This window comes from Gilliamella sp. B2828 (assembly GCF_026537125.1).
In the GTDB taxonomy this organism is placed as follows: domain Bacteria; phylum Pseudomonadota; class Gammaproteobacteria; order Enterobacterales; family Orbaceae; genus Gilliamella.
In genome coordinates this window covers 57,672-115,342 of the sequence record NZ_JAFNMU010000003.1, presented here as the reverse complement: position 1 = coordinate 115,342, position 57,671 = coordinate 57,672, and the positions used below count along the sequence as shown (strand labels likewise).

Annotated in this window: 59 protein-coding genes and 2 pseudogenes (2 of these 61 cut by a window edge); 33 read left to right on the top strand and 28 right to left on the bottom strand. The window is 34.0% G+C overall.

Annotated elements, in window-relative coordinates; all coding sequences use genetic code 11:
- A protein-coding gene (locus J3U19_RS03990; protein ID WP_065738256.1) for a DNA-directed RNA polymerase subunit alpha crosses the window boundary here: on the top strand, positions 1–949 show its 3' portion. It extends 41 nt beyond the left edge of the window; the window shows 949 of its 990 coding nt (coding positions 42–990); the start codon falls outside the window, past its left edge; it ends in the stop codon at positions 947–949.
- A gap of 27 nt (positions 950–976) precedes the next feature.
- The gene (rplQ, locus tag J3U19_RS03985) at positions 977–1,366 is read left to right on the top strand and encodes a 50S ribosomal protein L17 (protein ID WP_267340282.1); all 390 of its coding nucleotides are present in this window, start codon (positions 977–979) and stop codon (positions 1,364–1,366) included.
- 167 nt (positions 1,367–1,533) lie between these two features.
- Here rplQ and J3U19_RS03980 read toward each other — a convergent pair whose 3' ends face one another.
- The 3 genes from J3U19_RS03980 to slyD form a co-directional block, all read right to left on the bottom strand.
- Positions 1,534–1,737: a SlyX family protein gene (locus tag J3U19_RS03980; RefSeq protein ID WP_267340283.1), complete on the bottom strand. Its 204-nt coding sequence runs from the start codon at positions 1,735–1,737 to the stop codon at positions 1,534–1,536.
- Positions 1,738–1,787: 50 nt separating this feature from the next.
- Positions 1,788–2,459 (bottom strand): RadC family protein, encoded by a 672-nt coding sequence (radC, locus tag J3U19_RS03975; protein WP_267345488.1) that lies wholly within the window; start codon positions 2,457–2,459, stop codon positions 1,788–1,790.
- A gap of 167 nt (positions 2,460–2,626) precedes the next feature.
- Positions 2,627–3,196: a peptidylprolyl isomerase gene (gene slyD, locus J3U19_RS03970; protein ID WP_267340286.1), complete on the bottom strand. Its 570-nt coding sequence runs from the start codon at positions 3,194–3,196 to the stop codon at positions 2,627–2,629.
- A 336-nt stretch (positions 3,197–3,532) separates the two neighbouring features.
- On the opposite strand from slyD, the gene ppnP reads away from it, so the two are divergent.
- Positions 3,533–3,826, top strand: coding sequence for a pyrimidine/purine nucleoside phosphorylase (gene ppnP / locus J3U19_RS03965; protein ID WP_267345487.1), 294 nt, complete (start codon positions 3,533–3,535; stop codon positions 3,824–3,826).
- A 157-nt stretch (positions 3,827–3,983) separates the two neighbouring features.
- Here the strand turns inward: ppnP and fabI are convergent, their stop codons facing one another.
- Positions 3,984–4,772, bottom strand: a complete 789-nt coding sequence (gene fabI / locus J3U19_RS03960; RefSeq protein WP_267345486.1) for an enoyl-ACP reductase FabI — start codon at positions 4,770–4,772, stop codon at positions 3,984–3,986.
- Positions 4,773–4,898: 126 nt separating this feature from the next.
- On the opposite strand from fabI, the gene tehB reads away from it, so the two are divergent.
- Positions 4,899–5,828, top strand: a complete 930-nt coding sequence (gene tehB / locus J3U19_RS03955; protein ID WP_416380251.1) for an SAM-dependent methyltransferase TehB — start codon at positions 4,899–4,901, stop codon at positions 5,826–5,828.
- A 43-nt stretch (positions 5,829–5,871) separates the two neighbouring features.
- Here tehB and fmt read toward each other — a convergent pair whose 3' ends face one another.
- Positions 5,872–6,834, bottom strand: coding sequence for a methionyl-tRNA formyltransferase (gene fmt / locus J3U19_RS03950; protein ID WP_267340290.1), 963 nt, complete (start codon positions 6,832–6,834; stop codon positions 5,872–5,874).
- 273 nt (positions 6,835–7,107) lie between these two features.
- The gene (locus tag J3U19_RS03945; protein WP_267365734.1) at positions 7,108–8,985 is read right to left on the bottom strand and encodes an SLC13 family permease; all 1,878 of its coding nucleotides are present in this window, start codon (positions 8,983–8,985) and stop codon (positions 7,108–7,110) included.
- 249 nt (positions 8,986–9,234) lie between these two features.
- Between J3U19_RS03945 and J3U19_RS03940 the strand changes: the two genes are divergently transcribed.
- Complete coding sequence (locus tag J3U19_RS03940; protein ID WP_267340294.1) at positions 9,235–10,956, top strand: thiamine pyrophosphate-dependent enzyme; 1,722 nt, start codon at positions 9,235–9,237, stop codon at positions 10,954–10,956.
- A gap of 107 nt (positions 10,957–11,063) precedes the next feature.
- Here J3U19_RS03940 and edd read toward each other — a convergent pair.
- Together edd and J3U19_RS03930 are read right to left on the bottom strand one after the other, a co-directional pair.
- Positions 11,064–12,868: pseudogene (gene edd, locus J3U19_RS03935) on the bottom strand (phosphogluconate dehydratase).
- Between the two features lie 33 nt (positions 12,869–12,901).
- Positions 12,902–13,402 carry a gluconokinase, GntK/IdnK-type gene (locus J3U19_RS03930; protein WP_416380252.1) on the bottom strand — a complete coding sequence of 167 codons (501 nt, stop codon included), beginning with the start codon at positions 13,400–13,402 and terminating at the stop codon, positions 12,902–12,904.
- A 312-nt stretch (positions 13,403–13,714) separates the two neighbouring features.
- Here J3U19_RS03930 and gatA point away from each other — a divergent pair, with 312 nt between their 5' ends.
- From gatA to J3U19_RS03890, 8 genes and pseudogenes are all read left to right on the top strand, one after another.
- Positions 13,715–14,164 (top strand): PTS galactitol transporter subunit IIA, encoded by a 450-nt coding sequence (gene gatA, locus J3U19_RS03925; RefSeq protein WP_267340296.1) that lies wholly within the window; start codon positions 13,715–13,717, stop codon positions 14,162–14,164.
- Positions 14,165–14,184: 20 nt separating this feature from the next.
- On the top strand, positions 14,185–14,469 hold the full coding sequence (gatB, locus tag J3U19_RS03920; protein WP_267340297.1) for a PTS galactitol transporter subunit IIB: 285 nt from the start codon (positions 14,185–14,187) through the stop codon (positions 14,467–14,469).
- 4 nt (positions 14,470–14,473) lie between these two features.
- A complete protein-coding gene (locus tag J3U19_RS03915) occupies positions 14,474–15,856 on the top strand; it encodes a PTS galactitol transporter subunit IIC (RefSeq protein WP_267340298.1) in 1,383 nt (460 codons plus the stop codon).
- Positions 15,857–15,955: 99 nt separating this feature from the next.
- Positions 15,956–16,999: an alcohol dehydrogenase catalytic domain-containing protein gene (locus J3U19_RS03910; protein WP_267340299.1), complete on the top strand. Its 1,044-nt coding sequence runs from the start codon at positions 15,956–15,958 to the stop codon at positions 16,997–16,999.
- 93 nt (positions 17,000–17,092) lie between these two features.
- Positions 17,093–17,866 carry a DeoR/GlpR family DNA-binding transcription regulator gene (locus J3U19_RS03905; protein WP_267345483.1) on the top strand — a complete coding sequence of 258 codons (774 nt, stop codon included), beginning with the start codon at positions 17,093–17,095 and terminating at the stop codon, positions 17,864–17,866.
- A gap of 734 nt (positions 17,867–18,600) precedes the next feature.
- Entirely contained in the window at positions 18,601–18,822 is a 222-nt protein-coding gene (locus J3U19_RS03900; RefSeq protein ID WP_267345481.1) for a hypothetical protein, read from the top strand.
- Between the two features lie 152 nt (positions 18,823–18,974).
- Positions 18,975–19,154: pseudogene (gene kbaY / locus J3U19_RS03895) on the top strand (tagatose-bisphosphate aldolase subunit KbaY); the annotation flags it as partial.
- 387 nt (positions 19,155–19,541) lie between these two features.
- Positions 19,542–19,874, top strand: a complete 333-nt coding sequence (locus J3U19_RS03890) for an HAD-IA family hydrolase (protein WP_267345478.1) — start codon at positions 19,542–19,544, stop codon at positions 19,872–19,874.
- A gap of 246 nt (positions 19,875–20,120) precedes the next feature.
- Here J3U19_RS03890 and agp read toward each other — a convergent pair whose 3' ends face one another.
- The 14 genes from agp to J3U19_RS03825 form a co-directional block, all read right to left on the bottom strand.
- Positions 20,121–21,368 (bottom strand): bifunctional glucose-1-phosphatase/inositol phosphatase, encoded by a 1,248-nt coding sequence (agp, locus tag J3U19_RS03885; RefSeq protein WP_267345477.1) that lies wholly within the window; start codon positions 21,366–21,368, stop codon positions 20,121–20,123.
- A gap of 69 nt (positions 21,369–21,437) precedes the next feature.
- Positions 21,438–22,004 (bottom strand): endonuclease/exonuclease/phosphatase family protein, encoded by a 567-nt coding sequence (locus J3U19_RS03880; RefSeq protein ID WP_267340305.1) that lies wholly within the window; start codon positions 22,002–22,004, stop codon positions 21,438–21,440.
- A gap of 292 nt (positions 22,005–22,296) precedes the next feature.
- Entirely contained in the window at positions 22,297–22,428 is a 132-nt protein-coding gene (locus J3U19_RS11535; protein ID WP_416380241.1) for a hypothetical protein, read from the bottom strand.
- A 186-nt stretch (positions 22,429–22,614) separates the two neighbouring features.
- Complete coding sequence (locus J3U19_RS03875; RefSeq protein WP_267340306.1) at positions 22,615–22,899, bottom strand: hypothetical protein; 285 nt, start codon at positions 22,897–22,899, stop codon at positions 22,615–22,617.
- Positions 22,896–23,018, bottom strand: a complete 123-nt coding sequence (locus J3U19_RS03870; protein WP_267340307.1) for a hypothetical protein — start codon at positions 23,016–23,018, stop codon at positions 22,896–22,898. The genes J3U19_RS03875 and J3U19_RS03870 overlap by 4 nt, the downstream gene beginning before the upstream one ends.
- 85 nt (positions 23,019–23,103) lie before the next feature.
- Complete coding sequence (agaF, locus tag J3U19_RS03865; protein WP_267340309.1) at positions 23,104–23,541, bottom strand: PTS galactosamine/N-acetylgalactosamine transporter subunit IIA; 438 nt, start codon at positions 23,539–23,541, stop codon at positions 23,104–23,106.
- A gap of 9 nt (positions 23,542–23,550) precedes the next feature.
- Positions 23,551–24,447, bottom strand: coding sequence for a PTS system mannose/fructose/sorbose family transporter subunit IID (locus J3U19_RS03860; protein ID WP_267345476.1), 897 nt, complete (start codon positions 24,445–24,447; stop codon positions 23,551–23,553).
- The gene (gene agaW / locus J3U19_RS03855) at positions 24,437–25,219 is read right to left on the bottom strand and encodes a PTS N-acetylgalactosamine transporter subunit IIC (protein ID WP_267345475.1); all 783 of its coding nucleotides are present in this window, start codon (positions 25,217–25,219) and stop codon (positions 24,437–24,439) included. Before agaW ends, J3U19_RS03860 begins: the two co-directional genes overlap by 11 nt.
- A gap of 20 nt (positions 25,220–25,239) precedes the next feature.
- Complete coding sequence (agaV, locus tag J3U19_RS03850; RefSeq protein ID WP_267345473.1) at positions 25,240–25,722, bottom strand: PTS N-acetylgalactosamine transporter subunit IIB; 483 nt, start codon at positions 25,720–25,722, stop codon at positions 25,240–25,242.
- A gap of 37 nt (positions 25,723–25,759) precedes the next feature.
- Positions 25,760–26,929, bottom strand: a complete 1,170-nt coding sequence (locus J3U19_RS03845; RefSeq protein WP_267340315.1) for an SIS domain-containing protein — start codon at positions 26,927–26,929, stop codon at positions 25,760–25,762.
- A gap of 48 nt (positions 26,930–26,977) precedes the next feature.
- Positions 26,978–27,760 (bottom strand): transcriptional repressor AgaR, encoded by a 783-nt coding sequence (gene agaR / locus J3U19_RS03840; RefSeq protein ID WP_267345471.1) that lies wholly within the window; start codon positions 27,758–27,760, stop codon positions 26,978–26,980.
- 403 nt (positions 27,761–28,163) lie between these two features.
- Positions 28,164–29,333, bottom strand: a complete 1,170-nt coding sequence (locus J3U19_RS03835) for an ABC transporter permease (protein ID WP_267340318.1) — start codon at positions 29,331–29,333, stop codon at positions 28,164–28,166.
- Entirely contained in the window at positions 29,330–30,442 is a 1,113-nt protein-coding gene (locus J3U19_RS03830; protein WP_267340319.1) for an HlyD family secretion protein, read from the bottom strand. The genes J3U19_RS03835 and J3U19_RS03830 overlap by 4 nt, the downstream gene beginning before the upstream one ends.
- Before the next feature lie 73 nt (positions 30,443–30,515).
- The gene (locus tag J3U19_RS03825; protein ID WP_267340321.1) at positions 30,516–31,016 is read right to left on the bottom strand and encodes a MarR family winged helix-turn-helix transcriptional regulator; all 501 of its coding nucleotides are present in this window, start codon (positions 31,014–31,016) and stop codon (positions 30,516–30,518) included.
- Between the two features lie 305 nt (positions 31,017–31,321).
- On the opposite strand from J3U19_RS03825, the gene nirB reads away from it, so the two are divergent.
- The 4 genes from nirB to cysG are packed head-to-tail and all read left to right on the top strand — an operon-like array spanning position 31,322 to position 36,386.
- Positions 31,322–33,847 (top strand): nitrite reductase large subunit NirB, encoded by a 2,526-nt coding sequence (nirB, locus tag J3U19_RS03820; RefSeq protein ID WP_267345470.1) that lies wholly within the window; start codon positions 31,322–31,324, stop codon positions 33,845–33,847.
- A 1-nt stretch (position 33,848) separates the two neighbouring features.
- Positions 33,849–34,181: a nitrite reductase small subunit NirD gene (gene nirD, locus J3U19_RS03815; protein ID WP_267340323.1), complete on the top strand. Its 333-nt coding sequence runs from the start codon at positions 33,849–33,851 to the stop codon at positions 34,179–34,181.
- 25 nt (positions 34,182–34,206) lie between these two features.
- Complete coding sequence (nirC, locus tag J3U19_RS03810; protein WP_267345468.1) at positions 34,207–34,974, top strand: nitrite transporter NirC; 768 nt, start codon at positions 34,207–34,209, stop codon at positions 34,972–34,974.
- A 38-nt stretch (positions 34,975–35,012) separates the two neighbouring features.
- Entirely contained in the window at positions 35,013–36,386 is a 1,374-nt protein-coding gene (gene cysG / locus J3U19_RS03805; protein ID WP_267340325.1) for a siroheme synthase CysG, read from the top strand.
- A 144-nt stretch (positions 36,387–36,530) separates the two neighbouring features.
- On the opposite strand, the gene narL is transcribed toward cysG, so the two are convergent.
- Both narL and narX read right to left on the bottom strand, forming a co-directional pair.
- Positions 36,531–37,184 (bottom strand): two-component system response regulator NarL, encoded by a 654-nt coding sequence (gene narL, locus J3U19_RS03800; protein ID WP_267345466.1) that lies wholly within the window; start codon positions 37,182–37,184, stop codon positions 36,531–36,533.
- A gap of 3 nt (positions 37,185–37,187) precedes the next feature.
- Positions 37,188–38,996 (bottom strand): nitrate/nitrite two-component system sensor histidine kinase NarX, encoded by a 1,809-nt coding sequence (gene narX, locus J3U19_RS03795; RefSeq protein ID WP_267340329.1) that lies wholly within the window; start codon positions 38,994–38,996, stop codon positions 37,188–37,190.
- Between the two features lie 227 nt (positions 38,997–39,223).
- Between narX and rplU the strand changes: the two genes are divergently transcribed.
- The 4 genes from rplU (at position 39,224) to cgtA (ending at position 42,019) form a co-directional block, all read left to right on the top strand.
- Complete coding sequence (rplU, locus tag J3U19_RS03790; RefSeq protein ID WP_025314436.1) at positions 39,224–39,532, top strand: 50S ribosomal protein L21; 309 nt, start codon at positions 39,224–39,226, stop codon at positions 39,530–39,532.
- A gap of 15 nt (positions 39,533–39,547) precedes the next feature.
- Complete coding sequence (rpmA, locus tag J3U19_RS03785) at positions 39,548–39,808, top strand: 50S ribosomal protein L27 (RefSeq protein ID WP_025314437.1); 261 nt, start codon at positions 39,548–39,550, stop codon at positions 39,806–39,808.
- 86 nt (positions 39,809–39,894) lie between these two features.
- Positions 39,895–40,872 (top strand): DMT family transporter, encoded by a 978-nt coding sequence (locus J3U19_RS03780; protein WP_267340332.1) that lies wholly within the window; start codon positions 39,895–39,897, stop codon positions 40,870–40,872.
- On the top strand, positions 40,859–42,019 hold the full coding sequence (gene cgtA, locus J3U19_RS03775) for an Obg family GTPase CgtA (protein ID WP_267340333.1): 1,161 nt from the start codon (positions 40,859–40,861) through the stop codon (positions 42,017–42,019). Before J3U19_RS03780 ends, cgtA begins: the two co-directional genes overlap by 14 nt.
- A 620-nt stretch (positions 42,020–42,639) precedes the next feature.
- Here cgtA and smrB read toward each other — a convergent pair.
- Complete coding sequence (smrB, locus tag J3U19_RS03770; RefSeq protein WP_267340335.1) at positions 42,640–43,182, bottom strand: endonuclease SmrB; 543 nt, start codon at positions 43,180–43,182, stop codon at positions 42,640–42,642.
- Positions 43,183–43,188: 6 nt separating this feature from the next.
- Positions 43,189–43,827 carry an endonuclease III gene (gene nth, locus J3U19_RS03765; RefSeq protein ID WP_267340336.1) on the bottom strand — a complete coding sequence of 213 codons (639 nt, stop codon included), beginning with the start codon at positions 43,825–43,827 and terminating at the stop codon, positions 43,189–43,191.
- Positions 43,828–44,089: 262 nt separating this feature from the next.
- Between nth and putP the strand changes: the two genes are divergently transcribed.
- From putP to adk, 11 genes are all read left to right on the top strand, one after another.
- Positions 44,090–45,583, top strand: a complete 1,494-nt coding sequence (putP, locus tag J3U19_RS03760; RefSeq protein WP_416380253.1) for a sodium/proline symporter PutP — start codon at positions 44,090–44,092, stop codon at positions 45,581–45,583.
- Positions 45,584–45,638: 55 nt separating this feature from the next.
- Positions 45,639–46,910: a tyrosine--tRNA ligase gene (tyrS, locus tag J3U19_RS03755; protein WP_267340338.1), complete on the top strand. Its 1,272-nt coding sequence runs from the start codon at positions 45,639–45,641 to the stop codon at positions 46,908–46,910.
- A 4-nt stretch (positions 46,911–46,914) separates the two neighbouring features.
- Entirely contained in the window at positions 46,915–47,781 is an 867-nt protein-coding gene (gene pdxY, locus J3U19_RS03750; protein ID WP_267345464.1) for a pyridoxal kinase PdxY, read from the top strand.
- A 58-nt stretch (positions 47,782–47,839) separates the two neighbouring features.
- Positions 47,840–48,274 (top strand): helix-turn-helix domain-containing protein, encoded by a 435-nt coding sequence (locus J3U19_RS03745; protein ID WP_267340341.1) that lies wholly within the window; start codon positions 47,840–47,842, stop codon positions 48,272–48,274.
- 86 nt (positions 48,275–48,360) lie between these two features.
- On the top strand, positions 48,361–49,470 hold the full coding sequence (gene ispG / locus J3U19_RS03740) for a flavodoxin-dependent (E)-4-hydroxy-3-methylbut-2-enyl-diphosphate synthase (RefSeq protein WP_267340342.1): 1,110 nt from the start codon (positions 48,361–48,363) through the stop codon (positions 49,468–49,470).
- A gap of 24 nt (positions 49,471–49,494) precedes the next feature.
- Positions 49,495–50,772, top strand: a complete 1,278-nt coding sequence (gene hisS, locus J3U19_RS03735) for a histidine--tRNA ligase (RefSeq protein ID WP_267345462.1) — start codon at positions 49,495–49,497, stop codon at positions 50,770–50,772.
- 23 nt (positions 50,773–50,795) lie between these two features.
- Positions 50,796–51,509 (top strand): YfgM family protein, encoded by a 714-nt coding sequence (locus J3U19_RS03730; protein WP_267340345.1) that lies wholly within the window; start codon positions 50,796–50,798, stop codon positions 51,507–51,509.
- 27 nt (positions 51,510–51,536) lie between these two features.
- A complete protein-coding gene (bamB, locus tag J3U19_RS03725; protein ID WP_267340346.1) occupies positions 51,537–52,709 on the top strand; it encodes an outer membrane protein assembly factor BamB in 1,173 nt (390 codons plus the stop codon).
- An 18-nt stretch (positions 52,710–52,727) separates the two neighbouring features.
- Positions 52,728–54,194 (top strand): ribosome biogenesis GTPase Der, encoded by a 1,467-nt coding sequence (gene der / locus J3U19_RS03720; protein ID WP_267340347.1) that lies wholly within the window; start codon positions 52,728–52,730, stop codon positions 54,192–54,194.
- Positions 54,195–54,197: 3 nt separating this feature from the next.
- Positions 54,198–54,449, top strand: coding sequence for a zinc-ribbon domain-containing protein (locus tag J3U19_RS03715; RefSeq protein WP_267340348.1), 252 nt, complete (start codon positions 54,198–54,200; stop codon positions 54,447–54,449).
- A gap of 37 nt (positions 54,450–54,486) precedes the next feature.
- The gene (gene adk / locus J3U19_RS03710) at positions 54,487–55,131 is read left to right on the top strand and encodes an adenylate kinase (protein WP_267340349.1); all 645 of its coding nucleotides are present in this window, start codon (positions 54,487–54,489) and stop codon (positions 55,129–55,131) included.
- A gap of 63 nt (positions 55,132–55,194) precedes the next feature.
- Here the strand turns inward: adk and J3U19_RS03705 are convergent, their stop codons facing one another.
- Together J3U19_RS03705 and ybeD are read right to left on the bottom strand one after the other, a co-directional pair.
- Positions 55,195–56,475 carry a bifunctional O-acetylhomoserine aminocarboxypropyltransferase/cysteine synthase gene (locus tag J3U19_RS03705; protein WP_267340350.1) on the bottom strand — a complete coding sequence of 427 codons (1,281 nt, stop codon included), beginning with the start codon at positions 56,473–56,475 and terminating at the stop codon, positions 55,195–55,197.
- A 66-nt stretch (positions 56,476–56,541) separates the two neighbouring features.
- Entirely contained in the window at positions 56,542–56,808 is a 267-nt protein-coding gene (ybeD, locus tag J3U19_RS03700; RefSeq protein ID WP_267340351.1) for a DUF493 family protein YbeD, read from the bottom strand.
- 208 nt (positions 56,809–57,016) lie between these two features.
- On the opposite strand from ybeD, the gene gss reads away from it, so the two are divergent.
- Positions 57,017–57,671, top strand: partial view of a bifunctional glutathionylspermidine amidase/synthase gene (gss, locus tag J3U19_RS03695; protein WP_267345461.1) — the 5' end (the start) only. It continues 1,229 nt past the right edge of the window; the window shows 655 of its 1,884 coding nt (coding positions 1–655); it begins with the start codon at positions 57,017–57,019; the stop codon falls past the right edge of the window.

Genomic DNA, 57,671 nt, shown 5'->3' with positions numbered 1-57,671 from the left:
TGATGTTGTTCAATACAGTCAAACTCATGCTAAAGTGACTTTAGAGCCACTTGAGCGTGGTTTTGGTCATACTTTAGGTAATGCACTACGCCGCATTTTATTATCATCTATGCCGGGACATGCAGTAACCGAAGTTGAAATTGACGGTGTTCTGCATGAGTACAGTACTAAAGAAGGCGTTCAAGAAGATGTGCTTGATATTCTGCTTAATTTGAAAAAATTGGCAGTTCGAGTACATAATAAAGATGATGTTATGCTGACTTTAAATAAATCAGGTATTGGTGCGGTAACTGCATCGGATATCACTCATGATGGTGATGTTGAAATTGTTAATCCTGATTTAGTAATTTGTCATCTTACTGATGCCAATGCTTCAATTAGTATGCGTATTCGTGTACAACGAGGACGTGGTTATGTCCCTGCTTCTGCTCGTGTCAAGTCAGAAGATGAAGATCGACCAATTGGTCGTTTGTTAGTTGACGCATGTTATAGTCCTGTTGAGCGTATCGCTTATTCTGTCGATGCTGCTCGTGTGGAACAGCGTACAGATTTAGATAAACTGGTTATCGATATGGAAACAAATGGTACAATCGATCCTGAAGAATCTATTCGTCGTGCATCAACAATTTTGGCTGAACAACTTGAAGCTTTCGTTGATTTACGTGATGTACGTCAACCTGAAGTTAAAGAAGATAAACCGGAGTTCGATCCAATTCTTTTACGTCCAGTAGATGATTTGGAATTAACCGTTCGGTCTGCTAATTGCTTAAAAGCAGAAGCAGTTCATTATATTGGTGATTTAGTGCAACGTACTGAAGTTGAGTTACTGAAAACTCCTAATCTTGGTAAGAAATCGCTTACTGAAATTAAGGATGTGCTCGCATCTCGTGGTTTATCTTTAGGCATGCGTCTTGAGAACTGGCCACCAGCAAGTATTGTTGAAGACTAAGATAAAATTTATAAGAAGGATAAAGTTATGCGCCATCGTAAAAGTGGTCGTCAACTGAACCGAAATAGCAGCCATCGTCAAGCAATGTTTCGTAACATGACTAGTTCACTTGTTGAACATGAAATCATCAAAACTACATTGCCTAAAGCAAAAGAGTTGCGTCGTGTTGTTGAACCGTTAATTACGCTAGCCAAAAGCGATAGCGTAGCTAATCGCCGTCTGGCATTTGCTCGTATCCGTGATAAAGATACAGTGAAAAAATTATTTTCAGATTTAGGTCCACGTTTTGCTACCCGTCCTGGTGGTTATGTACGCATTTTAAAATGTGGTTTCCGTGATGGAGATAATGCCCCAATGGCTTATATTGAATTAGTTGATCGCCCTGCAGTAGAAGCAGCAGAAGCAGCAACTGAGTAATTATAAAATCATTGTGTACAAAAACCGGCTATAAGCCGGTTTTTTATTAATCAAATATAGGTTATTCATTTGTAGGAGATGGTATATTTAAATAACAAATAATTAACTTTATTATTGTGTTTTCAGTTAAAAATTCAATGTAGTCACTATAAAATGTACAATACATATTAATAATGTGGCGGTGGAGTCTCTTCAGATAAGTTAGCAATATTTGACACTTGTGTAGCTTGAAGTTTTTGTGATAACAACGTTAATTGTTCTTTAAGTTTGCTGATATCCGATTGTAGGTTAACCACCATCTGATTCAATTCTTCAATGGTCATTTCTTGAAATGCAACTTTTGTTTCTAGTAATTCTAATTGATGTTTCATAAAGCGTTTTTTTGATTCGATTCATTTTTTTATATTGTAAGCAAAAAAGCTTATGAAATCCATCCACGTTCGGCAAAAGAGACATATTCTCCTTTACCTATTACAAGATGATCAATAACTCGGATATCAATCAACTCACAAACTTGCTCTATTTTTTTAGTTAATATACGATCAGCCTGACTTGGTTCAGCCATTCCTGATGGATGATTATGCGCTAAAATCAAACCTGCTGCATTATGTTGTAATGCTCGCCTAGCGACTTCCCTCGGATGCACTTCGACACAATTGTAGGTACCTACAAACATTTCTTCAGATGTAATTACTTGATGTTGATTATTTAAAAAAATCACCATAAAAATCTCACGATCTTTATTCGCTAATCGGCTGGCCAAATAATGATGTGTTAAGGATGGTGAGGAAAGAAAGTTTTCATTTGCCATTTTAACTCTAAGATATCGATGTGAAAGTTCAATGACTGCTTTTAATTGTGTGTATTTAACTGTTCCTAATCCATGTTTATTACAAAATTCACTATGACTTGCATTAATTAAGTTATATAAGGAACCAAATTCACTTAATAATTGTTGAGATAACTGTAAAACAGGTAAATTACGCGTACCAGTACGTAAAAATATTGCTAATAATTCAGTATCACTTAAGGTTTCTACTCCAAATTTCAAAAGCTTTTCGCGGGGCATTAATGTTGGATGTAGTGCAGGCATAATACAATTCCTATTATTCAAAACTGAATTATTGGTGAAATAATAAATTAGATAAAATAATCAATAAAAGTATTATGAACTACTTCACAAAAAAAAGAGAAATTTTGCACAATAGAAAAAAAGCGCCTAACAGCGCTTTTGAAATATTGTAATCATTGTCGAAATAATTAATGACAACCACAACCACCGTGACTACCACCACAACAAGCATGGTTATCGTCTTCTTCATGATCATGTTCACCACAGCCACAACCGCCATGCCCATGATCGTGACCATGTTCACCATGAATATGTCCATGAGCAATTTCTTCTTCTGTTGCTTCACGTATAGCTAATACTTCACCTACAAACTGTAAATCTTGTCCGGCTAACATGTGATTACCATCGATAGTGATACTATCTCCATCAATAGCTGTTATTTCCACCGGCAGCGGTCCATGCTGTGTATCAGCAAAAAAACGCATGCCAACTTCTAATTCATCTACACCAACAAAAACATCTCGCGGAACATTTTGTACAAGTGCATCGTTAAAATCACCATAAGCATTAATTAGCTCAATATCAAATTTATCACCGATTTGATGACCTTCCAATGCTTTTTCTAAATCCGGTAATAAGTTTTCTGCTCCATGCAAATATTCACAAGGTGCGGCTTTAGTTGCTTCATCAACTAGTACACCATCTTTAGTTCGAACTTGAAAAGTTAAACTGACAACTTTATTTTTTGCTATTTTCATTTTTTCTCCAATAAACTTTTATTGAGCAAATTAAGTTAGATTTTAACGGAAAAAATCTAATCTGTATGCTATTTTCTTTTTAAAAAAATTTGGGATGAAATTAAGGAAATTTTTTTAATCTTCTATAAAATTTTTTCGATAAAAGATGCTTAAATCTGTTAACATCTGTAATATACTTAGCTCTATTTTATATTGTTTTGTATAAATCTATCATTGCTGAATTAAAGTTGTTCTGTTTCATTTTTTAATAATACATGTTTGGAGATGAATCATTTATCAATAAATTACTCAATTCAATCAAAATTCGAAACTAACTAAAAATTATAAGGAGTGATTGTGTTAAATATAAAACAATATTTTAATGGTAAAGTTCAGTCCATTGGCTTTCAAAATGCGTCTGTTGGTCAAGCATCTATTGGAGTAATGCTACCAGGTGAGTATATTTTTAGCACCGATAATCCTGAAGAAATGACTGTGATTACAGGCTCATTGAAAGTATTATTACCTACAGCAAAAGATTGGCAGATTTTTGAAATGGGGCAAATTTTTCATATTGTAGGAGAAAGTCAATTTGATGTTGTTGTTGTAGAACCTACAGCTTATTTGTGCCGCTATTTAGCAAAATATTAAATCATCCTTAATACTTTTCATGTTCTTGCAATATTCAATTCAGTAGCTTTACTGATTGATAGGAATAAATATCACTGTTCATTCGTTTTTTAGCAGATTTTAACTTTACTATGAACCATTCTCCCGTAACTTTACGGGAGAATAATGATATTGGGAATTATTTGAGTTCTAACTCATTCATTGCAGCGATACTAAATCCACCATCGACGTGTACAACTTCGCCAGTAATACCTGATGCAAGGTCTGAACATAAAAAGGCTGCTGAATTACCAACATCTTCTATTGTAACCGTACGGCGGATAGGAGTAACAGATTCGCAGTGCGATAACATTTTTTTGAAGTCTTTAATGCCTGATGCGGCAAGTGTACGAATTGGACCAGCTGAAATTGCGTTAACACGTACTCCTTCTGGTCCCATGGCGTTTGCCATATAACGAACATTTGCTTCAAGCGATGCTTTAGCTAATCCCATTACGTTGTAGTTAGGAATTGCACGTTCAGCCCCTAGGTACGAAAGTGTCACTAATGCTGAATTTGGATTTAACATTGGACGACATGCTTTAGCCATAGCCACAAAGCTGTATGAACTAATATCATGAGCGATAGTAAAGCCTTGGCGTGTAACCGCATTAACATAATCACCATCTAATTGGTCACCTGGAGCGAAAGCGATTGCATGTACAAATCCATCAAATTTGTCCCATGTTTTTTCTAGTTCAGTAAAAAGCTCAGTAATGCTTTCATCATGTGCTACATCACATGGTAACACGATGTTAGAAGCAAAATCCGCAGCAAACTCTTCAACACGAGTTTTCAATTTATCATTTTGATAAGTGAAAGCTAATTCAGCACCTTCACGATGCATAGCTTTTGCAATACCATAAGCAATAGAACGATTACTAGCAACACCGGTAACAAGTATGCGCTTACCTACTAAAAATCCCATAAATTTTTCCTCTAATATTTTAGCTATATAGTTTAGGATGGTGATGATTATATGTTGATAAAGTAAACTTCGCCACAATAAATTTAGTTTTAATGATTTTGTTTTGGTGACTGAGTGACCAGCAAAATGTTGTTTATATCATCAATAGTTAATTATAATAGTCAACTATTGGTTTATTTAACTCGCGATGAAATTTTGAAAAACCTAATTTGTTATAAAATATCATCTGTTTGGTATGCTAAATCATTACCGCAATCATTTCATGAAAAACATAATATGCAAGTTGGTACTTGGGCTAAGCTTCATATCCTGGTAGGCAGTATAGATTTAGAAATATTAACAGAAAAAGGAAAAATACAATCGAAACATCATTATGATGTTTTCCATCAGCCTGCTTTTATTTTGCCTCAACAATGGTATCGCATCGCTCAGGTATCTGAAGATTTGCAATGCCAACTATCATTTTATTGTTTACCAGAAGACTATACTTTTAAAAAGTATCAAATGACTAAAACACATTCTGAAGTACTAGCGGCAAGCAAAATTATTCCGTTAGGAAAAGTATTGGATTTAGGTTGTGGTTCAGGACGTAATTCGCTCTATTTACAGCTAATTGGATTTGCTGTGACTGCCGTTGATAAATCCGAATTGAATATTAGTAATTTACACCAAATCATCAATGATGGAAATTTAAAGCACCTTAGTACAAAGGTATATGATATCAATCAAGCAAATTTAGAAGGCGAATATGATTTTATTCTTTCAACTGTTGTCATGATGTTTTTGCAACCTGAAAAAATCCCTAACATTATTGATAATATGCAAAAATTGACTAAATCGGGAGGGTATAATCTTATTGTCAGTGCCATGTCGACTTCTGATTATCCTTGTTCTGTTGGTTTTTCATTTACGTTTAAAGAAAATGAATTGCGAGATTATTATCAGGATTGGAAAATACTGAAATATAACGAAAATGTTGGGGAGTTACATAAAACAGATAGACATGGTAATCGAATTAAATTGAGGTTTGCGACTTTGCTAGCTAAAAAACGGTAATAATTACAGGATGGATCATCCTGTAATTTTTTACATTGATCAATTAATTGTTATTTAGTTTTTCACCAACAACAAACCAAGCTTTACGAGAGTTTAATAAATCTTGAGCTGACATCGGTTTTTTGCCTGCGGGTTGTAAAAGTGTCATATTCAATGCACCGTCGCTTGTTGCAATGCATATCCCTTGTTTGTCTGCTTGTAAAATAGTACCGACTGGTTGATTGTGGGATATTGTTATCACTTCTGATTGCCATACTTTTACTGGTTCGCCATTTATTTCAAAATAACTCACAGGCCAAGGATTAAAGGCACGAACGCATCGTTCAAGTTGCTGTGCCGATAAATTCCAATCAAGTTTAGCTTCTTGTTTAGATAATTTTTCAGCGTAAGTAACTTCTGATGGATTTTGTTTTTTGGGTTGAATTTTCCCATCGGTAATCAGTGTTAATGTATCAAGTAGTCCTTGTGGACCTAATTTCGCCAGTTTGTTATATAACGTTGCACTGGTATCATAAGGTTCAATTGGACAGGTGAGTTTATATAACATATCACCCGTATCAAGCCCAGCATCCATTTGCATAATCGTAATACCTGTTAAAGTATCACCGGCCCAACAAGCGCGTTGAATAGGAGCGGCTCCACGCCACCTTGGTAATAACGAACCATGCACATTTAAACAACCAAGTTTTGGGGCATCTAATACTAATTGTGGTAAAATCAATCCATAAGCTACAACAACCATAATATCAGCATTTAGATCAGTAATGATTTTTTGATTTTCTAGTGTTTTAAGTGTTGAAGGTTGATAAATCGGAAGATCATTTTCTAATGCCAATTGTTTAACTGGACTAGCTGTTACTTTGTTGCCTCGACCTGCAGGACGATCAGGCTGTGTTAAAACTGCAACTACATTATGATTAGAATCAATTAATGCTTTTAAATGAGTGGCTGCAAAGTCAGGCGTACCAGCAAAAATGATATTTAACGGTTTAATTGTCTGTTGCATAAGTTTTATATCCATAATAAAAAATAATGATTATAATCGAAATTTCATTGAGAATCTTTAAACAAAAAAAGGGGCTATTATTTGTTACAGAAAAACCTTATTTTCGTATAGCATTATGTTAAATTAAATTACGAGTAAAATGATAAAGGTATGTTACGATTGATCATACCTTCTTTTTAGCAATCTAATACTTTCTGTGTTAATTTCATTGCATCTTGATACAAGATCCCAAATCAAAACATTCGTTTTAAGCGATCAAAATACCATTCATTTTTAAAAAGGGAAAAATATAGGTACTAAAGCAATATCTACAATCATTACCAAAAAGGTTAAAGGAATGCCAACTTTAACAAAATCACTAAAACTGTATCCTCCTGGTGCAACTACCATGGTTTTAACTGGTGAAGAAACAGGTGTAATAAACGACGCTGATGTTGCAATGGCGACTGTCATAGCAAAAGGATAAGGTGAGTAGTTAAATTTAATTGCTAAATCAATCGCAATTGGAGCAATTAAAATCGCAGTTGCAGTATTAGAAATAAATAACCCTACCGTTGAGCACAATAAAAAGATAAAAGTTAATATCATATATGGACCAAAAGATCTTAGGTGAATTTCTAACCATTCAGATATTAGCGAAATTCCTCCCGTTTTATTTAAAGCTACAGCGAAAGGCATCATCCCAATAATTAAAATTAATGTTGGCCAATGAATGGATTTATAAGCATTAGACATGTCAATGCAACGAGTGGCTCCCATTAATAGACAGGCAATGAGCGCAGCAACTACATTCGGTACAATACCTGTAACCATTAATAGAATCATTATTGTTAAATTTATTAAAGCTGCGGGAGCTTGTGAACTTGCAGGTGCGATATCATCAATATCAGCAGGGTAATCCAAGACCACAAAATCATTAGTGCGTGTTTGCAGTTTCTGAATTGATCCCCAATCTCCACATACCAATAATGTATCACTCATTTCTAAACGTTCTTGGAATAAGTTATTAGTTTCAACTGGAGCATGATTTCGCCAAATACCAATTACTGTTAGAAAATATTTTCCTCTGAAATCTATTTCATTGAGTGTTTTACCACACAGTGTTGATTCCGGTAGTAGTGCGACTTCGGCCATACCTACTTCTTTAACTTGTTCAGAAAAATATTCACCTCGTAAAATTTTAGGTTCAAGATTGTTTGTTGTTAGAAATGTTCGGTAATCGGCTTCTGAATGCGACATATCCAATAATAAAATATCATTTTCACGAAATTCGGTCGAACCATTTACTGGTATTAATACTTTATGAAATTTTCGCCAACGTTCAATACCAATAACATTTACACCATGTTCAGTGCGTAAATGTAAACCATCAATAGTTCTTCCTACAAAAGGCGAACCAGCTAATATCTGTGCGCGGTGAGCACGACCAATCAATTTATAGTCTCGAATTAGATCAGTTATTTTTCTTCTTTGTGGTTGAATATTTGTTGGTGTAACTTGTTCTGCGGTAAGCAACCAATTGCGTGTTAATATACAATAAATAACGCCAACAATTAAAACACCAATACCAATTGGCGTAATTGAGAAAAATCCGAACTCTTCTAGTGTGGCACGACTTAGCTCACTGTTTACTACCAGATTAGGCGCGGTAGCGACTAATGTCATCATGCCACTAATTAATGCTGCAATACAAAGAGGCATCATTAATTTTTTAATATGAATACCAGTATGATTAGCAATACTAATAGCTACAGGAATAAATATAGCGACAACCCCTGTTGAGCTCATTACTGAGCCAAGTAAAGCGATGCCTAACATGATGCAAGTGATAATTCGAATATCATTTTGACCGGCTATTTTAAGAATATATTCGCTCATCTTGTATGAAATACCCGTTCTTACCAAGCTTTCACCAATAACAAAAAGTAGTGCGATTAAGATAATATTGGGATCACTAAATCCAGAGAGTGCTTCAGTAGGCGTTAACACCCCCGTCATGGTGATTGCTGTAATTGTAAGTAATGCAATTATATCCATTCTTAACTTACTAATTGAAAATAAGATAATGGCAATACATAGCAATATACAAACAATAATTAGAGGGTAATGTTGGGTTAAATAATCAGGCAAAAAAGCAGTAATAAATGACATTAAGCCATGCTCAGATGACAAATTTTTCACAAAAATAACTCAATGAGGTAGATTTTATTTTATACATAATACCTTGATTTATTGTAATAGGGAATATTTTCTATTGCTATTTATTCAACAATAATTGATCATTTATTACATTTTTAACATTTCTTGCTAATTTTTTATAACCTATTCGTATTAACCAAACTTTGGTGTAATTTACCGAAGTTAACTTATTCAACTAATAACCCTTTTTTAGGAGAAAATATGACATCAAAGAAAACAGTTGCGCAAATTATAGTTGATATTTTGGGTGAAGCTGGTGTTAAACATTGTTATGGTATTGTAGGTGATACATTAAATCAAATTACTTCTGCTATTGAAAAAAGTGATATTGAGTGGGTTCACGTTCGACATGAAGAGGTTGGAGCTTTTGCAGCCGGAGCAGAAGCTTATCTCACTGATCAAATTACGGCTTGTGCTGGTTCTTGTGGACCCGGTAGTTTACATTTCATTAATGGTATTTATGAAGCACAAAGAAATAGAGTTCCAGTCATTTTATTAGCTAGTCAATTAATTACTTCTCAACAAGGAAACGACTTTCCACAAGAAGTAGATTTTGAATCGGTTTATAAAAATTGTTCCGTATTTTGTCGGGAAATTAGTGATGCAACTCAAGTCAGAGAAATTACTACTGCTGCTATTCAAGCTGCTATTAATCGACGCGGTGTTGCTGTATTGGTAATTCCTTATAATATTAGTTTAGAGAAAGTAGAAGATAAAAGTGGTCATAAGATTTATCATCCTAAACCAATAATACGCCCATCAGATAAGGAATTAGCTGAAATCGCAGATATTATAAATAAAAATCAAAAAGTGACCATCTTTGCTGGTCAAGGTGTCTATGATGCTCATAATGAGCTTATTGCATTTGCCGAAAAAATAAAATCGCCTATTGTACATACCTCTAGAGGTAAAGATTTTGTTGAATATGATAATCCATACAATGTTGGTATGACAGGAATGTTTGGTGTTAAATCAGGAACTATGGCAATTAAAGAGTGTGATGTTCTTATTATGTTAGGTACTGATTTTGCTTGGTCACAATTTTATCCAAATCATGCCAAAATTATTCAAATCGATATTGATGCAACTCACTTAGGACGACGTCACCCAGTAAGTATTGGTGTTGTTGGTAGTAGTAAACCAACTTTAACTGCTTTGTTACCTTTAGTTAACGAAAAAAAAGATACTAAATTTTTAGAAACATGCCAGGCATTATATAGTAGTGCCATGAGTAAATTGAATAAGAAAGCATTGGCTTCCAAATCAACTATCCATCCTCAATATTTAACTGAACTAATTGATAAATATGCAACAGATGATGCCGTGCTCTGCGCTGATGTTGGTTCGGCTATGGTATGGGCTTGTCGGCACTTTAATACTAATGGTAAAAGACGAACCGTCATTAGTTTAAAACATGGTACTATGGCAAATGCCATGCCGCAAGCTTTAGGTGTTCAAAAAGCGTTTCCTAATCGTCAAGTGATCACCTTATCCGGAGACGGTGGCATTAGTATGTTATTGGGCGATCTATTAACGACAATCCAAGAAAAATTACCAATAAAAATTATCGTACTTAATAATAGTTCACTTAATTTTGTAGAATTAGAACAAAAAGTAGAGGGATTAATTAATCACTATACTGATTTACAGAATCCTGATTTTGCTAAAGTAGCTGAATCGATGGGGTTATTTTCAATAAGGGTTGATGATTCAGATCTACTTGAAGCAGCAATGCAATCATTTTTAACTCATGATGGACCAGCGCTTTTGGACGTTAAAACGAGTGCTGATGAACTTGTTATGCCCCCTGAAATTCATGCTTCGCAAGTCATGGGGATGGCACTTTACAGTATGAAAGCTTCTTTGAGTGGAAAAATTGGCGACGTAATGAATTTATTGGTTGATAACTTTATCAAAAAATAATTTATAATGTTATTATTAATAATCTTTGTCAAAAAGTTTCAGGTTAAGAATACATTTCAGTATATTTTTTACTGATCTCTGCCGCATTTTGCGGCAGAAGAACTCATTTAGAAACTTACTGCACCTTCTTCAGCAGAAGTTAAATTTTCACGAACGATAGAAAATAGTTCTCGCCCATAACCGAGATGTGAATTAGATAAGTCAAAGCGATAAGGCTGACGTTTAGCTAGATTGTTGCGTCTACTAATAATGTTATTTCTCCAGTTAGTCCATTAACTCTAATCATATCTCCATTTTTTATTTTACTTAGTAAACCGCCATCATAGGCTTCTGGTGTTACATGTATTGCTGCTGGCACTTTACCTGATGCTCCTGATAATCTACCATCGGTTAATAAGGCAATTTTATACCTTCGATCTTGTAAAACTCCCAAAGGTGTTATTAATTTATGCAGTTCAGGCATACCGATTGCTTTAGGGCCTTGAAAACGAACCACTACAACACAACTTTTATCTAAGTTGCCTGCTTTATAGTCATCATCTAATTCATATTGACTATTAAAAACAACGGCTGGAGCTTCAATGACCTGATGTTCAGAAGCAATAGCAGAAGTTTTCATTACTGCTCTACCAATATTGCCTGACATCACTTTTAATCCACCATGTGAGTTAAAAGGTTTTTTTATTGATGCAATTACATTTTCATCTAATGATTGATTTGGACCTTCTCAGAAAATGAGTTTTCCATTTTTTAATATTGGCTCTTTGATATAATGACTCAATCCTCGACCCATAACCGTTTCTACATCTTCATGTAATAAGCCACCTTTAAGTAATTCTCTAATTAACACTGAAGTTCCACCTGCAGCTTGAAAATAGTTAATATCAGCCACTCCATTTGGATAAATTCGACATAAAAGTGGTACTACTGTTGAAAGATCTGAAATATCGTCCCAATTAACAATTATGCCTGCAGCTTTAGCTATTGCGACGATATGCATTGTTAAGTTAGTTGAACCGCCTGTAGCAAGTAAGGCAATTAAGCCATTGACAATGACTTTTTCATCAACCATTTTTCCAATAGGCTTATAATAAGCTGATTGTTAAGTTAACCGAGTAATCTGTCTCGCTGCTGCATTGGTTAACTCGAAACGTAAAGCCGTTTCTGGGTTGACCAATGCAGCTCCCGGCAAGGGTAATCCCATTAATTCTATCACCATTTGGTTACTGTTTGCCGTTCCATAAAAAGTACAAGTACCACTAGAATGATAAGATGCAGCTTCTGATTCTAATAAATCTTCACGCGAGGCTTTTCCTTCAGAATAGAGTTGACGTATACGAACTTTCTCTTTATTTGATAGTCCAGAGGGCATAGGTCCAGCTGGTACAAAAATTGTGGGTAGATGACCATAGGTTAGAGCCCCAACTAATAAACCCGGTACAATTTTATCGCATATGCCAAGGTATAACGCACCGTCAAACATGTTATGTGCAAGACTAACAGCAACCGACATCGCAATGATATCTCAACTTATTAATGATAGCTCCATTCCTGGTTCACCTTGAGTTACTCCATCGCACATTGCTGGTATCCCTCCTGCGATTTGGCCAACTGCTCCAACTTCATGTAAGACTTTGCGAATTTGTTCTGGATAGAACTCATAAGGTTTATGGGCTGAAAGCATATCGTTGGAAGAACTAATAATAGCAATATTACTTTTTAAAATATTTTTTAGATCATTCTTATCATCAAGATAGCAGGCTGCAAAAGCATGTGCTAAATTACTACATGGCAATTTAGAGCGGGTAACTTTGTTAATCATCGCATCTTCAATTTTTTGCAGATAGGCTGTGCGAGAAGCTTTAGAGCGTTCAATAATTCGTTGTGTTACATTGTTGACAGTTGGATTCACATTAACCTATTGTATAATTTATTATTTTATATTCTATTTTTTGCGCTGGCATGTTGTGCTTATTAACTGTTGGGTATCATGCACAACCCCTTCTAAAGATTGTTCTATATTGACGGTATACACATCTTTTTCATCAACAGTGGGTTCTTCAAGAGTATCAAATTGCGATTGTAACATCCCTGTTTTTTGATAATGGTCCTTTCGTTTTGCTAAACGATCAGCAATTACATCATAACTACCTTTTAAATAGATAAAGTGTACATTTTCGTTTTTACCACGGATAATGTCCCTATATTTCCGTTTCAAAGCTGAGCAGATGATAATTGAAATATTATTAATGTTGCTCATAGCGAATGCCGCATTACTAATCAAATCAAGCCAAGGAAAACGATCTTCATCATTTAATGGTGTTCCACTACGCATTTTTAAAATATTTGCTTTAGGATGCAAAAAATCACCATCAAGAAATGCTGCATCAAGATTATATGAAACTTGCTTGGCAACTGCGGATTTACCACTACCAGAAACACCCATTAATATAAAAACTTGTTTTTTATTTTTCGTCACAGTGGCTCCTTAATATGCAAATTGTTACGGGTAACATTTTTGCATATTAAGTATTTTTTTCAATTTAAAAACCTTCTTTTTGTGATCGTGATCATACTTTTCTTCATAAACAAAAATAATTACAAGTTTGCGTTTTGATCTTTATTTAAAAAATAGATTTCGATCACAAAAATATAAAAGTCTATTTGCTTTTTAAATCGAAAGAAAATAATCTTTCGTTAAATATTTTGTTTTCGAAAGTTAAAAAAGTTAATAGAAGTACAACAATGGAGATTTAATATGAACAAGTGTCAGCTTATTTTCGAAGACAAGCTCAAATTTAACAATGAGCGAGAAGCATTAACGTATATTAGCGAGCATTTACAGCAGAAAAATATTGTAAAAAAAAGCCATTTAAAAGCATTAATTGAAAGAGAAGCCTTATTTCCCACAGGTATTGCACTTGATGGTTATGCTGTAGCTATTCCACATTGTGAGGCTCAACACGCTAATACACCTGCGATTTTTATTATTCGCACACAATGCCCAGTAGCTTTCAATCGAGCTGATGATGACGGTACAGTTGATGTTTCCCTTATTATTTCATTAGTTGTAACTTCCCCCGAAGCTCAACTTGATTTGTTGAAAGCGCTTTTTTCACATTTACAGAATAAAGAATTCTATCACTTCTTATTAAAAGCGCCACAAAATGAAATTATAGAGCATTTTAGTAAAGTGATATTTAATTAAAAAGTGAGTTAGGAGGCATTATGAAAAAGAAGATTATTGTTGCATGTGGTGGTGCGGTTGCAACATCAACTTTAGCTGCTGAAGAGATTAAAGATTTATGTAAAGAAAATAATATTGAGTTGGATCTTATTCAATGTCGGATTAATGAAATTAACACTTTTATTGATGATGTCGATTTAATTTGTACCACAGCAAGAATGGATCAAACTTTTGGTAACATTCCTATTATACATGGCATGCCTTTTGTTTCAGGTATTGGAATAGATCAGCTAAAAGATAAAATACTAGCGATATTAAAGGGATAAATCTATGTTTAGTGAAATTATGCAGTACATTTTGGATCTTGGTCCGTCAGTGATGTTACCCATTGTCATTATTCTATTTTCATTAGCGTTAAGAATGAAAATGGGAGATGCCTTAAAAGCAGGTATACATATTGGTATTGGATTTGTTGGTATTGGTTTAGTTGTCAGTTTACTAACAAGTTCTGTTGGTCCTGCAGCTCAAGCAATGGCCGAAAAATTTGATATTAGTTTGAATATTGTTGATGTGGGGTGGCCAGGAACTGCGCCGATGACTTGGGCTTCACAGATAGCCTTGGTTGCGATACCTATTGCTATCGCAGTAAATATTGTCATGTTATTGGCAAAGTTAACACGAGTAGTCAATGTCGATATTTGGAATATATGGCATATGACATTTTCTGGGGCATTAGTTTATATCGTAACGAGTTCTTATTGGTTAGGTATTACAGGTGTTATTATTCATGCTATTATTGCCTTTAAATTGGGTGATTGGTTTTCTAAAGATACTAAAGAGTTTTTTGAACTTGAAGGGATTGCTGTTCCTCATGGTACATCAGCTTATTGTGGTCCAATTGCTGTGTTTATTGATGCTGCGATTGAAAAAATACCGGGCATTAATAAGATTAATTTTAATGCTGTTGATATGCAAAAACGGTTTGGTGCGTTTGGTGAACCCGTAACCGTTGGCTTATTTATGGGCATTATATTAGGATTTTTAGCTGGATATGGCGTGAAAGAAACATTACAACTTGCTATTCAAACTGCTGCAGTAATGTTATTAATGCCACGTGTAATTAAGCCAATTATGGATGGTTTAACACCAATATCCAAACAAGCTCGCAAACACCTACAATCAAAATTTGGTGGACAAGAATTTCTTATCGGTTTAGATCCTGCCTTACTGTTAGGACATTCAACAGTTGTCTCTGCTAGCTTAATTTTTATTCCTCTAAGTATTTTCATTGCCATTATTTTACCAGGAAATGAAATTTTACCATTTGGTGATTTAGCCACTATTGGCTTTTTTATTGCAATGGGTGTGGCGATTCATCAGGGTAATTTGTTTAGAATCATTATTTCAGGTTCAATTATTATTGCTATCACGCTTTGGATCGCCACACAAATGGTCCCATTAACAACTCAACTTGCAATCAATGCCGATATTATTACTGATGATAATAGTATTAGTGTTGGGGCAATGGATCAAGGTGGTTCTCCAATTACTTATATGATGGTTCAGTTAGTGAACTTAACACAACCTATTGGCTTTTCTTTTATTGGATTATTTTACCTTTTTTGTCTATTTTTAACTTGGAAGCGAGCGAAAAAATACGAATTCTTTTTAAAAGAACAGCAAATAGTGCAGACAGATAAAATAAAAAATTAGTCTATAAGCCCTATAAATATCTGTAATTTTGTGACTTTCACGAAGTATCCGTGAAAATCATATTTCAAAATAATGTGATGACTAATTAAGGAAAATAAAATGAAAGCGGTTGTTGTCAATGAAGGGGGATCTCTATCTGTACAAGATATTGACATGCCCAAAATTACATATCCAGATCAAATTTTAGTAAAAGTTGCTTATAGTGGATTATGTGGATCAGATATTCCTAGAATATTCCATCATGGTTCGCATTTTTATCCTATCACGCTGGGACATGAGTTTAGTGGTACGGTTATTGAAATAGGCGATGGTGTAACTGAATTTGACGTTGGGGATTTAATTTCTTGTGTACCATTATTACCATGTTTTAAATGTGATGAGTGTCAAAAGCATTATTATTCACTTTGTAAAAATTATACCTTTGTGGGATCAAGAATAACAGGCGGTTTTGCTGAATATATTGTATTAAATAAAAAAAATGCATTTAAATTACCCAAAGGAGTAAATCTTCTTGACGGCGCCTTTTTTGAACCAATGACTGTAGGAATGCATGCTCTACTATTAGCTGATGGCTGCCAAAATAAACATGTCGTAATTGTCGGTGGTGGAACAATCGGACTGCTTGCTATGCTTTGTGCTAAGGCAATGGGGGCGAGCTTTATTGCTGTTTTAGATATTAATGATGAACGGCTGAATCTGGCAAAACGACTAGGTGCTGATGCTATTTATAACTCTAAAAATGTTAGTGTTGATGAGATTTATCAAGCCTTATCTCCTCAACGTTTTGAGCAAATCGTATTAGAAACAGCTGGTTCATCAATTACGGTTAGATTAGCCATTGACATTGCAGGTCCTAGATCTAAAGTGGTTTTAGTTGGTACTGTTCATGATGATTTTACCTTACCAGAAAAAACATTCGGGCTTATTTTACGAAAAGAGTTACAAATTTTAGGAAGTTGGATGAATTATTCTGCACCATGGCCTGGTAAAGAGTGGCTATTGGTAAGTCAGTTTTTTGTAGAAGGTAAGATAAATCTTAATGAATTGATAGCGGTGATTGCTGATTTTAATACATTTATTCAGGAAGTGATAAATTTAAATGGGCAACCAATGAAGGGTAAAATTTTATTAAATTGCAGTTAAAAGTTTGTTTCAAATTAGCTATGAAAAATGAAAGCTTATCTTTTGATTTTGTTTGTTATACACTGCTTAATAATTTTCGAAAAAGGAAATATTATGAATGCAAGTGAAAGACGTCAACAGATAATTGAACTACTCAATATGCAAGCAACGGTATTAGTAAGCGACTTATCGGAACAATATGAGGTTTCAGAAGTCACAATTAGAAAAGATCTTCGATTATTAGAAAAACAAGGTGAGCTAACACGATTTCATGGTGGCGCAACAAAAATCATCAATCATAGCGATATAAAGTCTTTTAAAGAGTTGCAGTTAGAAGAACGGTATCAGCGATTTATTGAAGATAAAAAACGAATTGCAATTGAAGCAGTCAAACATGTTAAACAAGGCGATACTATTATTTTAGATAGTGGTAGTACCACCATGTTGATAGCCGAAGAGCTGGTTAAATTAAAAAATATTACTGTTATAACAAATAGTCTTACCTCAGCTTTTATACTCTCTGATAATAGCGACATAATGATATTTATGTGTGGTGGGACACTTAGGCATAAAACCCGATCTTTTCATGGAAAAATTGCTGAGCAATCGTTAGAGGGCATTTCTGCTGATATTTTATTTGTTGGTGCAGATGGTATAGATGCAAAAAGAGGAATAACAACTTTTAATGAAGGGTACACAATCAGCAGTGTGATGGCTAATACCGCAAAAAAGGTGATTGCAGTACTAGATTCATCTAAGTTTGGAAGAAATGGCATCAATGTAGTTTTACCACTGAATAAGCTTAATACTATTATTACAGATATCAATGTTGATAGTAAATATAAGCAAGAATTTAGAAAACAAGGTGTTAGCTTAATCGCTGTTTAATATTTTTGTTGATAATTGGAAACCAGATTAAAGTAGACTTAATGGATCTAAATTTTTTAAAGATAACGAATTTCAGTTTATTTATTTAAGCATTGTTTGCATACTTACTTAAAATGAATCTTATCTAAAAAGTTGATCATTTAAAATGGTTGTTCCTCCCAACAATATTAATTTGTAGGTGAGAATATGATATTAACAATTACGATGAATCCATCGGTGAACTTATCATACCCATTAAATAAATTTATCATTAATGATATTAATCGGGTATCTAATGTAAAAAAGACGGCTAGCGGTAAAGGACTTAATGTTACCAGAGAAATTAAATTTTCAAATATATCCAAATATAATTAGGTAAAGATAACATTGATTATGATTGTTATATTACAAAGCAGAAATCAAGAAACTGTATTGCAATCTTATATGTAGGAAACCAAAACGAAATTTTAGAATCGGGTCCAGAATTCGATATACAGGAAGCTAATCTTTTTTAAAACACTATCAAACGTTGCTTGAAAAATCAGACCTTGTGACCATTTCAGGTTCATTATTTCAGGGTTTTTCCATCGATTTTTATGTAAGTTTAATTGAATAAGCTGCTAAATATCAGATTCTTGTTTTGCTTGTTTTTCTAAAAAAATGTTTCATGCATCGCTCATTTCAAAACATAAACCCTATTGAATAAAACTCAATAAAGAAGAATCAATAAAGAAGAATAAAAACAAATTATTCAAATGGATATTGATTATAGTAATAATAATACATTAACAAAAGCACTTAGTCATTCTTTGTTAGAGGGTATTCCTTTCATGATTATTTTGATAGGTAAAAAAGAGGCGTTTGCTTGTTGTTATAACCAATTTTATCAAGTCACAATTCTTAGAATTAACGTAGTTAATACCGTTGGTTCAGGTGATGATGTCATGTTATCTGGTTTTGCAGTAAGTTTACATTAAAATGAATCAATAGATGATATGTTGAAACGTGCTATAACAATGGATATGTTAAATACAATGGAATCACAGAAAGGGTTTTCAACATGAGTAATTATGTTCAATAAGTTAAATTTAAAAAATATATAAATCATAAGGTTAATTAGGAATAAATTATGTATCTTATTTCCACATCAAGAGAAGTTAAAAAGCTCAGCGAGAACAATATGCTGTGCCCGCTTTTAATATACACAACCTACCTTGAGACGATTCAAGTTGTAATTGATGCAGCAACACCCGCCACTTATCACTATGCTGGTACGCAGTATTTAATCAATATTTGTAAAAATGCAGCGTAAATTCATCATTTTCCATTTGTGTTACATTTAGATCATCATATTCTGACATTTTAAAACAAGAATTTAAAATTTATCCCGATACTAATGATCTAAGGCATTATATGCAATCGGCTAAATCAGCTATGAAAAAATTGTAAAAGATAAGATTCGTATTTGTGGTAGTGCTGGGAAATTGTAGTACGCAAACAAAGGGTATTTGTTTTAGATGGGATATTAGTCAATTCATTACCAGCAGTTGAGCGTTGCTGGTTAGTATTAGCTTATCGTCATAAATTTAATCATTCATATGTATTAGAAACTATTCATGGTCGTAAAGCTATCGATAACATAAAATTATTCTTGCCTAATAAATAAGAAAGTTTTATCAAGTAAGAGTATCGTTGGATGGAACAATTAGAGGCTCAAGATGTGAAAGATATTAACCACAAATATCTGGCGCTAGTTATTTCTTACGCCAATTATTTTCACTTAATATTCCTTGGGAATTGTAACCTCAGGTTCAAAAAAGTTGCTGATCCTCGTTTTGGCTTTCTTAATGTAGCTAAACCAAAAGTTTTTATTACCTGTGAAATGGTGATTAATACTAAGCCAGATCCTGATGGTTATTTACAAGAAGCAAATTTACTCGGATTACCTTCTGATAAGTGTATTGTTTTTGAAGATTCTAAAGTGGGGATTGAATCTGCATTTAATGGCATTGTCAAATTATTAGTGTAAACTCTACTAATTCACTTGGTGATAATTGTATGGTAGATATTTATTCTTTTGGCGAGCGTTTAATTAAAAAATTAAACATGAATGATTTTGTAATATTGAAAAGTAATTTATAAAATATAATTGATAAAGTTATCTATTGCTTTATGTGAGTAACCTTTGTATCCGAAAATATTGTTGTCACATAATTGTTGATAATACATTCAATTTTACTTAATTTGAATATATTATCAACGGATTTAGACATTATTAATTTATATTGCTTATGAATTTTTTAAAGATTGAAAACGAACAAAAACCCATTGTGTCAATTGGACAATTTTCCATTGCTAATGTTACTTTATGGGGTGGATTATTACGATTTAATTGAGTTAGATTTCGGATTTGATCGGTTGATTGATAAAAATATTCAATTTTCATCAATGTTTTACCACTATAATTATCTCGCCATTTTTGGAACACTATTTTGCCACCAATTGGCGTTTTTTCAAATTGATCCGGCAGTTTATAAGATTTAATTTTTAATGCTGATAATAATGATGCTACATTAGAATCATGGCCGACTAAAAGAGTAAATTTAGTATGATTATTTTCAGAGAAAGCTTGATTAATATAGTTAATTAAATTTGCGGCAACCTGTTTAGCAATAATAGGTGCGCCAAATAAAACTGAATTGTAATATTCTTTTATAGAAACTAATTGTTCAAATTTTTGATTGCTTTTGATCTTTCCCCAAGCAATATCTTGCAATGGTGCGCCTTCATAGTACTGTAAAATAAAGGCATCTGCGATTGATGTCCCAATTCGAAGTGGACCAGTTATGCCGGGCTCCTTACCTTTTTCAATAATAAATTGAGTTGGTAAATTGGTAAAATCACACTGTTTATCGGTCAAACAATTAGTTGATTGAGTATAATTTAGGATGTTAGACAGATCTTGATAAGTTTGATTCAGTTTTTGATTTAACCCTTCAATACCTTTTTCATTAGCTGTTTGGTTGATTGAAATGATTGCCATTTTTTTAAACTTAGGGTTATCATCACGAATTACAGGAAAAAATACGGGATCCATGGTACCTAATTTTTCCTTATGCATAATTGGGATAATACAACCTGGAAAAGCTCCAACCGTAAAGTACTGACCGGTAGCGATAGTACGTTGTAAACTGTTGGTGTAAATATACACTTCATGTTCACTTGGGCAGGTATTTCCAGTTAAAAGTTTATTATCAATAAACCATTCACTAAAGTAATGACCAAAATAACTTTCTAGTACCCCTCCTCGAGCAGTTAAATAACTTGCAGGTGTATCCCATTGTGGCCATTGATTTGGTGTAATTTTACCAAGTGTACTTGTTGGACTGGAAAGTGGCGCTCTTAAACCATGTCGGCTAAATACGATTACTTGTTCTAAGGTATACTTATCTAATGTTTCTATTGCTTGTACAGAGAAAGATAAAACAAAAGACAAAGCTAATATTATTTTTAATTTCCTCATAAAAAACCTCTTAATTCACTTTTAAAGAGATAATATCACCATAATATTTCTGTTATAAGTGGTCGGTGATCACTTACAATTTTTTTCAATTAGGTAGTGTGCTTTTACATTGTTAATATCCAAATTTTTGATAAAGGTATGATCGATTTCTACTTGTCTTTCTCCATCTTTATCCCACAAAGTTCTTGATGGAAATAAGATTTTATTTATCATTTTTTCTAATTGGTTCCAATGTGAAGTCAAATATTGAATGAGTGTGTTATCTTTACTATGATCAATGTTTGAATTCATGTATTTAGTCGGTGAACTGTTGGTTGGAGTGGTATTAAAATCGCCCGCCACTATTAGTGGTAATGTTGATGACTGAACATAGTCAATAATGGCTTTGGGTTGTAATGTCCTTTCTTCAAATGAGCGATAGAGATGTACTCCTATAACATTGAGATTTTTTCCATTAATATTTACTGTTGTCATCAAAGCAGTCTTTGGTTCTGAACCTTTTGGTAAAGAGATATTATATGAATCAATGATAGGGTAACGACTCATAATTCCTATGCCATATTGTCCACCATCATAATCGAAAAATGCATTAAATTTATAATACTTTAAGTGAACTAGTTTTACTATTTGAGCCAATTGATCAACATTGTTGGTTCGTTGGTTTTATCATCAACTTCTTACAATACAATAATATCAGCTCTTTCTGTGATGATTATATTGGCAATGCTTGCCGTGCTAATCCTTCCATCATGCTTTTCACTATGATGAGTATCAAATGACATAATTTTGATTAAGTCAGCATCAGTAATAGTACTTATACATTCTAATAATACTATAAAAGTGATGAAAATTGATTTGATAAACATTTTTATTCCTAAGAAAAGAACATCGTTGATTCTTACTTTGATGAAAAAATTTTTATGGATTTTTAAATCAAAATATCGTTAACATCTACTGATGTTCGATAAACAATCTTGCCATTTACTATAGTTGCCAATAGTTGATTATTCGCATTTAAAAGTACTAGATTAGCTTGTTTTCCTATGGCAATATCACCCAAGTAATGATCTATGCCTAATGCTTTTGCTGGATAAGAACTACCATGTTACCATGCTTGTTCAAATGAAATCTTCGCATAATTAGCAAGATTATTAACTCCACAATTTATTGTTAAAGTACTTCCCGCTAGCCCTCCATCTTTTGTACGTACAACATCATTTTGGAGATGTACTTTTAATTTGCCTAATTAATAATTACCATCAGACATCCCTGTTGCTCTCATTGCATTGCTAATTAATAGTAAGTTTTTGCCACAACATTTATAAGAGATATTAACTGCGGCAGGATGTACATGATGACCATCTATGATAATTTGAGTTTGGCAATTATCAATTGTTAGTGCTACACCAACTACAACTGGATTACGATGATGCAATCCTGACATGCCGTTATAACAGTGCACAACCCCACTGGCACCAGCAAGTAGTTCCGCTTTTGTTGTTTGATAGTCTGCATTAGTATGCCCAATCATGACTCTGATTGACTTTCTGTAACAGTCGTAGCTAAAAACGCACCAATACCATGTTGTACTAAGAAATGGCTCATTGTATTAAGTGCTTCATGTATTGCATCCATTATATCTGCGTTCATTTCTCCATGAAAATGTGGGTATCTATTAATGCAGGTAAAATTTTGATATTGTATGAACAGACTTTATTTGCTTGCCTATATTTTTTCAAATTCCATCTGAATATTCCTTTTTATCAATTGATTTTCTGTGGTTTTCACTCCATAAGCTGGTTATGCTAGATTTACCAATATCTAATGCTCTCAGACGAAAATTTTCAGCATCTAATTCATCACGTTGTAATAACATTTCTAATAAAATTGGTAAATTTGTACCACTAATTATCTCAACATGATTAAATTGATAGTTTAACCGTGCGGCTAATTGAAATGGAGTGCCTCCTAAGATATCAGTAAAAAATATTACACCATCACCTTTATCACACTTTTTTAAGGCATCAGTGAGTTGTTGTTCTAGTATCTTAGTACTCATCCCATCTGGGAAGTTAATCGCAGTAAACTGTGCTTGTTTTCCAATGATTTGTACTACAGCTTCATAAAGACCAGTGGCAAAGCCACCATGACCTGTTAAAATAACACCTAACATAATCAACCTCTATAAGTAACCAACTAATTTACCAAATATGCCAATTACCACTGTTAAACCGATTAATTTTACAGGCGAGAAATTACGTTTCATTAAATAATAGACAAATAATGTAAATCCTAACGGTAATAAATTTGGCATGAGTTTATCTAATACGTCGGCTTGTAGAGCAATATGTGCTTTACCAGCATTGATCTCTAATGGTGTGGATAGATGTACATAAGAAGCCACTAATGCACCAATAACTGTCATACCGATGATTGATGCTGCATGTGAAATGCGTTTTGTATGAATTTTTAATAAAGGTAATGCGCTAGTACCAGCATGATAACCATAATGAGCAAGACCAAAACGTAATCCGAAATGGACTAAATTAAATATTAATAAAAATATTATTGGTCCCAAAAAACTACCTTCTAGTGCTAATGAAGCACCAATTCCAGCACAAATAGGTAACAATGTTAACCAAAATAGTGCATCTCCAATACCACCTAAAGGTCCCATTAAAGCAACTTTAATTGAACGTATTGTTGAAATATTTTCTTTACCTTTTTCCATTGCTAAAACTAAACCAGATAAAAAGGTAACATCAAACGGATGGACATTTATAAACTCCATGTGCATATGCATTGAGTTTTTTAAGTCATCTGAGTTTTTATGAATTTTACGTAGTGCAGGCAAAATAGTATAAAGCCAACCTCCAGCCTGCATACGTTCATAATTAAATGAGGCTTGTAAAGCTAAGGAACGAAATGCCATTCGATTAATGTCAACTTTAGTTAATGTTACATTTTGACTTTGATCAATATAAGTATCAGTTGATACTTTGCTTGTTGACAATGATTGTTCCATACGTTTTTCTGCTTTTGCTGCCATTTTGCTGTCATTTTCGTCATTAAATACCATTTTCCACCTCTACAGAACTTGCCTGTACTGATTTGTTATTATCGTTATTGACTTGGCTATCATTAAAGAAATCAATCATCGCTATTGCTAAAGCACCTAATGCAATTGCTAAAATTGGTAAGTTAAGGTATGTCACACTAAGAAAACCTAGAATGAAATAAGCAATATATGTTTTTTTCATCATAATTTTCATTAACATAGCAAAACCGATTGCGGGCATCATCCCACCAGCAATGCTCAATCCATCAAGTAACCATTGTGGTGATTTTTTTACTAAATCTGTTGCCATATCAGCGCCAAAGTAAATTGGTAAAAATGCGACAATAAAATAAAAGCAAAACAGGATAATCATGCCAAGATAATTGACACATTCAATACCTTTAAAATTAAGTTGATCAACATAGCGATCACATTTGTGCATCATTGGTGAATAGATGGTAAATAAGATAGTAATGCAACCTTGTACCGTTATAGCAAATGGTACGGCAATACCAATGGCAACTTTAGGATCGGCATGAGTTAAAATTGCAAAACTTGTACCAATTACTCCGCCAATGACAACATTAGGTGGTTGCGCTCCTGCTAATGGTACCATTCCCATCCAAACTAGCTCTAATGAACCTCCAACATATAACCCTGTTTTTATATCACCTAAGATCAATCCAACTAAAGGACCAATTACAATAGGTCTATGTAAATGAGTTAGCCCATCAAATAAATCTACACCAGCAATACCTGCTAGTAGTCCAATTAATATTGCATCGATTACCATAGTTTGCTCCCGTATTAGGATTAATCAAGTAGATCTATTATTTTTTGACCAGCTTCATCTGGCACACGGCGAATCTCACATTTTACACCTAATTTTTCAAGTTCTTTAAAAGCAGCTATATCTTCTTCATCAATAGATACTGTTTTATGAATTTGTTTTTTTCCTTCTGAAAAATGCATATTACCTACATTAACAAATTTGATTGGTACGCCTCCTTTAACGAGAGTTAAAACATCATGTGGTGTTTTACAAACAATAAATATTTTTTGTCGTTCGGCTGTTTTCCCAATAATGTCGATGGTTTTTTGTAAAGTGAAGTAACGGGTTTGTATTCTCTCTGCAATAACCATATCCATAAGATTTTGTTGTACAGGATCTTGTGCTGCATTATCATTAGCAACTAATAATAAATTAGCTCCAAGTGCATTGACCCAAGTCACCCCAACTTGACCATGAACTAAGCGATTATCAATGCGCGTCATAAGAATATTCGGAATGTTCATACGTTTTACATCCTTTGTTTTGTGATAATTGGATACCCTAAATTTGATTAAATGGGTAAATAGTAACGCCTTTTACTACTCGATTAACTTCACCTGTTGGACAAGGATTATCAGGTGTTAAACCATTATTTAATGATTTTTCAAATGCAAGCATTTGGGAAAAAATAAGGTATGGGAAGATGAGCCAGCAATCTGAATAATCTCCATTTACTGTAAGTATATTTTGTTTATTACTGCTACTTTTTCCGCATAATACAAACACATCGGTTGCGATATGGTCATTAATTAATTCATTAAATAAATCAGTATCATATTGATGTGTATAATGTTCATTAGTGAAGAAGCAAACAACTAAACTTTGTGAATTAATCATAAATTTAGGACCATGACGTAAACCTAAAATTGAATCAAATCGAGAAACTATTTTACCCGCTGTTAGTTCAAGAATTTTTAATGCAGACTCTTGAGCGACACCAATAAAACAGCTACTACCGATATAAATAACTCTTTCATGGTTTTTATGTGCTAATTGTTTAGTTATTTGCTGCCAACTTTCTATTTTTTGTTCACAGACACGAGCAATTTCCATTACAGCCTTATGTGCCATCACATGATCAATATTTCCTAAAAGGAGTAATGCTGCAAGCATCATACTACTAATACTTGAGGTCATAGCAAAACCTAAATCATGAGCTCCTTCTGGCATGACTAGTTGAAGAATACGATTTGATGAATTGTTAGATGTTGCATAATCGATTAAAGCACAGTTTGGGTTACATATTAAAAATAAGTGATAACAATCAGAAATTAATTGATCGGCTAATTTAACCGTTGCCACACTTTCAGGACTATTTCCCGAACGAGCAAATGACACCATTAACGTTTTTTTATTTGGTGAAAAATATTGTAGTGGGTCAGCAACAATTTCCGTTGTGCCATAGGCATGCACGTTTCGATGAGTATGCTCCCTTAACCACGGAGCAAGAGCAACACCACCAAAAGCCGATGATCCAGCTCCAGTCAAAATAATTTCTAAACTCGGATCAGACAGCAAAGGTTTTAAAAATGTTTGTAGTTGGGTTCTGTTTCGATCAATTAACTGTAGTAAATCACGCCAAATTTTAGGTTGTTGACAGATTTCTTTAGCAGTATGTTCTGCACCGTGCTTTTTAAGCCAATCTAGTGAATAATTTAAGTACTTTTGCATAATTTAGATCCTACCTTTGAGTGATCATTTGGTTAAAAATAAGATCATCTATATATCTGCAATTTCCACGTTAATACCTAATGAATGGAATTGCATTAAATGATCTTTGGAAATTTTTGAATCAGTCACTATTGTGTGAATAAGATGAATTTTTTCTATCGTGCAGAAACTTTTCCGACCAAACTTTGTTGAATCTGTTACTGCAATAATGTGTTCAGAAACTTGGCACATTGCTCTATTAACCGAAGCTTCACCAAAATTGGGAGTTGTAATACCTGCATTGAGATCAAATCCGTCAACACCTAAAAATAATTTATTAAAGTGGTACATCTTTAATTGTTGCTCAACGGTTGGACCTGAAATAGAGTAAGCCTTGTTTCTAATATTACCGCCAGCTATGATCACTTCTATATTTGTATTGATGGTTAATTCGTAAGCAATGTTAATCGCATTTGTAAAAACGATTAAATTCTGTTTTTTACCTAAATATGGCACCATTGCAGAGGTTGTTGAGCCTGAATCGAGAATAATTCTATCGCCATCATTTACCATATTGGCAGCTTTTTTAGCAATCTTATTTTTTATTATTGAATTTATGCGACTTTTATCAAATAAAGGTCTATCAAAAGCGAAAGTTTTATTTATCATTGCTCCCCCATAAGAACGTAATACGCAGCCTTTTTGCTCTAAGTGGCGAAGATCATTACGGATTGTGACGGTAGAAACATTAAAAAGTTTACTTAACTTATTTACTGATACGGTATTTTCTTTACCGAGTACATGAATAATTTTTTCTCGACGCTGTAAAGTGTTCATGATTTCATTAGTCATAAAGTTGTAACTTGTTAACCTTTCATTTTGTTATTAGATTTGAACATATGTAAGGGACTGAAAAATGATAAATAAGTCACAAAATGGATTTTGCTTAAAAAAAACAAAAAATCATTTCATTTGAAAATAAGTGAAAGAATGAAAATAAAATTATATTTCAGATAAATAATAATTATTATTCTTATTCAAATAGTTAACAAAAAAATAAATAATGATTAAAAATTTTTTGAATCAGAAATGAAAGTACGTAATTTCATTTTATAAAGTGATGTTTATCACAAATTTGGTAATTTGATTTAAAATAATACTCATTTTGGGCAGATTTAATGTAAAAATGATTAGAGGAAAAAATTAGTGTGAGAAAGTTATTGAAACCATTTTATAGTTTCAATAACTGGATTTTTTAATTCAATTCCGGCTGAGAAGTAGATTTTTTAACTTGGTTAAAAACTATCATTACCACAAATGCAATAACAGTTAAATAAATAATAAACATTCCATAAGTGGACAGCATATCAATGAGTGAACGCCCACGCATAGCGATATCTCGGAAAAAACGGAATAACCAAACTAAAGGAAAGGCGTGGCTAACATAATAAGCCCATATTGGCATAATACCAACAGCCATTGTTGATCCCCCCATAATAAAACCTGGAGGTACTAAAAATACCATTTTACTTGCACCTTCACCTGGATTATTTGTTTTCCAGGAGAGTAAAAAACCTAACCAACCAAATGCTAGCCCTGTCATAAATATACTAGGTACAAATACGAAATAATTACCATCAAAACGCAGTTGTCCAAATAAAACTAGTACTGCGGTAATCAATGTTAATCCGGTGGTATAAAACAATGCATAAGGTATTGTTCTTGCCAATAAAGCGACAAATCCTCTTTCTAAAACGGTATTCCACATGCCAGTAACTTTTAAACGACCTATAATCATCAATGATGTTAATCCATATGTTAAAGATGAGAAAAAGTAAACAAAATAGATGATGGTAGAAATCGTTGATGAACTTGCTGGGTTAAATAGATTACGAGATTTTAGCTGCATAGGTGATAAGGTTGCTTCGGTACCTTCTCGACCAAACCCTAATGAAGAAACTTTACCCACACTTAGTTCTGCACCTAATTCAGGTATATATTCGTTGAGATTTTGAAGTACTTTAGCATTTTGGGCTTCATTCGTATCATCAGCAAAGTAACCTAAACGAACAGTTTGATCCCCTTTTTTTAAACTCTTTTCTAACCCTTTAGGAATATATAACACTCCTAAATTACGGTCATGAGAAACTAAAGTTATAGGGTTAACCGGCGATCTGATTACTTCCGAAACTTCAATGTAAGAAGACGTATTTATTTTACTAATTAATTCAGTCGAATAATTAGAACCATCAAGGTCAATAACTGCAATTTTTCCTTCAAATACCGAACTATGGCTTAGTACTATAGAAAAAATAAGCGCAACAATAGCGGCTAACCCTATAGCAACCTTGTAATACGGGATAAAGTAGCCTGATAACATTGCATCAAGCTCTTCTTGAATAGATTTAATGATGTTTTGCATCATTGTTCAACCTCAAGTGTCATTCCGGTTAATAGTTTTGGAATGGATTCCATATATATTCTGACCTGATAAGACGTTAAATCGGCTTGACCTCGTTCTCGAGTCATGCGTAAATCAGCAAAAGATGGTGCTGCTGTAGCAAAACGAACCTTACCTTTTACTTTTTTATCCAAAGCAATCACATTTGCTTTAACAGTTGTACCTGGTTGGTAGTTATTAACCATTTTTTCATTCACGTAAATATCGATATATTTACGATCAGTTTCTAATAATACAGCGGGTGCGCCTGTTGGTGCCAATTCACCATCTTCAAACATCAGTTTTAAGACTTTACCATCTTCAGGTGCTTTTAACGTCAGTCGTTGATAATTAATTTGCAACTGTTTTAAATCAGCTTCGCCTTGAGCTAACTGTGCTTTAAGTTGTGCTAATTGATTTTGGCGATTTTTAAGCTTTTGTCTGGCAATTGTAATTGATTGTAGTGACATGCCAGTGGCATTTTGCGTTTTCTCAAATTGGCTGACTTGTTCTGATGTAGCACCAATCATTAATGTCGATAGCTGGCTTTCAATTTGGACAACTTGCATTTTTGCTCCAATAAAAGTATTACGAGCATTATCAAGTTGAGATTGTGAATTTCCACCTGTTTTACGTAATTGTGTTTGCCGATCAAACTCAGTGCTAGCTAAATTTCTAGCAGATTTTGCCGATTCTAAGCTTGCTTTTACTTCTTCTATTTTTCGCCAAGTAGATAGTTCAGAAAGATTGGTTTCATTTTCTGTGATTTCAATTGCAGCTTGTTCTTGATTGACCGCAGCTCTTTGACTATCAACCAATGCTTGTAATCGATCAATTGCTAATTTTGTATCGACGTCCTCTAATTGCATTAAAGGATCCCCTTTTTTAACCATTTGTGATTCTTCTACAAATCGCTTAATGACTTTACCTCCTACATTCTGAAAAGCCACATTAATTTCATCAGCCGTTAACACGCCTGATTTAATGCTTTTAGCAACCGTTACCGCATCATTTCGAGAGCCCAAAAAGATTAAAAACGATCCAACAAATAGGAGAAGTAAAAAGATAACCGGAATTTTGACATTTTTTTTCATATATAGCTTATTTTCCATTTATTTAGTCAGCTAAGTATTTAATTAAAAAGAACGACTTCAATTTTCATTGAAGTCAGTTATTTCGTAATAATTTACGTAACATAAGTATTAAAGATTCTTGTTCTTGCGAGTTTAGTACCTGTGCAAAAGTACGAATCGATTTAAGGTGATCGGGTAATGCATTTTGAATAAGTGTTATTCCAGCTTCTGTCAAAGTTATCAAACGTGAACGACCATCTTCCTCGTTTTTTGTCATGGATATTAATGGATTGGATGTGGTCAACATTCGCTTGACCATAACTGATACGGTTGCTGGAGTTACTCCTATACGTAGTGCAAGTTCGCCAGCACTGGTTTCACCTTCAGAATATAATGACATTAACAAAGCAAACTTACCTTCAGAAACGTCATAATCTTTAGTAAGTTGTGCATAAATATTTGAACGAATCAAATCAGCTGTTGTTATCAAACTTAAAACTAGGTCAATACCCGATACGTCGATAATATCATCATTAAATCTTTGTGCTCGTGCTAATGTCTCACGAGATGGAAGCTTTCTTAACTTGTAATTCAATTATCATTACTCAATTTATTTAGTCGGCTAATTATACTGGTTTAATCTTAATTGGCAATCATTTTTTATTTGATTTTTTTATATCTGTTAATGACTAATTAACAAGCCTGTTTTCAAAGGGGCTGTAACATTTTTAATTTTACTTAAATATAAAATATAAATAACATAATGTATTTAAATAATATTATTTGAGATTACTACTAAAGTAGTAACCCTTGAGAGTAATTATATTCCGTATAAAGTTTCATACAATGTGGATAGTATCAAAATTGATTATTTAAATTAGAATAAATTGGAGCTTTAGTATGAGTAAAACCAATCTCGTTATCATTGGTAATGGGATGGTTGGACATCATTTTGTCGAAGAAATTATCGACAAAATACAGTCTGATCAATTCAATATTACAATTTTTTGTCAAGAACCTAGAGTCGCTTATGATAGGGTACACCTTTCTTCTTACTTCTCTGGCTTTACTGCCGAAGAATTATCGCTTGTTCGTGATGGATTTTATGAAGAAAATCACATCAATGTTTTATTAAATGAAAGTGTGATTTTAATCAATCGTCAGCTTAAACAAGTGTATTCACAAACTGGGCGAATTGTTGAGTACGACAAGTTAGTGATAGCGACAGGTTCATATGCTTGGATTCCACCAATTAAAGGTGCTGATGGATCTGATTGTTTTGTTTATCGTACTATTGAAGATTTAGACGCTATTGCACAATGTGCTCGTCATTGCAAAACTGGGGCCGTAGTTGGAGGTGGTTTGCTTGGACTTGAAGCAGCCGGAGCGCTTAAAAATTTAGGTATAAAAACCCATGTAGTTGAGTTCGCCAACGTTTTAATGGCTGAACAGCTTGATGTGATGGGTGGTGAACAATTGCGCCATAAAATTGAAGAAATGGGGGTTAGTGTACATACCAGCAAAAACACCCAAGAAATTTTGCATACACCAAAAGGTAAAGTAATGAAATTTGTTGATGGTTCATCGCTAGAAATCGACTTTATCATTTTTTCTACTGGCATTCGTGCAAATGATCAGTTAGCGCGCGATTGTCAGTTAGACATTGGTGACCGTGGAGGCATTGTAATCAATGATTATTGTCAAACGTCCGATCCTGATATATATGCTATTGGCGAATGTGCATGTTGGCAAGGCAAAATTTTTGGTTTAGTGGCTCCTGGTTATAAAATGGCTCAAATTGCTGTTGCACATTTGCTTGGTGGCAGTGCCTCATTTGAGGGTGCTGATATGAGTGCTAAGCTAAAATTGATGGGCGTTGATGTTGGAAGTATTGGCGATGCCAAAGCTAAAGCTGTGGGTAACCGTAGTTATGTATATTTAGATGAAACTATCCCTGTTTACAAAAAATTAGTTGTATCTAATGATAATAAAAAATTATTGGGTGCTGTTTTAGTGGGAGATACGGCAGATTACAGTAATTTATTACAATTGATGCTCAATAACATGGATCTACCTGAACACCCTGATACTTTGATTTTGCCAGAATATACTGGTTCTAAACCAACAATGGGTGTCGATGCGTTGCCAAATTCAGCTCAAATCTGCTCTTGCTTTGATGTTACTAAAGAAAAAATCATTAATGCCATTAATGCAGGCTGCCATACTGTAGCTGCGATTAAAGCTCAAACTAAAGCTGGTACAGGTTGTGGAGGGTGTATACCTTTGGTTACACAAATTCTCAATACGGAATTAGCAAAACAAGGTATAGAAGTCAGTCATGCACTTTGTGAACATTTTAAATATTCTCGCCAAGAACTATATCATCTGATTAGAGTTGAAGGGCTGACAACATTTGAGCAGGTGATAAAAAAATATGGTATTGGTTATGGTTGTGAAATTTGCAAACCAACGATAGCTTCGTTATTAGCCTCATGTTGGAATGATTATATTTTGCGTCAAGATTTGATCCCTCTGCAAGATAGTAATGATATCTTTCTCGGTAATATTCAAAAAAATGGTACTTATTCAGTTATACCTCGTAGTGCAGGTGGAGAAATTACGCCTGAAGGACTGATCGCCGTCGGAAAGATAGCTAAAAAATATCATCTCTACTCTAAAATTACTGGTTCACAACGTATTGGTCTTTTTGGTGCGCAAAAAGATGATCTGCCGGCTATTTGGAAAGAGCTAATTGATGCTGGATTTGAAAGTGGTCATGCTTATGCTAAAGCCTTACGGATGGCAAAAACCTGTGTCGGTAGCACATGGTGTCGTTTTGGTGTAGGAGATAGCGTTAGTTTTGGCGTGGAGTTGGAAAATCGTTATAAAGGCATTCGTGCTCCCCATAAATTTAAATTAGGAGTATCAGGTTGTACTCGTGAATGTGCAGAGGCACAGAGTAAAGACATTGGTGTGATTGCTACTGAAAATGGGTGGAATCTATATGTCTGTGGTAATGGAGGAATGAAGCCTCGTCATGCTGATTTACTGGCGGCCGATTTAGATAAAGCTACATTAATTCAGTATCTCGATCGTTTTATTATGTTCTATATTCGTACCGCAGATAAATTACAACGTACGTCTGTTTGGCTTGAAAATATGGAAGGAGGTGTTGACTATTTACGTAGTGTGATTATTGATAACAAACTTGGTATTAATGATGACCTAGAAACAGAAATGACTCGTTTACGCAGTTTATTTGTATGTGAATGGAAGCAGACAATTGAACATCCGGAAAATCAATATCGATTTGCTCACTTTATCAATAGCAACAAACGAGATGAAAATGTTCAGTTTATTCCTGAGCGAAATCAACATCGCCCAGCAAGTTTACAAGAACGCTATGCAATATTTGAGGAGCAATAATATGACGGATTGGGTAACTGTTTGTAAAATAGATAATATACTGCCTGGAGCAGGTGTTTGTGCGTTAGTTGGAAGAACACATGTAGCGATCTTTCGACCTTACCATTCCAACAAACTTTATGCGATAAGTAACATTGACCCTTTTGCTCATGCTAGTGTGTTGTCACGTGGCATTATTGGTCAGCATGATGATGATTTATGGGTTGCTAGTCCACTAAAAAAACAACGTTTTCGATTAAAAGATGGCTATTGTTATGATGATGAAAATAATTGTATCCCTCACTATGAAGTGAAAGTGAATGATGATGGCTTTGTACAAGTAAAAGCGGATTAAATTTATTTAAAGGGAAAACTTTGTTATGTATAGCGATACTATCAATAAATGTGCCGCTAATGCGGCACGCATTGTTCAATTTGCAAAATTTAATCCATTCGGATTTTGGTTAAGTTCAGCTATGGCTGGCGCATATGTTGGGCTTGGTATTATTCTTATTTTTACGCTTGGTAATTTAATTGATCCTGCCTTAAGACCATTATTAATGGGGGCAACATTTGGGATTGCTTTAACGTTAGTCATAATTGCTGGTTCTGAATTATTTACGGGTCATATCATGTTTTTAACCTTTGGTGTGAAATGTAAAAGCATTACTCATAAACAGATGTGGTTTGTATTACCGCAAACTTGGTTAGGCAATTTGCTAGGTTCAATTTTTGTTTCATTAATTTACTTCTATGCTGCAACTCCTTTATTATCAACTGATACCAGTTTAGTACATGGTGCAGCGTTAGCTAAAACATCAGCGCCAGCTAGTGCTTTATTTTTTCGTGGTATTTTATGTAACTGGTTAGTATGTTTAGCTATTTGGATGGCAAATCGCGTTGAAGGATCTGCAAAATTTATTGCTATTTGGTGGTGTTTACTGGCTTTTATTGCTTGTGGTTATGAACATTCTGTTGCCAATATGACACTTTTTTCTTTATCTTGGTTTGGTAACCATGGTGATAATTACACATTAGCTGATATAGGTCATAATTTATTATGGGTTTCATTGGGTAATATTGTTTCTGGTGCTATTTTTATGGGGTTAGGATATTGGTATGCAACACCTAAATCAGAACGTCCTTAGTACCAATTACATAGTTAAAGTACAGGAATGACAGAGTTATGGATTATTTTCCTTTATTTTGTAAATTACAAAATCGTAATTGTTTGTTGGTTGGGGGGGGTGAAATTGCTGAACGAAAGGCTCGTTTGTTGCTTGAGGCTGGGGCTAATCTTACTGTTAATGCGGTCACTTTTAGCCAACAATTTTTGTGTTGGCAAGATCAAAAGCAATTAATTTTAGTTCAAGATGAATTTAGAGCTCAATTACTTGATGATAAATGGTTGGTTATTGCTGCTACTGACAATGACAAAACTAACCAACAAGTAAGTATTGAAGCCGAAAATCGACGTATTTTTTGTAATGTGGTTGATTCTCCTAAAAATGCTAGCTTCATTATGCCTTCAATTATCGACCGTTCACCAATTATGGTAGCGGTTTCATCTGCGGGTCATGCTCCCGTTTTAGCACGATTATTACGTGAAAAATTAGAGGCTATTTTACCACAACATTTAGGTAAATTAGCCAAATATGCTGGTTATTTACGTAATAAAGTCAAATTAAGTTATAAAACATTAACAGAACGTCGCCGATTTTGGGAAAAGTTATTTACCCATGATAGGTTAGCACAAGCTATTGCAAATAATGATTCAGAACGTATTGAATTATTAACTAGTGAATTATTTAATATGTCACTTGATGATCGCGGAGAAGTTGTTTTAGTTGGCGCAGGGCCAGGTGATGCTGGCTTATTAACATTAAAAGGACTACAGCAAATTCAACAAGCTGATATCATAGTTTATGATCGATTAGTATCAGATGAAATTATGAATCTTGTTCGTCGCGATGCTCAGCGTATTTTTGTTGGTAAACGGGTGGGATATCATTGTGTTTCACAAGAACAAATTAACCAAATCTTGTTAGAACAAGCTCAAAAAGGATTACGTGTAGTACGCTTAAAAGGGGGAGATCCTTTTATTTTTGGTCGTGGTGGAGAGGAACTTGAAACATTATTTAATGCTAATATCCCTTTCTCAGTAGTGCCCGGTATAACTGCTGCTTCTGGTTGTTCTGCATATAGTGGTATACCATTAACACATCGTGATTATGCACATAGCGTACGTTTGGTTACAGGGCATTTAAAAAATGGAGATCATTTGGATTGGCAGAGCTTAGCGGCGGAAAAACAAACTTTAGTTTTTTATATGGGGCTTTCTCAAGCGGAAAACATCCGGAATCAATTGATTAAACATGGTATGAATGCTCAAACACCTATTGCAATTGTCGAGGAGGGAACAAGTACTAAGCAAAGAGTCATTACTGGTTTATTGAACGATTTAGCGAATCTGGCTTTGCAAGCACGAAGTCCGAGTCTAGTTTTTATTGGGTCAGTGGTTGCACTGCGTGAAAAATTAAATTGGTTTTCTAATCATTAACTTTAATAGGCAAGTAAATGTTACCTGTTAGTCATATACTTGTCTGTTATTTATAGATTATTTTATTTTTAAAAATTGTAACTAATTGATTTTCAATAATTGTTGTTCTATATAAATTAAATCTATTTGTTTTCATTACTTGAGTTATTCCTTACTTTGTAAATACCATACTGTCATTTCCATGCGAGATTTGAAGTTAAGTTTTTTGAATATGCTTTTGATATGAACTTTTACTGTACTTTCGACAATATCTAAATCTTTGGCTATTAGTTTATTGGATAGTCCTTGCACTAATAGATGAAATATTTCATGCTCCCTAGGGGTGAGAAGGCTGACATCATGGATCGGTTTGGTTGTCGGTTCTTCGCCATGACGCATATAATTAAGAATAATATGCGAAATTGTATCATCCATTATTACTTTTCCAATTGAAATATCTTGTAACGCTTTGAGAAAATCTTCTGGTTCCATATCTTTTAATAGGTAACCATCAGCACCTATTTTAAGAGCCGTAATAATATCTTCTTTTGCATTTGATACGGTAAAAATAATGATACGACTTGAGATATTTTTTTCACGTAAATTTCGAAGAATATCTAAACCATTAACATCGTGTATATTAATATCAAGTAATATAATATCTGGATCAAGCTCTTCAGCCAGTTTTATTCCTTCTATTCCTGACCCTGTTTCATCAACTATTTCAAAATGATTGACGGTGTGGATTAATTGCTTTACACCATTTCGTAACATAGGGTGATCGTCAATAAGTAATATTGAACTTTTAATTTGTTCCATTGGTTAATCTTCTACTATTTTTAATGGAATGGCTTTCATAGCTTTAAATGTTACCACAATTTGTGTTCCTTTATTGGGTTTACTATCAATAATTAGATTACCATTTAATATCTCAATTCTATCTCGCATAATAATAAGACCATAATGGTGATCTTGTTTAATTTGATTTTGAAAGCCTATCCCATTGTCTTTTATATTTAGTGTAATAATTTGATTATTATCCATTTCTAATTTTATTATTACACAGGAAGCTTTTGCATGTTTATATACGTTATTCAGTGCTTCACGAATAAACTGTAATAAATGAAAAGCATATTTGCTATTAATGATATTTAAAGGCAATTGATATTCAAGTTGAATATTGAATTTTAATTTGTCATTAAACTCTTCTACTAACTCGATTAAGCTTGCATAAAATCCTGTTTGATTTAGACGTAAACGAAAAGAGGTAATTAACTCTCTTAGTTGAGAGTAAGTAACATTCACTTCTTTGCGCATAGTCGTGAGTAGATCAGCGCTGGTTGGTGAATTCAAGTCAGATTGCATCTGTAAGCAACTGAGATAAATTTTTAAACAAGATAGCGATTGGGCTATCGAATCATGAAGTTCGCGCGCCATTGCCGAACGCTCTTTCATTAACAAATATTGTTTTTGCTTTTCAATTTGTCTATCAAGCATAATTGCTGTGGTCATTTGTTCAATTAATCCAGTAATTAGATTTTCTTGCTCAATGCTTAATGTGATGTTAGATGGTTGAATAGCAAATAAAACGCCATATTTTTCACCATTTTCTTGAAGATACCAAAGGCGTTGAATCCCATTTTTTTGATAGATTTTTGAGGGAGTTAAACAAGCATTACATTTGGGATTAAGACAATAGGGTAATTTTTGTTGGTTATCATAACTGATTTGTTGATAATGTTCTGGATTATTAGATTCATAAAAACGAATTTGAAATTGAGTTAGGGGGACCAATTCTTCTAATTCTCGTAGTATTTTAAGAAAACGCTCACATAGTGGTTCTGAAGTATGCAGTTGCTTGGTTGCATAATATTGAAATAAAATAATTTGATTGGTCTTCTGTAATTCAGAAGTTTTTTCGGTAACGCGCTGTTCAAGTAATAAATATTGTGATTCAATTTGTTCTGACATTTTATTAAAAGCTAACCCAAGTAAATCAAATTCATTCTTTTTTTTCTGAATATTAAAACGTTCGCTGAAGTTATGCTTTGAAATGGCTTCTGCCATATCAATGAGTTTTTGCCATGGAACTAAAATGTAGCGGCGTAAATAGTAAATTTGGATAATTAAGGAAATTATAATGATGACAATAAATACTAATTGTAACTGAAAAATATAATGGATTTGCTTTTCCGTTTTTAGATCAATTTTGTGTACCAAGTTATTAGTGAGATCAACATAGTTATCTATATCATTTTTTACTTCATCACTTTTTTGGGCTTGTTGTATTTTTGGTACTATATTCCTCATCCACTCATATTTTAATTGGTTGAATTCATTGGTTAAGCCATAATGCTCAAATAGTTGTAAACATTGTTTTGAGGAAGATAAATCTACAAAAATATTAAGACGATTATGATCATTTTGGTGCACTGGAATAATTGTCAAAAGTTGATAACTCTTCATTCTAAGTAGCCCTAATTGATTAATCATATAAGCACTACCTTTAGTATCATTGGCGATTCTAATTGATAGTGATAGTGCTACTAATGCAATACTGCCTAAAATGAACATAAGTAGTGTTAAGCGACTAGTAATAGAGGCATTGTAGCCAACTTTTCTTCCTGACATATTGAAACTCTATAGGATTGCAAATATTTCAAATAAATAATAATTTATAATTATTGTAACGTGAAAACAGTATACCTCAGATCTTTTTTGTAACTTTTTGCGATCTTTTACTAAACAGCGCTTGCAACAAGAATAAATTTTGCGTAAAATTCACGCCCTATAAGATTAATCATACAGACATCTATGTTCAATCAAATAATCGTCTGTTTTTTATTGCGGAGTTAAGTATGTACGCAGTTTTCCAAAGTGGTGGTAAGCAACACCGAGTTAGCGAAGGACAAGTCGTTCGCTTGGAAAAAATTGAAGTCGAAACAGGTGCGGAAGTTGTTTTCGATAAAGTTTTAATGGTAGCAAATGGTGAAGACATCAAAGTTGGTGCTCCGTTTGTTGAAGGTGCAACAATTAAAGCAGAGATTGTTGAACATGGTCGCGGCGATAAAGTGAAGATTGTTAAATTCCGTCGTCGTAAACATTATCGTAAACAACAAGGTCACCGTCAGTGGTTTACTGATGTGAAGATCACTGCAATCGCTTAATAGGAGTATCGAACAATGGCACATAAGAAGGCAGGTGGTTCATCACGTAATGGTCGTGATTCCCAGAGTAAACGTTTAGGTGTTAAACGTTATGGTTCTCAAGAAGTTCTTGCTGGTAATATTCTAGTTCGTCAACGTGGAACTCAATTCCACCCAGGCACTAACGTAGGTTGTGGTCGTGATCATACTCTATTTGCCTTGATTGATGGACAAGTAAAATTTGAAGTTAAAGGGCCTAAAAACCGTCGTTATGTTAGTGTAATTGCTAACAGTTAATTAAAAACGGTTTGGAAGTTATAGAAGCCTCACAGTTATTGTGGGGCTTTTTTCATTTCTTGAAATTCTTATAAATTAGTTGCAATATGATAAAACAGCAAAATGTAAAATTAGGTTTTGCGTTGGCCATATTAACTGCGGTGATGTGGGGCGTTGTGCCGATTGCAATGAAATATGCGTTAGTCGTTATTGACCCATTAACTTTAGCATGGTCACGACTTTCTATTTCGGCAATTGGTATTACTATTTGGCTTGCATTTAAAAAACAATTTCCAAATTTAGCCATTTTTAAAAAACGTCGTCGTTTTATTTTGTTGATGGTTGCAGGTTTTGGTTTATTAGGTAATTTTGCATTATTTGCTACAGCAGTGCAGTATCTTAGTGCTACAACAGCTCAAGTTGTTGGTCAAATGGGTATTGTAATATTTATGATTTCAAGTGCATTTATTTTTAAAGAAAGGTTAAGAACAACGCAAATTATTGGTATAACAATATTGTTGATTGGATTAGGGCTATTTTTTAATAAAAATATTGTTGATCTTTTTGCTAATATGTCTACTTATGGCATTGGCGTATGGCTCGCTTTACTTGCTTCGGTTTCATGGGCAGGTTATGCGCTGGCTCAAAAAGTTTTATTGCAAAAATTACGTGCGGAACAGTTACTTTGGTTAATTTACCTTATTTGTGCTGTCTTTTTATGGCCTTTTGCATCACCGAGTATTATAGCTAATGCCGACGGTACACAATTGTTTGCTATCATATTTTGTGGTTTAAATACCATTATTGCTTATGGTGCATTAGTGATGGCCATGGAACGCTGGCAAGCAGCACAAGTTAGCGCTATAACAACTTTAACGCCATTATTTGCACTAATCTTTTCCGATTTGTTTGCGTTAATTTGGCCAGAAAAATTTGCTATGCAATATTTAAATATTTTAGGTTATATTGGTGCAATATCTGTTGTTGCAGGTGCTATGTTTGCAACTATTGGACACCATATTTGGCATCCAAGAAAAGGTTGGCTAATTAACCGGAAAAAGGGGAAGAATAATGAAATTTGTTGATGAAGCTTCAATCCGAGTAGAGGCCGGTGATGGTGGAAATGGTTGTGTGGGTTTTCGTCGAGAAAAATATATACCCAAAGGCGGTCCTGATGGTGGAGACGGCGGCGATGGAGGTGATGTATTTTTTATTGCCGATGAAAATTTAAACACATTGGTTGATTTTCAATTTGAAAAAAATTATCGCGCAGAACGCGGACAAAACGGTCAAGGTTCAGATTGTACAGGTAAACGAGGCAAAGATATTACTGTTAAAGTACCAGTAGGAACACGTATTACCGATAAATACACTGGTGAAATTATCGGTGATTTAACACACCACCAACAAAAAGTATTAGTTGCTAAAGGTGGATTCCATGGTTTGGGTAATGCCCGTTTTAAATCATCTGTAAACCGCGCGCCAAGACAAAAAACCGATGGAACTCCAGGTGAAAAGCGTGATGTGCTTTTGGAATTATTGTTACTTGCTGATGTGGGAATGTTAGGTTTACCAAATGCGGGTAAATCAACCTTTATTCGTTCAGTTTCTGCCGCTAAACCAAAAGTTGCTGATTATCCATTTACAACTTTAGTTCCAAGTTTGGGTGTAGTAAGAATGGATAATGAACAAAGTTTTGTTGTTGCTGACATTCCAGGTTTAATTGAAGGCGCATCAGATGGAGCCGGTCTTGGTATTCGTTTTTTAAAACATCTTGAACGTTGCCGTGTATTAGTTCATTTGGTTGATATTGCTCCCATAGATGGATCTGATCCTATTGAAAATGCAAAAGTAATCATCCAGGAATTACATCAGTATAGTGAAAAATTAGCCAATAAACCACGTTGGTTAGTATTTAATAAAATGGACGTGTTGGGTGCTGAAGAGAGTGCTAAACGTGCAGGAGAAATTGCTAAAGCACTTGATTGGCAAGACAAATTTTATGTTATTTCTGCAGTTAAACATGAAGGAGTAAAAGCTCTTTGTTGGGATTTGATGGAATACATGAATGCTCATCCGCGTGAAGCTGAACAAGAAGAATCATCAGCTGAAAAAGTAGAATTTATGTGGGATGATTATCACCAACAAGTAATAGATGAAGCTTTTGATGATGATTTTGATGATTGGGACGAAAGTGATGAAGAGGGTATTGAATTCATTTATCAAAAATAAGAAAGTTTGTACTCTATTCTACATTCTATCAAATTTAGCTACTTTATAAAATTATCTATTACAAGTAGAGGCAACCGCCTCTACTCATTTCGTTTCTTTTTTATTTGGTTGGATATTAATCTTTTTTTAAAATAATGTATGGAAAATTTATTTTTAAAAAAGTCCAAAAAAATGCTTGCTTTTAATAATGAGAATCATTATCATTAATTTGTGCTTTATTAGAACTCTGAAAGATTTCTAATAAAGTATGACATTGCTCACATTGCTTCCAATGTTTGCCAGCTTGGCTTATCTAGGCTGGCTTTTTTGCTTTCATAATATTAAATTATATTTGTTATCGTATATTGATATTGAATTTCTATTTCTAAGACACATTTTCAATATAAAGTATTCATACCTTATTATTCAATTTTAATTATTTTTAAAATATTCATATACGTTATATGACAGTAATTAATCATCGTTATAATTCTTGTGAATAATATATGATGAATCTCTACATAATTTATTGTTACTCATTAGTAATATACTTATACAACTGTAAATATTGCAAGTAGAGCATTAGTGATAAAAATTTGGCGAGATTTTGATATATATTCAAATGTTTTAATTGGCAATGATTAATTATTTGCTAATTCATCATTGATATCTAATAAAATAAGTAACGCAGCATTGCCCCCAAATTCTTTTGGTGCTTGATGAAAGCAAAGAATTTTTGGGTGCTGTGCAAGCCACATTGGTGTTTGTTTTTTTAATATGTTTTTTCCATGTCCATACATAATACATGCACAAGGATTTTTTTCTCGCAAACAAGCTGCAATAAGCGCGGCTATCTCTTTTTTGGCTTCTTGTTGTGTTAAGCCATGTAAATCTAAAAAAAATTCAGGCTCATAAAAACCGCGTCGTAATTTTTTAACTTCGTTAGGATCAGCATTTTTTCTACTATATCGAATGGGATCTTCTTGTAATAGTGGTTGATAATCGTCAGAAAAATAAAATTCAGCATTAATTTTTTCATATTGCTGTTTTTGGATTTCTATTACTTTTTGTGAACGCTTTTGTGGTTTGTGTAGCACAGTATCTTGTTTTAACTTTTTGGCATCTCCAAAGCTATTTTTAAATAAGTTGATATCATCTTGGGTTAATTTATATTTATCTAGCATTATTTTTTACTCAGGGTAAATTTTTTCTTTAAATTCACACAGATCTTCAATTACACATGCACCACATCTAGGTTTTCTGGCAATACAAGTATAACGACCGTGTAGAATTAACCAGTGGTGGCAATTAATTTTATATTTTTCCGGTACAACTTTTAATAATTTTTCTTCAACAGCTTCTACTGTTTTACCTGGTGCGAAACCTGTTCTATTACTGACACGAAAGATATGGGTATCAACCGCAATTGTTGGCCAACCAAAAGCAGTATTTAATACTACATTTGCAGTTTTTCGGCCAACACCAGGCAATGCAATAAGTGAATCAAAGTTTTCTGGTACTTGACCTTGATATTTATCCACTAATATTTTACATGTTTTTATGATGTTTTCCGCTTTGCTATTATAAAGACCAATTGTGCGAATAAAGTCTTTTAATTTATCAACGCCAAGCGCTAAAATTTGTTCAGCAGTATTGGCAACAGAAAACAATGGTTTTGTTGCTTTATTGACACTAATATCAGTAGCTTGAGCTGAAAGTACAACCGCAATAAGTAATTCAAAAGGAGTCTTGTATACAAGCTCCGTTGTTGGATCTTTAATGTGTTCTTTCAGTCTTTCTAAAATTTGAATTCGAGTTAATTGTTTCACAAAATAGTTATATCTAAAAGTAATTTACCGTTTATTATATACTTTAATTTAGGGTTTATCTGTAAGTTAAATTGAGTTTTTAAATAGCCCATACCTATGAAAGAAACATAGCTATTATTATATAAGTTGAATATTCTTAATGTTAGCATTAAGTTATCTTTTATTTCTTGCTTACAGATATCCATAAATAGCCTGCTTTTTAGCATAAGCTTTTTATGATAAGCTAGCCAACTATTTTTAATTTCATTTTACAGGGTATATTATAAAAATGTCGTTACCAATGATTGTCACCTTTGCTGTGTACATTTTAGGAATGATTGCAATTGGTTTTTTTGCGTTTTGCGCAACACAAAACTTTGGTGATTATATATTAGGTGGACGTCGTATCGGTAGCGTGGTGACAGCACTTTCTGCTGGAGCTTCTGACATGAGTGGTTGGTTGTTGATGGGACTTCCTGGTGCTGTTTTTTTATTTGGTATTTCACAAAGCTGGATTGCAATTGGTTTAATAATTGGTGCATATCTTAATTGGTTACTGATTGCTGGGAGACTGCGTGTTTTTACCGAAATTAACCATAACTCTTTAACTTTACCCGATTACTTTGCTCGTCGATTTGATGATAAAAGCTCATTACTTCGTATTATTTCAGCTATCATTATTCTTATTTTCTTTACTATTTATTGCGCTTCCGGTGTTGTTGCGGGAGCGAAATTGTTTGAAAGTACATTTGGTATGAGTTATGGGTGGGCTATGTTAGCCGGTGCTGGAGCAACGATAGCTTACACATTTATTGGTGGATTTTTAGCAGTAAGTTGGACTGACACGATTCAAGCTAGTTTAATGATGTTTGCACTTATTTTAACGCCAATCATGGTTATGATAAACTCAGGTGGATTTACTGATGCAATGAATTATATTGAGTCGCTTAATCCTAATTACATTAATTTATTTGCTCATATGGATTTTGTCGCTATTATTTCACTATTGGGATGGGGGCTTGGATATTTTGGTCAACCTCATATTTTAGCTAGATTTATGGCTGCAGACTCCCATGATGTGATGAAAAATGCTCGTAGAATTAGTATGACATGGATGCTTTTATGCTTAGGAGGCGCAATTACTGTTGGTTTTTTTGGTATTGCGTTTTTTGCCCATCATCCTGATTTATCTTATCTGATCAATAATGGTAAACATGAGCGTATTTTTATTGAATTGTCAAAATTACTCTTCAATCCTTGGATTGCAGGTGTTTTGCTGGCAGCTATTTTAGCTGCGGTTATGAGTACTCTAAGTTGCCAGTTATTAGTTTGTTCAAGTGCATTAACAGAAGATTTTTATCGTGCATTTTTTAGACCGAAAGCAAAACAAAAAGAGCTTGTTTGGGTAGGGCGTATAATGGTACTAATTGTATCAATTATCGCAATATTATTAGCAATTAATCCAAATAACAGTGTACTTGATTTGGTCAGTCACGCATGGGCTGGTTTTGGTGCAGCATTTGGACCTATTATTGTATTTTCTGTTTTTTGGTCACGTATGACACGTAATGGTGCATTAGCTGGTATGATAATTGGTGCAGTAACTGTATTGCTTTGGATTAATTTTAATTGGTTTAATCTTTATTCGCTTATTCCTGGATTTTTATTTGCCTCTATTGGTATTATGATTTTTAGTCTTTTTGATAAAAAACCTAATGAAATAGTGGAAGATCATTTTAAACAAGCGTATAAACGTTATCATAACAAGACACAATAGATTATTATTTAAATAATAAAATATAAATCGTAAAAAAATTAATAGGTAGAATATTATGACAAAAAATGTGATCAAACAACTACAAGAGCGAGGACTTATTGCTCAGCTTACTGACGAAAAAGCACTGATAGAACTCATTGAACACAATTCTATTGCGCTTTATTGTGGTTTTGATCCAACCGCCGATAGCCTACATTTAGGGCATTTAGTGCCGTTACTTTGTTTAAAGCGCTTTCAGTTAGCAGGTCATAAACCTGTTGCTTTAGTTGGTGGTGCAACAGGATTAATTGGTGATCCTAGTTTTAAAGCTGTTGAGCGTAAACTTAATACTCAAGAAACAGTTGTTGAATGGAGTGAAAAAATAAAACAACAAGTTTCACCATTTTTAGATTTTGATTGTGGTGAAAAATCGGCTATTGTTGCCAATAATTACGATTGGTTTGGTTGCATGAATGTGCTGACATTTTTACGTGATATTGGTAAATACTTCTCGGTTAATGCTATGATTAATAAAGAATCTGTAAAACAACGTATTGACCGCGATGAAGTTGGGATCTCGTTTACAGAATTTTCTTATAGTTTATTACAGTCGTATGATTTTGCATGTTTAAATAAATCTCATAATGTTGTTTTACAAATTGGAGGATCTGATCAGTGGGGTAATATTACCGGTGGTATAGATTTAACACGTCGTTTACATCAAAAACAAGTTTATGGTTTGACTGTACCGTTGATCACAAAATCAGATGGTACTAAATTTGGTAAAACGGAAAGTGGTGCAGTATGGCTTGATCCTAAAAAGACCAGTCCATATAAATTTTATCAATTCTGGATTAATACTGCTGATGCTGATGTTTATCGATTTTTAAAATTCTTTACATTTATGCCATTAAATGAAATTGATGCATTAGAGGAAGAAGATAAAAATAGTGGTGTTGCACCTCGTGCTCAATATGTTCTTGCCGAGGAGGTTACTCGTCTCGTACATGGTGAAGAAGGACTAAATGCAGCTAAACGAATTACTGAAAGCTTATTTTCTGGACGATTAAGTGACCTATCTGAAGCAGATTTAGAACAACTTGCCCAAGATGGTATGCCAACCCTTGTTGTTGAAAGTGACGTTGATTTACAACAAGCAATTGTCAATGCCCAATTTGCACCATCACGAGGACAAGCTAGAACCATGATTGAATCGAATGCTATTTCAATTAATGGTGAACGTAATACAACAACTGATTATCGTTTTTCAGAGAGCGATAAACTTTTTAATCGCTATACTTTACTTCGCCGCGGTAAAAAATATTATTGCTTATTAATTTGGAGCTAATTCCATGAAAAGTATTTTATCGATTCAGTCACATGTGGTTTTTGGTCATGCGGGAAATAGTGCGGCAGTGTTTCCTATGCGTCGAATAGGTGTAAATGTTTGGCCTCTAAATACAGTTCAATTTTCTAATCATACTCAATATCATAAGTGGACTGGAACGGTAATGCCTGCATCTCATTTGATTGAGATTGTTGATGGAATTAATGCTATTAATGAATTAAAGCATTGCGATGCAGTACTAAGTGGCTATATGGGATCACCAGAACAAGGTGATGCCATTATTCAGATTGTTAAAAAAGCAAAAGCCGTTAATCCAAATGCTATTTATTTTTGTGATCCAGTAATGGGGCATCCTGAAAAAGGTTGCTTTGTTGCTCCAGGAGTATCTGCATTTTTATGTAATACTGCTTTATCTATGGCAGATATTATGGCACCAAATATACTTGAGCTCGAAGAGCTCAACGGAAAACAGCCTATCAATAATGTTGATGAGGCCGTATTAGCTTGCCGAACCATATGTAAAAAAGGACCAAAAGCTATTTTGGTTAAGCATCTAAGCCGAGCAGGATATCATAATGATCGTTTTGAAATGTTACTCGTGACTCAAAATGAAGCATGGCATATAAGTAGACCGTTAGTTGATTTTGGTATAAGACAACCGGTTGGTGTTGGTGACATGACCAGTGGATTATTTTTAGCTAATATTTTACTTGGGAAATCATTGATAGAAGCTTTAGAACATACTACTGCTGCGGTGTATGCTGTTATGCTTGAAACTTTAAAACAAAAAGAATATGAACTACAATTGGTGGCTGCACAAGATGAAATAGCAAAGCCAACTCAGTGGTTTAGTGCGAAAAAAATTGATTAATTATCAAAATATGTAAAAATGAGACATCTTTCGGGATTATTATAGACATGAGGGGATAATGGATAACGTTTCATTGGGAGGAAAGCTAGCTTATTTAAGAGAGCAAATGGGATTTACTCAAGATGATATTGCCAATAAGATTCATGTCCGTAAAGCGATAATTGATGATATTGAAAAAGAACAATTGATTCGCACTTCTTTCGTTTTTGTTAGAGGATATATCCGTTCTTATTCTGAACTTGTGGGATTATCTGCTGATGAATATCAACCTTATCTTAATGAATTATCCCACCATTACCAATCCTATGAAATGAAAAGTTATTCACAAAAATATAAAAAAAGATATGGAAAAAAAATATTTTTTATGATTGTTTTAGTTTTTTTGTGTGCATTTGGTATTACCCTATATTATGTTAATAAAGAAAATAAAAGCAATCTTGTGGAAGTTAGTCATTATATTTCACCATCACTATCTAAACATGTTAATAGTTAGCAAATTTTCTTATTCTTATACAGACTTTTGCTTTAAATCTTGTTAAGATTGCTGGCTAGTTATTTTGTAATATAATTAGGCATGTTATGAGTCATCAAGATTCACCTATTATTAGACGAGAATCTACCCAAATTTATGTCGGCAATGTTCCTATTGGTGGAGGGGCACCAATTGCTGTTCAATCGATGACAAATACTCGTACAACAGATGTAGAAAAAACTGTAGCTCAAATTCAAGCTCTTGAACGTGTTGGAGTCGATATTGTTCGTGTCTCTATTCCCACAATGGATGCGGCTGAAGCGTTTAAATTTATTAAACAGCAAGCAAAAGTTCCACTTATTGCTGATATTCATTTTGATTATCGTATAGCTTTGAAAGTTGCTGAGTATGGTGTGGATTGTTTAAGGATAAATCCTGGTAATATAGGCAACGAATCAAGAATACGTGCGGTTGTTGATTGCGCTAAAGATAAAAATATTCCAATTCGCATTGGGGTTAATTCAGGTTCATTAGAAAAAGATATTCAAGAAAAATATAGGGAACCAACTCCACAAGCAATTGTTGAGTCAGCTATGCGTCATGTTGATATACTTGACAGACTTGACTTTGAACAGTTTAAAGTCAGTGTAAAAGCCTCAGATGTTTTTACGGCTGTTGATGCTTATCGATTGTTAGCTAAGCAAATTAAGCAGCCACTACATTTAGGTATCACTGAAGCCGGTGGAGTTCGTAGTGGTGCTATTAAATCGGCTATAGGATTGGGATTATTATTATCAGAAGGCATTGGTGACACCTTACGTGTGTCATTAGCTGCAGACCCCACAGAAGAAGTGAAAGTAGGATTTGATATTCTAAAATCACTGCGTATACGGGCTCGAGGCATTAATTTTATTGCATGCCCTACATGTTCTCGTCAGGAATTTGATGTGATAAATACGGTAAATATATTGGAACAAAGATTAGAAGATATTATTACACCCATGGATGTCTCAATTATTGGTTGTGTGGTTAATGGTCCAGGAGAAGCATTAGCTTCAACCATGGGGGTTGCTGGAGGCCATAATAAAAGTGGTTTTTATGAAGATGGTGTTCGAATAGGCCGTATTGATAATGAACAAATGATCGACGAATTAGAAGCTAAAATCCGAGCTAAAGCATTATTGCTGAAAAATAAAATTTCAACAACTGAATTATAATTTTAAAAGAAAGCGAATAAACAAATGACAGAGAAAAAAATTCAATCAATACGAGGAATGAACGATTTACTTCCAACAGATAGTGCAAGTTGGCAGCAGATTGAAAAAGTCGTTAAAGGTGTATTAAATAGCTATGGTTATAACGAAATTAGAACACCTATTGTTGAAGATACTGCACTTTTTAAAAGGGCGGTAGGTGAAGTTACAGACATCGTTGAAAAAGAAATGTACACATTCAATGATCGTAATAATGAGAGCATTACTCTGCGTCCTGAAATTACAGCAGGTTGTGTTCGTGCGGGCATTGAACATGGTCTTTTTTATAACCAAGAACAACGACTTTGGTATTTAGGACCTGCTTTTCGTTACGAAAAACCTCAAAAGGGGCGTTATCGCCAATTCCATCAATTTGGTGTTGAGGTCTTTGGGCTTGAAGGGCCAAGTATTGATGCAGAACTTATTTTATTAACGGCGCGTTTTTGGAAGGCGCTTGGTATTGAACAGCATACTTCTCTTGAACTTAATTCAATTGGTTCTCTTGACGCTCGAGCAAATTATCGTAATGCTTTAGTGAACTTCCTTGAACAACACAAAGATAAATTGGATGAAGACTGTTTACGTAGAATGTATACTAATCCATTAAGAGTTCTTGATTCTAAGAATCCTGTTGTACAAGATTTGCTAGATGAAGCTCCAAAACTGTTTGATTATTTAGATGAAGAATCTAAACAGCACTTTGACGGTTTGTGTCGCTTATTGGATAATGCTGGTATCAAATACAATATTAATCAACGATTAGTCCGTGGATTAGATTATTATAATCGCACAGTTTTTGAATGGGTAACAAGTAGTTTAGGAGCACAAGGTACCGTTTGTGGAGGTGGTCGTTATGATAGTCTTGTTAGCCAATTAGGAGGACAATCTACACCTGCTGTTGGTTTTGCTATGGGTGTTGAGCGTTTAGTTTTATTAGTTCAAGCGGTCAATCCGTCATTAAATTTTGATAATTCTATTGATATTTATATGATTTCGTCAGGTGATGAAAGGACAATCTCTGCAGCACAATGCATAGCCGAACAATTACGGGATGGATTACCTGAAAAGCGCATTGTCACCAATTATGGTTCCAGCAATTTTAAGAAACAATTTGCCAAGGCAGATAAGTTAGGTGCTAAAATAGCGGTTATTATTGGAGAAAACGAGATAGAAAACCAAACAGTAACCATTAAAAATTTACTAAGCGGTGAACAAGTTGAAGTTGCGAATACAGATATTGTTCAAACTTGTTTGGCTATACTATAAATAAAGGATAATAGGAGAAAAAAGTGAGTCATCAATTAACGCCTGAGGAACAATTTTCAGAAATTAAAGAATTTCTTGCTAAAACATGGAAAATTATTGTTGCAGTTATCGTAATTGGTTTATTAGCTTTTTATGGATGGCGTTATTGGCAATCTTATAAAGTAGATAAATCAATTGAATCATCAGAAAGATATGAACAATTAATAGCGAAATTAGATAATACTAATCCCGATTCTGTCGGTGAATTAGTCGCTTTTGCTAAAAACGATGATACTATTTATAGTGTATTTGCTAGCTTTAATGCGGCGAAATTTTATGTAGAAGTATTAAAAGATTATAAAGGAGCTCAAGTTTTACTGACTGACTCTTTGAAGAAAACTGATGCAGAACCAGTTAAAGCAATCGCATATATTCGAATAGCTCGTTTACAATATCAGCAAGAACAATATCAAGAAAGTTTAACTTCATTAAGTAAGATATCAGAAAAAAGTTGGATGACAATTGTAAATGATATTCGTGGCGATAACTTCGTGAAGATGGACCGTTATAGTGATGCGGTAGATGCATATAACCTTGCACTGACCTCATCAACAACTAATGAGTTAAAAACAAATATAAAAATGAAATTAAACGAAGCAGAATATTTAAAAGCTAAACAGGATGAACAAGCAATAAAAGATAAGGAAAAACAAGAGTCACAAGGGAACAAAGCAGCAACTGAAGAAAGTAAAAATTAATTTATCCTGCTATAAGGGTCATATAATATGAAGTTAACAAAATGTTTTTTTTCCAGTGTTTTAATTTGCTTACTTGCGGGATGTTCTTTATTTGGTGGTGAAGAAGAGATTGTACAGATTTCACCTTCACCGAAAGTGAAAAGCCAATTTCCTATTCAGCAAATATGGCGAAATAATACAGCCGGTAATACGCAAATATACTCCTTATTAGGGCCTGCCAGTTATGATAATATAATTTATGTTGCTAGTCGCAGTGGACAGGTTAAAGCGATTGATTTATCAAATGGTCATACTATATGGGATGTAAATTTATCCCAAAGTACTTTTTTTAGTAGCAAAACAGCTTTGTTTTCAGGTGGAGTAAGTGTTGATGACAAGTACGTTTACATTGGAAGTGAACGAGCTGTTGTTTATGCTTTAGATCGCAATAATGGTAAAGTTATTTGGGAAAAAAATGTAAAAGGCGAAGTTCTTGCACGACCTGTCTCTTTTCAGGATAAATTAATTATTCATACTGCTAACGGCATTTTACAAGGACTAAACAGTAATACAGGTGAAGATCTATGGGATGTAACCCTTGATGCACCTACTTTATCGTTACGAGGCAATTCCACACCAACTGTCGTTCATGGTGCTGCCATTGTGGGTGATGATAGTGGAAGAGTTAATGCTTACTATATCAACGATGGACAATTAATTTGGCAACAACGTATTTCTCAACCGACAGGTTCAACAGAAATAGCAAAATTGAACGATGTTGATTCTACACCTGTTGTTGAAGGGAATTTGGTTTATTCCGTTGGTTATAATGGAAATGTTGTGGCATTAGATTTAAGTAATGGTCAAATTGTTTGGCGTAAGCAATTAGGATCAACTCATAGTTTTGCTGTTGACTCCCAACAAATATTCATTGTTGATCAAGATGATAATGTTCAAGCTATCACTAAAAAAGGTGGAGCAGTGGACTGGACCCAATCTAGCCTTTTGCATCGTCAATTGACCGATCCAGTTATTTACCAAAATTATATTATTGTAGGTGACTTTGAAGGTTATTTGTATTTGCTAAATAAAGATAGCGGCGAAATCGTTGCTAAAACAGAAATAAGTAGTAGTGGTTTAATATCTCGACCATTAGTTGTAGACAATAAAATAATTGTCCAAGCAAAAAATGGAGATATTTATGCGTTTACAAAAAATTAAGGTAATTAGAGAATATACATGGTACCTGTTATAGCACTAGTTGGTCGTCCGAACGTTGGAAAGTCGACTTTATTTAATCGGTTAACTCGAACTAGGGACGCATTAGTTGCTGATTTTCCCGGATTAACTCGTGATCGAAAATATGGACGAGCTGAAATTAAAGGTCACGAATATATCGTCATTGATACTGGTGGTATTGATGGAACTGAAGATGGGGTTGAGAGCTTTATGGCAGAGCAATCCCTACAAGCGATTGAAGAAGCAGATATTGTGCTTTTCTTAGTAGATGCTAGAGCAGGTGCTATGCCTGCTGATCATGCTATCGCTAAACACTTGCGTATGCGCCAGAAAGCCACATTTTTAGTCGCTAATAAGATTGATGGTATTGATGCTGACATTGCGATTTCTGACTTTTATGGGTTAGGATTAGGTAAAATTCACTCAATCGCAGCTAGTCATGGTCGAGGAGTAAGTTCATTAATTGAGACTGTTTTAGAACCCATTTTTCAATTCAAAAATGAACAACAAAATAATTTTGTTAACGACGAACTATCTAACGATCTACCTGAATCGTATGATGATATCCTTGATGATACTCAATCATTGATAAACCAACCAATCAAGGTTGCTATTGTTGGTCGTCCAAATGTTGGTAAGTCAACACTAACAAATCGCATATTAGGTGAAGAGCGCGTTGTTGTATATGACATGCCAGGAACAACGCGAGATAGCATTTATATACCAATGACACGTGATGAGCGTGAATATATCTTAATTGATACAGCAGGTGTTCGTAAACGTGGTAAAGTAACTGAAACTATTGAAAAATTTTCTGTTATTAAAACGTTACAAGCAATTGAAGATGCAAATGTGGTGATTTTAGTTATTGATGCTAGAGAAGGCATATCGGATCAAGACTTATCCTTACTTGGTTTTATTATAAATAGTGGTCGTTCACTTGTAATAGCTGTTAATAAATGGGATGGTTTATCACAAGATATTAAAGAACAAGTCAAAACGACTCTTGATGATCGACTCGATTTTATTGATTTTGCTCGAGTCCATTTTATCTCTGCATTACATGGTAGCGGCGTTGGTAATTTATTTGATTCCATCCAAGAAGCTTATGATTGTGCGACGCGTCGTGTGAACACTGCACTATTAACAAAAATCATGCAAATGGCACAAGATGATCACCAACCTCCTTTGGTGTGTGGTCGTAGAGTAAAACTAAAATATGCACATGCTGGTGGCTATAATCCACCAATTGTTGTTATTCATGGTAATCAAGTTGAAGATTTACCTGACTCTTATAAGCGTTATTTAATGAACTATTTTAGACGTTCATTAAAAATTATGGGTTCACCAATTCGAATACAATTTAAAGAGGGATCTAACCCGTTTGAAGGTCGAAAAAATAGCCTAACAGCATCACAGCAACGTAAGCGTCGCCGATTGATGAAACATGTTCGAGGTCGAAAATAAATTATGACAAAAAAAATAGCAGTGAATCATGGACAAGAAGGTATTTGCCCGAACTGTAATGAAAAAATGAGTCTTATTTCTCCTCAACATTTTAATTGTTCTAAATGCCAACAGCATTACATTGAACAATATATTTGTCCAGTTTGCCAACAAAGTGCGCAAATGATTAAAGGCTGTGGCTCGATCAATTATATATGTCAAACAGATGGTTTAATATCAAGTAGTAAAGTGATATTTCATTATTTACCAGAATAGAAAAACTATTTATATTAAAGTTATAAGAGGTTATTTAATGCGAATTATATTATTAGGTGCGCCAGGAGCAGGAAAGGGAACTCAGGCACAATTTATTATGCAAAAGTATGGTATCCCACAAATCTCAACAGGGGATATGTTGCGCGCAGCAGTGAAAGCAGGTAGCCCATTAGGACTACAAGCAAAATCACTTATGGATGCAGGAAAACTTGTTACCGATGAGCTGGTCATAGCGCTAGTGAAAGAACGTATTGCACAAAGTGATTGTAGTCATGGTTTTTTATTAGATGGTTTTCCTCGTACAGTGCCACAAGCAGATGCAATGAAGGCTGCTGGTATTGATGTCGATTATGTACTTGAGTTTGATGTACCTGATGAAGTGATTATTGACCGTATGAGTGGGCGACGAATTCATGCTGCTTCTGGTCGTGTATATCATATCCGTCATAATCCTCCAAAAGTTGAAAATATTGATGATGTTACAGGAGAATTACTGACTACTCGCAAAGACGATAGTGAAGAAATTGTTCGTAAACGTCTTGTTGAATATCATGATCTAACAAAACCTTTGATTAGTTATTACCAACATGAAGCTAAAGAAGGGCATACACAATATTTTCGTATTGATGGAACTCAGCCGGTTGCTGATGTAACAAAAGAATTAGCTAAAATATTAGGATAATTGATTTCATCAAAAGAGTCAGATCGTTTTTAGTATCTGACTCTTTTAATATTGTACAAAAGATCAATTTGAAGCAGCTGTAAGGGCTTGCTCTAGATCTGCAATAATATCGTCAATATGTTCGATACCAATTGATAAGCGAATCATTTCTTGACTGACCCCAGCTTTTTGCAGTTCCTCATCATTAAGTTGTCTATGTGTTGTGGTAGCTGGATGACAAGCTAATGAACGAGTATCGCCGATGTTAACTAAGCGGATTATTAATTTTAATGCGTCAATAAATTTAGCTCCTGCTTGTTTACCTCCTTTTATACCAAACGATAAAATACCAGCTGGCAAACTATTATTTATCTGTTTTACGGCTAAGTGGTGTTCTGGATGATTTGATAAACCGGCATAATTTACCCAGCTAATTTGAGGGTGGGCTTCTAAATATTGAGCTACTTTTAGAGTATTATGACAGTGGCGTTCAACTCTTAAAGATAATGTTTCAAGTCCTTGTAATATTAGAAAAGTGTTAAATGGAGATAATGCAGCACCCATATTACGCAATGGGATAACACGACAGCGAGCTATATAGGCAGCCGCACCAAATGTTTCAGTATATGAAACGCCATGATAAGATGGATCGGGTTGATTCAACATTGGATATTTATCAGCATGATCTTTCCAAGAAAATTTACCTGAGTCAACAATCATTCCACCTAAACTATTGCCGTGTCCACCAATATATTTAGTGAGCGAATGAATGACAATATCCGCTCCAAATTCAAACGGTCGGCAAAGTGCAGGACTAGCGACAGTATTATCAACAATTAAAACAATACCATGACGATGAGCAATATTTGCTAACCCCTCAAGATCAACAATATTGCCAGAAGGGTTACCAATACTTTCACAATAGATGGCTTTAGTTTTATTATCAATTTGTTTTTCAATAGCGATGAGATCATCGTGAGGAGCAAATTTAGTTGTAATACCAAAGTTAGGTAATGTATGAGCAAATAAATTATACGTTCCACCATAAAGCTTAGAAACTGAAACGATATTTTCACCTGAAAAAGTGATTGCTTGAATTGCGTAAGTAATAGCCGCCATACCTGATGCTACAGCTAAGGCACCAACTCCACCTTCAAGCGCTGCGACTCTTGCCTCAAGTACGGCATTAGTGGGATTTGTAATTCTTGTATAAATATTTCCAGGTACTTTCAAATCAAAAAGATCTGCGCCATGTTGAGTGCTGTCAAAAGAATAAGAAGTGGTTTGATAAATAGGTACAGCAACAGCGTGGGTTGTTAACTCGGGTGTATAGCCAGTATGAATGGCAATGGTTTCTGGTTTCATATTAGAGCCTCATTATTGCAGTATGAAGCTCACATTTTGCACAAAATTTTAAAAAAAAGCAAAGAATTATAAAACCATTCTCACAATATCAATTTCGCCTAATTCTTTATAAAGATTCTCAATTTGGTCAATATGTGTTGCATTAATAGTAATCGATACAGAATGATAATTACCTTTACTACTTGGTTTGACAGACGGCGTATAATCACCAGGTACATGACGTTGAATCACGGATACGACTTTGTCAACCAACTCTGGTTTTGCTTCTCCCATCACCTTATAAGTGAATGAACAAGGGAAATCTAATAATTCATTTAATTTTGTTTGTTGCATAATTTTATATGTCTCATTTTATTAGTTCATTTTATTGGTATGAATACCAGGAATTACGAATATATATAGGCGGTTTATAATTCTTCAAGTATTAGGAAATATAAACATCGCTTTTTAAAGCTTATAATTTGATCTATGATAAGAAAATTCTAACATAGCTTGATAAATCTATCTTGCATTTTGTTCATAAATATAAGGTTAATATAGCATGTCATCTTTGTCCAATAACAAAGAATCTTTTGGAACATTATTAGGTTATGCGCCAGGCGGTGTTGCAATTTATTCATCTGATTATGAAACATTAGATTCCAATCTTTACCCTAATGATGCTTCATTTCGCAGTTATTCTGGACATGAATATATGGGATACAAATGGCAATGTGTTGAATTTGCAAGGCGATTTTTATTTTTAAATCACGGTATTGTATTTACTGATGTGGGCATGGCACATGAGATATTTTCATTACGATTTTTAAGACAAGTGATTAATGAAGCCATTTTACCTTTACAAGCCTTTGCCAATGGCAGTAAACGAGCCCCAGAAGCAGGTGCATTGTTGGTTTGGGATGATGGTGGCTTTTTTGATCGTACCGGTCATGTTGCTATTATTACTGAAGTATTTGAAGATAAAATTCGGATTGCTGAACAAAATGTGATACATACACGTTTGCCAATCGGTCAACAATGGACACGTGAGCTTGCCATGACAAGGATAGATAGTGGTTATCAATTGCATGATACGTTTGATGATACAACAATTCTTGGTTGGATGATTCAAACAGATAATACCGAATATAGTTTACCACAACCCAATGTATCTAATTTGTTGCTGGAGATACACAGTACTCATATAGAAAATGAAA

Excerpts from the sequence above, each read along its gene's own strand:
- J3U19_RS03715 (WP_267340348.1), top strand. The coding sequence starts at position 54,198 with ATGACAAAAAAAATAGCAGTGAATCATGGACAAGAAGGTATTTGCCCG.
- rplU (WP_025314436.1), top strand. The coding sequence starts at position 39,224 with ATGTACGCAGTTTTCCAAAGTGGTGGTAAGCAACACCGAGTTAGCGAA.
- cgtA (WP_267340333.1), top strand. The coding sequence starts at position 40,859 with ATGAAATTTGTTGATGAAGCTTCAATCCGAGTAGAGGCCGGTGATGGT.
- J3U19_RS03905 (WP_267345483.1), top strand. The coding sequence starts at position 17,093 with ATGAATGCAAGTGAAAGACGTCAACAGATAATTGAACTACTCAATATG.
- slyD (WP_267340286.1), bottom strand. The coding sequence starts at position 3,196 with ATGAAAATAGCAAAAAATAAAGTTGTCAGTTTAACTTTTCAAGTTCGA.
- smrB (WP_267340335.1), bottom strand. The coding sequence starts at position 43,182 with ATGCTAGATAAATATAAATTAACCCAAGATGATATCAACTTATTTAAA.
- J3U19_RS03890 (WP_267345478.1), top strand. The coding sequence starts at position 19,542 with ATGGAACAATTAGAGGCTCAAGATGTGAAAGATATTAACCACAAATAT.
- J3U19_RS03745 (WP_267340341.1), top strand. The coding sequence starts at position 47,840 with ATGGATAACGTTTCATTGGGAGGAAAGCTAGCTTATTTAAGAGAGCAA.
- adk (WP_267340349.1), top strand. The coding sequence starts at position 54,487 with ATGCGAATTATATTATTAGGTGCGCCAGGAGCAGGAAAGGGAACTCAG.
- J3U19_RS03870 (WP_267340307.1), bottom strand. The coding sequence starts at position 23,018 with ATGAACGCAGATATAATGGATGCAATACATGAAGCACTTAATACAATG.
- J3U19_RS03980 (WP_267340283.1), bottom strand. The coding sequence starts at position 1,737 with ATGAAACATCAATTAGAATTACTAGAAACAAAAGTTGCATTTCAAGAA.
- radC (WP_267345488.1), bottom strand. The coding sequence starts at position 2,459 with ATGCCTGCACTACATCCAACATTAATGCCCCGCGAAAAGCTTTTGAAA.
- pdxY (WP_267345464.1), top strand. The coding sequence starts at position 46,915 with ATGAAAAGTATTTTATCGATTCAGTCACATGTGGTTTTTGGTCATGCG.
- J3U19_RS03780 (WP_267340332.1), top strand. The coding sequence starts at position 39,895 with ATGATAAAACAGCAAAATGTAAAATTAGGTTTTGCGTTGGCCATATTA.
- narL (WP_267345466.1), bottom strand. The coding sequence starts at position 37,184 with ATGGAACAAATTAAAAGTTCAATATTACTTATTGACGATCACCCTATG.
- ispG (WP_267340342.1), top strand. The coding sequence starts at position 48,361 with ATGAGTCATCAAGATTCACCTATTATTAGACGAGAATCTACCCAAATT.
- J3U19_RS03830 (WP_267340319.1), bottom strand. The coding sequence starts at position 30,442 with ATGAAAAAAAATGTCAAAATTCCGGTTATCTTTTTACTTCTCCTATTT.
- agaW (WP_267345475.1), bottom strand. The coding sequence starts at position 25,219 with ATGGTAATCGATGCAATATTAATTGGACTACTAGCAGGTATTGCTGGT.
- J3U19_RS03915 (WP_267340298.1), top strand. The coding sequence starts at position 14,474 with ATGTTTAGTGAAATTATGCAGTACATTTTGGATCTTGGTCCGTCAGTG.
- nirD (WP_267340323.1), top strand. The coding sequence starts at position 33,849 with ATGACGGATTGGGTAACTGTTTGTAAAATAGATAATATACTGCCTGGA.
- rpmA (WP_025314437.1), top strand. The coding sequence starts at position 39,548 with ATGGCACATAAGAAGGCAGGTGGTTCATCACGTAATGGTCGTGATTCC.
- agaV (WP_267345473.1), bottom strand. The coding sequence starts at position 25,722 with ATGAACATTCCGAATATTCTTATGACGCGCATTGATAATCGCTTAGTT.
- nirC (WP_267345468.1), top strand. The coding sequence starts at position 34,207 with ATGTATAGCGATACTATCAATAAATGTGCCGCTAATGCGGCACGCATT.
- der (WP_267340347.1), top strand. The coding sequence starts at position 52,728 with ATGGTACCTGTTATAGCACTAGTTGGTCGTCCGAACGTTGGAAAGTCG.
- J3U19_RS03900 (WP_267345481.1), top strand. The coding sequence starts at position 18,601 with ATGGATATTGATTATAGTAATAATAATACATTAACAAAAGCACTTAGT.
- tehB (WP_416380251.1), top strand. The coding sequence starts at position 4,899 with ATGTTGTTTATATCATCAATAGTTAATTATAATAGTCAACTATTGGTT.
- J3U19_RS03705 (WP_267340350.1), bottom strand. The coding sequence starts at position 56,475 with ATGAAACCAGAAACCATTGCCATTCATACTGGCTATACACCCGAGTTA.
- cysG (WP_267340325.1), top strand. The coding sequence starts at position 35,013 with ATGGATTATTTTCCTTTATTTTGTAAATTACAAAATCGTAATTGTTTG.
- nirB (WP_267345470.1), top strand. The coding sequence starts at position 31,322 with ATGAGTAAAACCAATCTCGTTATCATTGGTAATGGGATGGTTGGACAT.
- J3U19_RS03945 (WP_267365734.1), bottom strand. The coding sequence starts at position 8,985 with ATGTCATTTATTACTGCTTTTTTGCCTGATTATTTAACCCAACATTAC.
- rplQ (WP_267340282.1), top strand. The coding sequence starts at position 977 with ATGCGCCATCGTAAAAGTGGTCGTCAACTGAACCGAAATAGCAGCCAT.
- J3U19_RS03910 (WP_267340299.1), top strand. The coding sequence starts at position 15,956 with ATGAAAGCGGTTGTTGTCAATGAAGGGGGATCTCTATCTGTACAAGAT.
- J3U19_RS03940 (WP_267340294.1), top strand. The coding sequence starts at position 9,235 with ATGACATCAAAGAAAACAGTTGCGCAAATTATAGTTGATATTTTGGGT.
- fabI (WP_267345486.1), bottom strand. The coding sequence starts at position 4,772 with ATGGGATTTTTAGTAGGTAAGCGCATACTTGTTACCGGTGTTGCTAGT.
- J3U19_RS03860 (WP_267345476.1), bottom strand. The coding sequence starts at position 24,447 with ATGGTATTTAATGACGAAAATGACAGCAAAATGGCAGCAAAAGCAGAA.
- agaF (WP_267340309.1), bottom strand. The coding sequence starts at position 23,541 with ATGTTAGGTGTTATTTTAACAGGTCATGGTGGCTTTGCCACTGGTCTT.
- agp (WP_267345477.1), bottom strand. The coding sequence starts at position 21,368 with ATGAGGAAATTAAAAATAATATTAGCTTTGTCTTTTGTTTTATCTTTC.
- J3U19_RS03845 (WP_267340315.1), bottom strand. The coding sequence starts at position 26,929 with ATGCAAAAGTACTTAAATTATTCACTAGATTGGCTTAAAAAGCACGGT.
- narX (WP_267340329.1), bottom strand. The coding sequence starts at position 38,996 with ATGTCAGGAAGAAAAGTTGGCTACAATGCCTCTATTACTAGTCGCTTA.
- J3U19_RS03930 (WP_416380252.1), bottom strand. The coding sequence starts at position 13,402 with ATGGGTGTTTCTGGTAGTGGTAAATCCGCAGTTGCCAAGCAAGTTTCA.
- gatB (WP_267340297.1), top strand. The coding sequence starts at position 14,185 with ATGAAAAAGAAGATTATTGTTGCATGTGGTGGTGCGGTTGCAACATCA.
- J3U19_RS03875 (WP_267340306.1), bottom strand. The coding sequence starts at position 22,899 with ATGATTGGGCATACTAATGCAGACTATCAAACAACAAAAGCGGAACTA.
- gatA (WP_267340296.1), top strand. The coding sequence starts at position 13,715 with ATGAACAAGTGTCAGCTTATTTTCGAAGACAAGCTCAAATTTAACAAT.
- tyrS (WP_267340338.1), top strand. The coding sequence starts at position 45,639 with ATGACAAAAAATGTGATCAAACAACTACAAGAGCGAGGACTTATTGCT.
- bamB (WP_267340346.1), top strand. The coding sequence starts at position 51,537 with ATGAAGTTAACAAAATGTTTTTTTTCCAGTGTTTTAATTTGCTTACTT.
- hisS (WP_267345462.1), top strand. The coding sequence starts at position 49,495 with ATGACAGAGAAAAAAATTCAATCAATACGAGGAATGAACGATTTACTT.
- J3U19_RS03835 (WP_267340318.1), bottom strand. The coding sequence starts at position 29,333 with ATGATGCAAAACATCATTAAATCTATTCAAGAAGAGCTTGATGCAATG.
- ybeD (WP_267340351.1), bottom strand. The coding sequence starts at position 56,808 with ATGCAACAAACAAAATTAAATGAATTATTAGATTTCCCTTGTTCATTC.
- fmt (WP_267340290.1), bottom strand. The coding sequence starts at position 6,834 with ATGCAACAGACAATTAAACCGTTAAATATCATTTTTGCTGGTACGCCT.
- agaR (WP_267345471.1), bottom strand. The coding sequence starts at position 27,760 with ATGACTAATGAAATCATGAACACTTTACAGCGTCGAGAAAAAATTATT.